Origin of the sequence: Candidatus Tisiphia endosymbiont of Temnostethus pusillus (assembly GCF_964264675.1) — a bacterium.
In the GTDB taxonomy this organism is placed as follows: domain Bacteria; phylum Pseudomonadota; class Alphaproteobacteria; order Rickettsiales; family Rickettsiaceae; genus Tisiphia.
Genome location: NZ_OZ183472.1, coordinates 173015 through 229794, shown reverse-complemented (window position 1 = coordinate 229794; position 56780 = coordinate 173015). Strand labels below are relative to the sequence as shown.

The window sequence follows — 56780 nt, the reverse complement described above, 5'->3', positions numbered from 1 at the left end:
ATTTTATTATTTTTATTAACTGAAATAAAATTTTCAGTTTTTGGGATCGCTATAATTAAATTATTCAAACTAATACCTTATAAAAAATTTATACTTTTACCTACAATATCAACAAATAGCAACTCAACTAAACCAGTTCTGACAAAAAAGACTCCTTTTATTAATCAAGAAGAAGCAACGTATGCTCATAAAATAGATGCATTACAAGAAAAAAATAATGACATACACTCCCATTGTTCAAAACAACAATCTCCATTCAAAAAAGAAAATGGCGAATTACCATACTTGCCCCCTATCGAATTATTAAAACAAGCTGACAGTCAAAATATAAAAGTAGAAACTGCATCAGAATTACAACATAATGCCCAAACGCTGTTAACTGTTCTGAATGATTTTGGTGTTAAAGGTCAGGTAATTAATATTAGCCAAGGTCCAGTGGTAACGTTATATGAATTTGAGCCAGCTGCAGGTACTAAATCTTCTAGGATTATCGGTTTATCAGATGACATTGCTAGGTCTTTATCTGCGATATCAACTAGAATAGCTGTAATACCAGGTAGAAACGTTTTAGGTATTGAATTACCCAATAAACAAAGAGCTTTCTTTTGTCTAAGAGAATTAATTGAAACACCGGAATATCAAGATAGCAGTATTATGCTACCATTGATTCTAGGAAAGGATCTCGCTGGCAAACCTTTTGTTGCCGATTTAGCAAAAATGCCCCATTTGTTAGTTGCTGGTACGACAGGCTCCGGTAAATCAGTGGCAATTAATGCTATGATAATTTCCCTACTTTACCGCTATACCCCGGAGGAATGCCGTTTAATAATGATCGATCCCAAAATGCTTGAACTATCAACCTATGATGGCATACCACATCTTTTGACCCCAGTGGTTACCGAACCAAGTAAAGCCGTGGTAGCCCTGAAATGGGCAGTAAAAGAGATGGAAAATCGTTATAGAGCAATGTCAAATATTGGGGTCAGAAATATAGCAGGTTATAATGCTAAAATTTTGGAGGCTGCGTCAAGCGGTAAAATATTAGAACGCTTTGTCCAAACAGGATTTGATCCAGAAACCGGTAAACCTATTTATGAGACAATTGAAATGAATATGGAAAAATTACCATTCATTGTAGTAATTGTTGATGAAATGGCTGATTTAATGTTGGTAGCTGGCAAAGACATTGAATTGTCAATACAGCGTCTAGCTCAAATGGCAAGAGCAGCAGGTATTCATATTATCATGGCAACCCAAAGACCTTCTGTTGACGTTATTACTGGGGTAATCAAAGCTAATTTCCCGAGCCGTATCAGTTTTAAAGTAACTTCTAAGATTGATAGTAGGACTATTCTTGGTGAACAAGGTTCTGAGCAATTACTTGGTATGGGAGATATGCTTTATATGGGTAATTCATCCAAGATTACCAGGGTTCATGGTCCATTTGTTGATGATAAAGAGGTAGAAAAAGTAACCCAATATTTAAGATCAACAGGAGTACCTGAATATCTTTCAGCAGTGACTCAGCAATTAGATGATGATGAAGTAAATGCCGAAAGTCTAGGAGATGATTCAAGCAGTGATGAAACTTTATATAAAAGAGCAGTACAAATCGTACAATTAGAACGAAAAGTATCAATTAGTTATATACAAAGATGTTTACGAATTGGCTATAATAGAGCGGCTACTCTTGTTGAAAAAATGGAACAAAATGGGGTAATATCTCCTCCTAACCATACTGGTAAGAGAGAAATATTATTGCCAGAAAATTAAGTTCTTATATATATACTGCTCGTAAATGAAGAGTTGAAGGAAGAGAAGAAAGAAGCTAGAATATGATAATGGGAAATATTTTAACATCTGAACAAAGAACGGTACTGAAGTCAAGTCATGGTAATGAACGAGATAGGAGAGTATGTGACCGAATTAAGGCAGTTTTGCTGTATGATAAAGGTTGGAGCTATGGAGAAATAGCAGAAGCATTGCTGTTAAGTGAAGAAGCTATAAGAAAGCATGTAAGAGATTATCAAAAATTTAATAAATTAGAGACAGCTACCGGTGTTAGTGCAAGTAAGCTAAGTGAGCTAGAAGAGAAAGAGTTAATAGAGCATTTAGAAATATGTAATTATGTTTATGCCAAAGATATCAGCAATTACATAGAAGAAAAATACGGTGTTACCTATACAATAGCAGGAGTAACAAAACTATTAATCAGATTAGGCTTTGTATATAAGAAGCCAAAGATCGTACCCGGCAAGCTTGATATAGATAAGCAAGAACTATTTAAGCTAGAATATAGTTTGTTAAAAGGTAATCTCAAGGCTAAAGAAGCTATATATTTTATGGATAGCGTTCATCCTCAGTATCAAACAAAAGCCCGTTATGGTTGGATCAGAAAGAATCAAAATAAAACTTTACCAACATTTAGTGGCTGGAAAAGGAAGCATTTAATAGGAGCAATTAATTTATCTGATTTGCAATTAGTTAGCACAGATAATCCTAAAGTAAACGGTGATTATATAATCAATTTTCTACAAAAATTAGAAGCAGAAAATCCTAATAAAGAGAAGATATATTTGATTTGTGATAATGCTGGGTATCATAAGTCAAAGAAAGTAAAGGAGTATCTAGTAAATAGCAAAATAGAATTAGTATTTTTACCTTCCTATAGCCCTAATCTTAATCCGATTGAACGATTATGGAAATTTATGCATAGAATTGTAACAAATAATAAATTTTACCATAATTTTGCTCAATTCTCAGAAGCTATAGATAGATTTTTTGCTAATATTGATAAATACAAAGGTAATTTGCTTACTCTTATAACTGACCAATTTCAGACTATAACTTTTAATCATTTTGCCAACTCTTCAGGTTAATTGAGTATAATACTTGTCCCTATTTCACAAGATTGCCGCGTTGGCGATTCCATCGCCTCCTCCTCGCAATGACCTTGGTTATTTTTCTATAACTTTTAAACTGCCATGATGAACTCTAAAACCTCTTCCTCTTCGAACTTTCGATAGCTCTGACCTACGATCCCTGAAGATGATAACACAATTCTTGATTTTCTATCTGAGTATACCCTGCAAGGTCTTTTGTTTATCTTACTTTAGCCATTCTAGCTTTTGGTGTAGATTTTACCGTTACAAGTTTTACTTTGGGTTCTAACAATATTTCTTTAATTTTTAGGCTTTCAGCTACAACCTTTTCTGTGTCATCTATCTTAGCCAATTTTTCAGGAGTAATTTTATGCATCAAATGCTTCGATAAACTAGAGAGTCCTATTTTCTCACAAAAATTTGCTACCTTATAACGCATCTTATCTGCAACAGTTAAATTAGGGATCGTCATTTCCATTAAGTGAGCTGTTGCTACAATATTCTCTTTATAACGCAGATCGTTCTGTATTGCCTTAACATCCTCATCAGTAAGGTGTTTTTCTTTGTTTAGATGGGTTAATAATTTGTCGTAAAACCTTTCTAGTTTTTCTATAGTAATCTTTTTACTTGCTGTTACTGTTTCTTTTATGAAATCCTCAACTTTCTTTCCAAAAGATTCAAGACGTTTGTCTATATCTGCAACATATTCTGTTGGATTCAAACTTGTTACACTTTTTTGAACCTTCGGCATTGAGACTTCTACCTCTTGCCATTTACCATCTTGACTCTTTTGCCATTGTTGTTCTTGAACAGTTGTTGTTACAGGTTGAGCAGGCACTTTAATTTGATAATCATGTTCGCTAGCCCACTGTAAAGCACTTTTTCCTTCAATTTCAATATTATGGTGAGCTGCATAGGCTACTGGGTCTTTAATAGGAGATTTAGCAAAAGTTTCTAACCACTGACCGTTTTTAAATTCAGGAGGTACATTACTAAATTTAGCTACTGTGTCTGCTGCTCTTGCTATCTCTTTCATATTATTGAGATTTTCCTTGATATGCTCTTTATAAAATATACTTAATTCATTAAAATCATTAATTTGCTTTAATTCAAATTTATTACCTTCAAATCTAGCTGCTACAATGAGACCTTCTGGAGAGAACCCATGTTTTTTCAACTCATCAACTTTTTGATCAATTATAGCATCTATTTGCTGATCATTTAACTGATTGGTCATTTGTGCTAATGCTTTACTATATTTTTCAATGTTAAACGATAAATTACCTGCCTTAATAGCTTCAGTATAGTTAACTGCATTCTCTGAAAACATTTTATGTGTTGCCTCAATCATAGCACCAAAATCTTGGTGAAACATTTCAAAAGATCTACCGTGATCTATTTTAGTTACAGTCTTCCCATCCTGCACCATCAAATTACCGGCATGATAATCCAATTCTCCTAACATATGACAAGCAGCAATGACTTTTTCCAAACCGTCTAATTTTTTTAAGTTTTTATTATTTGCTCCAACGCTAGTAGTATAAGTACCCCTAGCAAACTCTGCAAGCTGCACCACGTTATTAAAAAATTTAGAACGTATAGCAATTGATGGTGAATTGACCTGATCAGATACTACTAATGCCTCTTTAGGGGTGCGATCATATAATAAAAACTGATACATAGAAGAACCGATTAACTCCCGCACACCATCATCCCGATCTGCTAAAGCTTGCTGTTGCTGTTTTTCTCCCTGTAGATCTAAACAACTCCTATGCTGTTTATAGAAACGTTTTAACATGAAAGTATTACCAGTTGCGGTTTCCTTAGCAATATATCCAGCAGATACACCAGCTTGCTTATTACCTTTTTTTATAAATTCTGTATTTTTAACCGTTATTCTATCTCGTAGCATAGTTTCAAGCGGATCTTTTTTGGATTCTTCTAGCTTTTTTGGACGTGCTGGTTTGTTTTCTTTAGCTAACACATCTATAAGCGGAATATCTATTAGCTCTCTTAGTACTTGATTTTGATCTCCAGGAAATGCTTCTTTTATTACCTTTAATATTTCACTTACAATGTATTTAGAATGTGTAAGTTTCTGCATTTTCTTTTTATACAAATCAATATTAGAGTCTGATGGCTCTTGAGCGAGTGCTATTACACTACTAGCAAGTTCTTCACATTTTTTAGAGATTCTATCATTTACAACTTGATCTTTACCATTTGACTCTGTAAGTTTTATTAAAGTTGTAAATAATTGGGTATGTAAAGATTGTTTAATTTCTTCTTGGTTTGTTGCCATAAAAATCTAACTCTTTATAATTAATTGTTAATTGCAGTTAATCTAAGAAAACTTTTTGTAGCGGTTTGTTTGCTAAATTTTCTTCAGTAAAAAAATCCTTCTTTAAATGCGTAACCTGATGATTCAATAACCTTAATTGTAAGTAATCATTAATTGCTTGGGTAAATTCACCAAGTTTGTTCCGAAAAAAATGATCGGCTCCTTGGATAATCTTATAATCGACAGTTATATGTTTTTGCTTAGATAATTTATCTACTAATTCAAGCACTGATTCTTCGGGTACAATACTATCATTGTCACCTTGTATTACAAAGCCAGAAATAGGACATTGAGACAAGAACGAAAAATCATATTTATTCACTGGCGGAGATATCGCAATAAAATTATTAATCTCTGGTCTTCTCATGATTAGTTGCATGGCTATCCATGCTCCAAAAGAAAACCCCGCTATCAAATTTAGACTGCTAGTAGGGTTGTTAAGTTGCAGCCAATCAAGTGCTGTTGCCGCGTCAGTCATTTCGCCAATACCATTATCAAACTCTCCCTGGGAACGTCCAACGCCCCTAAAATTAATTCTGAGTACTGTAAACCCATTAGCTACTAATGATTTATATATATTGTAAATCACTTTGTTATTCATAGTACCACCGTAAAGCGGATGTGGATGTAATAATAAAGCAATCGGAGCTTTAGGATTACTAGATTTAGTATAAAGCCCTTCGATCCGACCGGCAGGACCATTAAAAAAAACGTTAGCCATAATTATAACATATAATATATTAATTTATATCGATCACTAAGACCAGAAAGTAAAATTATAACATGCCATTTTATAGATTTCAAGATAACTATATGTTAGTAATGTTACAAGACCGACTTTTAAATTCCCCCTAGATATCAATTAGCATTTCTGCTAGGATTCTTATTATTCAAATTTGTATGTTTAAATGACTATGAAGAATATATTAATTATTAAACTATTAATTTTATTATTTACGATTAAACCCGCTTTGGCACAGCCATTGTCAATTGATAGCATATATCAACATTTATTGATAACATCTCCAAGTTACAACAATATTACCTATAATAAACCTTCAACCAATTATTTAATACCAAATAATTGGTTACTGCAAACACCAAATATTTGGGGTGCTACTTTAGAAGAATATGGAGAAGGGCTTACGCCAGTTGCAGATAACGTGATAGATGCACAATTTTTTGTCCCAACATGCCGTACTCAATCAGATTGTCGCGGAATCAGTACTTGTAAAACTGCTGATTTTACTTTGGATAATAGAACATTATGTTTAACAAATGCATATAATGTGTTAAACACTATGTATAACACAATTATTAATGCCACTACATCTGTAGATATTACAACTCTCGGTAAAGATTACTTTAGTTCAGGAGCATTTACTGCTATGTTGCAAAATGCTGTCATAACACTAGGTAAAAAAAGCATTAATTCTCCTCATTTTATAACTATACGCTTATTATATGGTACGTATAAAGAAGTTCCACCTGAATGGATGAAAAGCTATTTAAATAATATTATTTCTAAATTACCAGCCAATAATAAACTAATTATATCAATTGCTAATATTAGGTCATGTACATTTAAATCCAATTGTGGAAATCAGGAGAAACAACATGATATCTCTCTTGATCTCTCTTGGAATCATGGCAAAATTATTGCGGTGGATGGTAATATATTAATCACTGGTGGAGAAAATTTATTTGGTCAGGATTACACTCAAGCAGAGCCAATTAATGATGCCAATATTAAAATATTTGGACCTGTTGTAAATGGGGCAACAACTTATGCTAATATATTATGGAAATATGTACAACATCATCGAGCTATAGCAGTAAACCATTGTTATACATATAAGAAGGGGTATATTTCAACAAAATGTGCTAAAGCTATTTCCTTAAATAACGAATTTAATGTTAATAGTTCATTACCTGTACAGGCAATGTTTATTAGTAAATTGAACAATGGAGTTGGCATTGGTGATGATGCTGATCAATCAGAAATTGCAAGGGTATTTGCTCTAAAAAATGCTACTCGCTCTATCAAAATTAGCCAACAAGCCCTATTTTTTAAAGAGAGTAATTATCCACTGCTAAATAAAATACTGCCACCAATTAGTACTGTTAATGGTAATATTATTCAAGCAATAGCATATGCTATACATAATAATGCAGTAGATACATATATAGTGACCAGCAACTTATTCAGATTTAATTACTCAGATCATGTAGATTTACAATATTTATATGATTATATACTTAATACAATAGTTTCTAATTATCATGTTGAGAGTAAAATAGCCGCACAAGAATTAAAACAGCATCTCCATCTTGCTTATATAAGTTATAATCATATTATCAATACCAATGCAAGAAGCCATAATAAGTTTTGGATAGTAGATGACAAAGTTTTTTATTTTGGTAGTCATAATTTTTACCCAACATCATTACAACAATTTGGCATTATTGTAGATAGTATAGAAGCTAGTAAAATATTATTGGAATCCTATTGGAATCCTATGTGGGAATATTCTGCTAAATATAACTTCAGAATGAATAACGATTGAACTGCTAGTTCAATTCATTAAACTCTACTCTAGCAAATAATTTTATTTGAAGTAGAGAGAGTTCAGAATGATCTTTTGAACCTTCTTCTGCTAATTTATTGGCTTTAGTTAAAAGGTCTAAATCTCTAGCTAGATCAGCGAAAAAGAATCTTATTTCACCACTTTGCTTTGTTCCTAATATTTCTCCGCTACCTCTTAGGAGCAGATCTTGCTCTGCTATATAAAAACCATCATTGCTATTTCTCATCACTTCAAATCTAGATTTTGCAACCATAGTTAATTTTTGAGGATCATATAGAAGAATACAATGAGATTGTAAAGTTCCACGTCCAACTCTACCTCTTATCTGATGTAACTGAGCTAAACCAAACTGTTCAGCATTTTCTATTACTATTAAGGTTGCTTCTGGTACATCGATACCCACTTCAATTACAGTTGTAGCAACCAAGATTTTAATATTACCATTCTTAAATTGGTGCATAATCATATCTTTTTGCTCATTTTTCATTTTACCATGTATAGTACCTGTAATGTTAGGGTAGGCATTCTCAATGGTAACTAGTCTAGTGTTGATGTCGGTTAATCCTGTATTTTTTGCCTGTGTTGTTAACTCTTCATCATTTTGATCGATAAGGGGACATATCCAGTAAATTTTCTCTCCAAATTTTAGCTTTTTATCTAAAACTGAGATTACATCATTTAGCTTGGTCTTTGGCAATATGCTAGTAATAATTGGTAGTCGATTTTTTGGTTTGCTTGTTAATTTAGCAATATCCATATCTCCAAACATGGTCAAAGTAAGACTTCTAGGAATAGGGGTTGCGGTCATCACCAAAACATCGGGATGAGAGGCTTTATTAATTAAATCTAACCGTTGTTGTACACCAAATTTATGCTGTTCATCAATGACGATATAACCTAAATTTTTAAAGTTTACTTTTTCTTGAAATAATGCATGAGTGCCAATTAATATATCAATATCTCCATTTTCTAAGCTTGATAGAACTTTGTTTCGTTCTTTGGTAGATATTTTTCCAGTAAGTAAACCAAGTCTTATTCCAGTTTCACTTAAGGCTTTAACGAAGAATTGGTAATGCTGGTTTGCTAATAAATCGGTAGGGGCCATTAGTGCAGCTTGAAATTTATGGTATGATACAGTGACCATTGTCAATAAAGCTACTAGGGTTTTACCAGAACCAACATCACCTTGGAGTAAGCACATCATTTCTGTAGGAGATAATTGATGTTTTGCAATTTCCTCAATCACGTTCTTTTGGTCAGGTGTGAGTTCAAAGCCTAATGTCTTAAGTATTGCTTGTTGTAGCTGACTAGACCCTGCAAATGAATTGCCTTGTTTTAATTTTGTTTGTTGGCGGAGATATTGTAATGAAATTTGGTTAGCAAAAAGTTCCTTTTCTGCCAGTCGTCTTAAAGCTTGAGTATGTAATTCTTCTAATTGCTTAGTTTTAACCTGATATAAATGTAAAGTTTTTAAATCTTCTAATAATGATTTAGTATAATCCTTTACTTCTTGAAAACTCTCAGGAATACAGCACCACTCTTTCTCAAACAAATCAAGCCCCTTTATTATATAGGAATAAAGTTGCTTATTAATTATCCCATAGGTCAAAGGATATATTGGTTCTAGGGGGCTGGTAAGTTTTTGATCCAAAATAAATATTGGGTGGACTATTTGAGGTAAGCTAGAGAAAACTTGTACCTTACCATTAATTGTATGTTTACTGCCTATTGTAAGTTTACTTAGAATAAAATAAGATGGTCTATTAAAAAATATCAGCAGAATTGAGCCGGTCTCATTGTATCCTAAGATTTTCAAAGGCTGTTTTTTGTTCTTAGGCACAAGCACTTCTTCAATTGTTATTTCAGTTTGAATTAACTGACCATTTTTTAGTGAAGATAAATTTGGTGAAATTATTTTAACTTGATAAGAAGTAGGGCGGTAAAATAACAAATCTCTTAAATTGATTATTCCCAATCTTTTAAGTCCAATAATTATATTATCACCAACGTTAATACGTGATTTAATTGGTAAGAAAAAAAACTTATTGATAGTTAACATATTATTTTTTTAATTAACCTGAATTCGATGTAATATACTCAAATGATTTGAAAAATTGGATTTGAAAATGAATGGTGAGCAGGCGTAGCATACATATAGTATAGTTACGCCTGCGAGTCCATGATATTTTCAAAAAACAATTCGTAGGAGCAGAAGAGTATATTAATTTGTTACATCGAACTCAGGTCAATAATAACTATATTTTATTTACAGCATCTAGAGTTTAGTGCATAAAAATATCAATATCGTTCCATCCTGCTAGGTCTAAGTTGGCTCTAATAGGTAAAAACTTAAAAATTTGTTTTGCAATATCTAACCTATTTTCGGCCAGTAACATATCTTGCAAGGTAGCACGAAGTTGATGTAGGTAAAGGACATCTTTGGCAGCATATTCTTTTTGTTCAGCTGTAAGATCCAACCTTCCCCAGTAGGAAGATTGTTGTTGTTTAGAAATTTGGACTGAAAGTAATTCACGGCATAAGTCTTTTAAACCATGAGCATCAGTATAGGTTCTAACTAGTTTAGAAGATATCTTTGTACAGAATATGTTCTCCAAATCTATTCCAAGATATTTTCTTATTGCTGCTAAATCAAATCTAGCATAGTGAAATATTTTGCATCGATTCTTATCAAGCAATAGTTTTTTTAAATTAGGTGCTGCGTAATTCTTGTCAATAAAGTTTACTAAGTAAGCCTTACCATCTCCATTACTCAGTTGCAAAAGGCATAACCTATCCCTATGTAAGTTTAATCCCATCGTTTCTGTATCGATTGCTAGGTCTCCTGCAATATTAAAATCTTCCGGGAGATCATTCTGAAAAACTATAATACTAATAATAACCTCCTAAATTATTTTATGGTAAAAACCTGTTCTTTTGGCGATGCTACTCCTAAAACTCTTCTTGCTTCTTGGTCAAGCATATCTCTATCTAGAGATTCCGGTCTAAGTAGTGTTACTTTATGTTCAAGTTCAACACGTTCTGCCCTTAAAGTTTCTAGTTCACTATAGGTTTTTTCGAGTCGTTGATTTAATGTAAAATAAGCAATAATTCCTCTATTACCACAAATAGAATGGAAGATAAAATAAGCTAATAATAAAGATAGCAAAACATTAAATATTATCTTTTTAGAATTTTTAACTGAATCAATAAAATATTGATAATTCATAATATTTTAATAATAAAAAATAATATTGGGGCGGTAAGAATTATGCTATCAAATCGGTCTAAAACACCGCCATGACCTGGTATTATAGTGCCAGTATCTTTTATAGCAAATTTACGCTTAAAATATGAAATAAATAAATCGCTCATTTGTGCTATTAGTGCTAAACAAATAGCTGCTATAATTAAGTGCCGTTTGTTTAATAAATAGTCAGTTGGTAAGTTAAAGCTAGGTACTAAACTTAATAAAAACGCCGTAAGCCCACTAGCTAATACCCCTATGATTAATCCACTCCAAGTTTTGTTAGGACTAATCTTGGAGGTCAACTTAGGTCCACCTATATTCTTCCCACCAATCATAGCAAATATATCAACTGACCATATTATAATGAAATATAGTAATAATAGCCATCGATTTTTATCTTCAGTAGCAATTATTATTAAAGATATAGTGGGAATGGGAATGATAACAAGACCCAGTAATATATGAAAAAAGGACGATTTTGTCATTTGATACCATTCATATAACATAATTATGGCAATTAATAACATAACTATATTAAATAATGACTTAATGAACATTATCGCTATAATAAATACTGGTCCTATTACTAGGGCTGATAATATTCTTACTACTATATTAGACCTCTTATCTAGCACCAAAATTCCTTTTTCTTTTTGAATAATCGTTTAACGCTTCTAGTATATCTTGTTTGTTAAAGTCAGGCCAGTATTTAGGTAAAAAATATAGTTCAGCATAGGCAGCTTGCCATAGTAGAAAATTACTGATTCTACATAGACCACCAGTACGAATTAACAAATCTACATCAGGCATTCTTGGATCATATAGATAATTACCAAACTCATTCTCGCTAATTTGTGTTTTACTAGAATTGATGATTTTCTGACATGCGTCAACAATCTCTGCTCGCCCGCCGTAACTAAAAGCAATACAAAGAGTTATGTTATTATTATGTTTTGTTAATTCTATAGCATCATGGATTTGTTTTTGTAACATATTATCTAACATATCCAATCTACCGATAACTTTTATTTTGACTCCGTTTTCGTGTAGTAGTGTAGTCTCATTTTTTAGATAATAACGTAATAATTTTAGTAAAAATGTCACTTCAGTCTTTGACCTACGCCAATTTTCTGATGAGAAAGTATAAAGTGTCACGTAAGGTATATTAAGTTCTATAAAATCTGGTAATAATTTCTTTACTCTATTAGCACCTGCTCTATGTCCCTCAGATTTTGGTAAGCCTTTTTCTAAAGCCCACCTTGCATTACCGTCCATGATAATGGCTAAATGATTTACTTTGTTGATTGTATTCATATTTATTGTATATACGCTGGGATGACTCGAAGTTATCACCATTACTATGGCTCAGGTTAGCTATATAATAACACAGAAATGCCATTAATGAACATATATTTGCGGTCAGTTATAGGAAATTTTCATCGTAATAGATCATTTATGGATACTTTACTTCTAGTTCCTTTATCCACCTGTTTAACGATTACTGCACAATATAAACTTGGTTTTCCTGAATCAGCAGGTAAGCTGCCTGGTACTACAACTGAGTAGGCCGGAACTCTACCATAAATTATTTTTCCACTTTCCCTATCTACTATCTTGGTAGATGCACCAATAAATACTCCCATACTAATTACACTTCCTTCTTCTACTAAAACCCCTTCTGCTATTTCTGATCTTGCACCTATAAAACAATTATCTTCAATTATTACCGGGGTATCTTGTATTGGCTCTAGTACCCCACCAATACCTGTTCCGCCAGAAATATGACAATTCCTTCCTATTTGTGCACATGATCCTACGGTGGCCCAAGTATCAATCATTGTTCCTTCTCCTATATATGCACCTATATTAATAAAAGAAGGCATAACAATAACGTTTTTAGCTAAATATGTCCCCGTTCTTATAAATGCTCCGGGAACGATACGACAGCCATGGGTTCTAAATAATTCTTCATTATGATTTGTAGCAAATTTGGGAGCAATTTTATCATACCATTTCATACAATCACCAGAATGGATTTGCGAATCAGTTACAATAAAATGTAATAAAATTGCTTTTTTTACCCAAAGATTAACTCGCCAATCAGCCCCTTCTTTTTCACAAACCCTAATTAATCCTTGATTTAAACCATCAATAATATTATTCAATATTTGTTTGGCATAATTAGTTTTTTCTGCATCTTGAGTTAATTTATCGCGTATTTGCCAAAATTCTTCTATAGTATTAATATGTTTTTGCATAACATCCTTGCTAAATTGTAAAAAAAATCATAATTTACTTTATTTTTAAGTCAACCTATATACTCAAATTTGAGTATACAAATTAGATCACGTAAATGAGTATTGCTTGCCCAAATTGTAACACTACCTTTATAGTTTCAAAAGAACAAATAGGTATGACTGGTAGGAAGGTCAAATGTTCAAAATGCCACCATATATGGTATCAAAAGGCAGAGCTTGATCAGCAAGAACCTCCCATTATATCAGATAATACCACAAAAAACGCTAGCACTAATGAAAATAATAAAATATATTCAACTAAAGGTACTAACTTACCGGCTTTATTACCAACTAAAATTCCTGAGCAATCGCATATTTTATCTATATTATTGTGGCTTAGTTTAATTGTCTTCTTATTATTAATGTTATTTCACGAGAAGTTTAATATACCAGCTCTGTATAAAGAGAATAATAATATATTAACTATAAGAAATATACATGTTGAACAAAATAAAGAAATGGGACAAATTAAAGTGTCCTACAGGATAAGTAATACTTCTGACCATGATGTGACAATACCACTTATTCGGGTTAGATTGCTCAATAAAAAATATGTAACAGTAAAATCCTATATAATGAATCAAAAAAATATTAAATTGCCACCTAAGCAACATATCGACATCGCTACGTATCTTGATGTAGTTCCTCGTGCAAGTGAGTTGTTAAATATTATGCTTGGTAATAGTTTGGATTTCATATTACATTAGACTTCTTTTGAAAGAGACTTATAATCAATTCAAATACTCCCATAACATAACCGGAAGTTCGATGTAGCTTGTTACATCGAACTTCCGTGATATATATAGAAAAAAATGAATAAACAAATTATATACCCTAAACTAATTCCTAGGCTCTTTGCTTCTTGCCTAGATTCGTTTTTGTTATCAATTTTTACAACTCCGATCACCCACTTTATGTTATCTAGACTGTCTTTATTTTTTTTTAAAGCTAGTATAGCGGATATACTAATAATGGGTAGCACGAAACCGGAGTTAGTTCAAAATGTAACTGCTAGTAATGTTCTTACATTATTTATTTTAATGTTTATAATTAATTTTGCCCTAGCTGCAACATATTTTATTGGTTTTTGGATTTATTTGGGTGCTACTCCAGGAAAAATGGTTATGCATATGAAAATAGTAGACGCAATCACTCTTGGAAAACCTAGTAAATGGCAATTAATTAAAAGATTTTGTGGATATGTATTAGTGCTAGTTGGTATTTGGTTTATACTATTTTCTAAACAACGCCAAGCTTTGCATGATAAAATTGCTGGAACAGTGGTTATTAAAAGTTAAAACACAATAGTATTAATTTTAAAAGTTGTAGTATACTCTTCTGCTTTGAAGAATTGTTTTTTGAAAATATCATGGATTCGCATGCGTAACTATACTGTATGTACGCCTAGCATGCTCACCATTCATTTTCAAATCCAATTCTTCAAATCATTTGAGTATATCACTAGATTATTAGTAGTAAAAATGATGTCATCAACTATGATTTTTTTATTTTAAACCTTTTTTTAATTTCTTAAAAATCATAGTTGATGACATAGTAGCTAGCAGAGATGATATCTCATCCCTAATGAGGATGATACTGAGCCTAATATTAACTTGTTACATCGATATTTGAGGTTATTATAAGTAGTAAAGGTATGCTAAAATGAATAAACTAAATGAAATAGATCAGTTGATCTATCTTTTCTCCAAACTACCTAGTCTTGGTCAAAGATCAGCAAGGCGTATAGTCCTGCATCTTTTACAAGAAAAAGACGTTAGGTTAAAAGGTTTAATTTCCGCTCTTTCTTACGTAGATAATAATGTTGTCAAGTGCGATATTTGTGGCAACATAGATTCTCATCATATTTGTAGAGTATGTTCATCTGATGATCGCAACAAATCTATTATAGCAATTGTTGAAACAGTGACAGAATTGTGGGCAATAGAGCGTAGTGGCATTTTTAATGGATATTATCATGTACTAGGACATAATTTGTCAACTGCAAATAGCCATAATTCTAAAGCATTAAGACTACCAGAATTACTAGCTAGATGCCAAGAGAATAACATTAATGAAATAATTATTGCAACTAATTCTACCTTAGAAGGTCAAACTACAGCTTATTTCATTACTGAATATTTCAAAGATTATACTATCAAAATATCAAGATTAGCTAGCGGCATTCCAATAGGTGGAGAACTAGACTATTTAGATGAAGGAACTTTATCAGCTGCAATAACCTTAAGACAGCCTTTTGACTAATTTATTAAAAATTATTTATTGTGTTGAAAAATTTAATATAATATATAAACTGTTGGCTAGATATTATATTAAATTTTGTTAATAAATTATCAAAGATTACTAAATTAGAATTATTTATATGAAATGTTAATTTGAAATTTTTAGATATTTTCATTAGTTTATTTTATATTTTACCTTGCATATAATTATTTTAACTAAAGTAAGCATATGTACCAACTTTTTTGGACTATTTTAGTCATATTTTTGATTCCTGTAGTTCTTTATATTTGCAGGTACAAGATGTTTTCGTGGTTTAATTTAAGAAATAATTCAAAAACTAAAATATTAGAATTAGAACAAAAGATATCAGAGCAAGATAATATTTTGAATCACGTTACTCACGAAATTAGGACTTCGATACATGGGGGAAGTAGTATCGCTCAGTTTTTATATGAAAATTGGGATAAAATGGATGAGCAAGAACACGTAAAGTATGTCAGTATAATAGCTAAAAATAATCAACGTCTTATAAAATTAATTAATGACCTACTAGACCTATCTAAGTTTAGTACCGGGAAAATGCAGTTTAATTTTGTTGCTATGGATCTATTATCTTCTATAAAAGAGACCGTGCAGCAACTTACAGAATTAAACATAATTAACGATCGAATTAATATTATTCTTATTGATCATAGTATTACAAAAGCAATGATTAATGGAGATAAAATTAGGATTAACCAATTATTAAATAATTTATTTAATAATGCACTCAAATATACTAAGGAAGGATTAATTATAGCGGTAATTGATTTAAAAAATCATGAAAATATTCCTTATTGGTGCTTTAGCCTAATCGATACAGGTATAGGAATTCCAGACTCAGAACTTGAGACTATTTTTGAAGTATTTACTCGTAGTTCACGAACTAATAATAATTTTCTTGGTACAGGTGTTGGTTTATCTATTTGCCGAGAAATTGTACTGGCTCATAATGGTTATATTTATGCCGAGAATAACCGTAAAAGAGGAACAAAATTAGAATTTATGATTCCTGTATACGATAAAAAAGAGACATAAAATGCTTACAAAGGATAATATTGCAAAAGTATTTACTATACTTTTTGTTGATGATGAACCAATTTGCCATGACGTAATAAACTTAGTGCTACATTATGAACAAAAATATAAAATTATCAGTGCTTATTCCGGACAAGAAGCAGTTAATTTATCTAAAACACATGCTAATACAATAGAGTTAATATTTCTTGATATTTCTCTTCCTGATATGACAGGTTGTGAAGTACATAAACAAATAAGAAGTGATGAGAACCTTGCACATATTCCTATAATTTTTCAAACTGGTTTGTCTAGCAATCATCAGGAAATGCAAAAGCTCTTACAAGAACAAGCAACATACCTAATCCATAAACCTTATAAAAACGAAGAACTGCTTGAAACTATAAGGCAGTTCCATAACTAGATATATACTCAAAGCAAAAGAGTATACTCATTTATAAGGCAATTAGATATAAGATAAATATTCTTATATCTAATTGAGGTTACTTAGATATTATATGTTTATTTTTTAATAATGAAACAAGGTCACCGTTTTCATACATCTCACGTACTATATCGCAGCCACCTATCAATTCCCCTTTTATATAAAGCTGTGGTATGGTAGGCCAATCACTGAAAGATTTGATATCTTCACGTAAGCTAGGATCGGTTAAAACATTAATATCACGAAATTCTACGCCAAGTTTTTTTAAGATAGAAACAACGGTAGCAGAAAAACCACATTGAGGAAAATTAGCAGTGCCTTTCATAAATAATACAATATCATGATTAGCAATTTCATTTTTTATAAAATCAAAATTTCTATTCTCTAACATTCCTAAACCTGATAAAAATTATAACTTCTTTTACTCTTAAATGTTATATTATGCAAGCTCAAATAGTTGATAAAATTTTTGAAATTTTAAGCCAAAATAATCCTACTCCCCGAACGGAATTAGAATATGTGAATAATTTTACTCTATTAGTAGCGGTGATATTATCCGCACAAGCAACTGATGTTTCAGTTAATAAAGCAACTAGATTATTGTTTGTGAAGTATAATACACCAGAGAAAATATTAGAGCTCGGGGAAGAAGGGGTAAGAACCTATATAAGATCAATAGGTTTATTTATAACCAAAGCAAAAAATATTGTTGCACTTTGTCGAATTTTGATAGATAAGTATGACAGCAAAGTACCTAACAATTTTGATGACTTAATTAAATTGCCAGGTGTCGGAAGAAAAACTGCTAATGTAGTATTGAATTGCCTCTTTGGTAAGTCAACTATCGCAGTTGATACGCATGTATTTAGAGTTTCTAAAAGATTAGGACTGGCAAATAGTAATACTCCCAAAAAAGTAGAACTTGAATTAGTTAAAGTTATCGATAAAAAATGGTTACAACATGCTCATCACTGGTTGATATTGCTTGGTAGGTATATTTGCAAAGCACGAGTACCAAATTGCCCTGCTTGCCCAGTTAAAGAATATTGTGAGTATTATGCTAATAATTTTCTGAAGTAGCAAACTGTAGATGCACTTCTGCTTTAAAGAATTGGCTAGGAGTACGAGTGACAAGTTAACTAATCGTATATTTAGTATGTGAGTACGCAAAGTCCCGATAGTAAGACAATGCTAACACTTTAAAGACGAATAGTATACCAAACCTATTGCTTACGTAACCTTAGTTCGATATAAGAATTAATAATTCTTATATCGATACTTGCTTTGTTATAAGGAAAAATGCACTCTTGAAGCGCTTCTGCGGGTGCATTTTAACTTTTTTCATCATTCAATATGTGATTTTAATAATTAAAATCACATATTGAATGGAGTATTATATTTTAACAATCAGGTGGGCAGCCACTTCAAACCTGATTGTTTCTATATATAATACTGAATTCGATGTAACTTGTTATTCTGAATTCCCATAGATGGAGAGGTGGCCGAGTGGTTTAAGGCGCTCGCCTGGAAAGCGTGTTCACGGTAACGTGTCAGGGGTTCAAATCCCCTCCTCTCCGCCAGTTCTTATCAGGATTTCAGGATTTTTTACTTTACTAAAAATTTCATATGTAACTTCTCAGACAAATTTCCTGAAATTTGACCTACAAAAAAATATATTTTTAACCCTATTACAATAGGGGATCAAAACCTGATTACAATTTACACTTTAGCCTGTTTGGCAATATCACTGAGCCACCTAGGCAATTTCCCACTAGCTTCTTGCTTAGACCCGTTACCTCCTGAATAGCCATCTGTTGAATCAGAATCTGAATCGTAATCTGACTCGTCATCAGTTGGAGATGCATCAGAGGAATTGCAGGGTGATGCTTCATTTGCTGAGCTTACCGTTACCTCTGTAGGTAAATTAACACTTTGCTCCTCAGTTGACTCAATTTCTGACAAAGTTTTTTCATCTCTTTTCGTCGTTACCTCAAGTGGTAAATTAACGTTTTGTTCCTCAGTTGATTCAGGCTTTGACACAGTTTGTCCACAATTTTCTTGATTTTTTCCATATCTAGATATTAGACTTCTTTCGAAACTCTACTTCTGCTGGTGATTTGTACATCGATGCGGTACTCGAATCCGTAACGGAATTAGAGTACACTGCGGTTCGAGGTGAAGCGTCTCCTTCAAATCCTTCAGCACAAGCGAGTTTCGAAAGAGGCCTATTATATATATACTCAATTAACCTGAAGAGTTGGCAAAATGATTAAAAGTTATAGTCTGAAATTGGTCAGTTATAAGAGTAAGCAAATTACCTTTGTATTTATCAATATTAGCAAAAAATCTATCTATAGCTTCTGAGAATTGAGCAAAATTATGGTAAAATTTATTATTTGTTACAATTCTATGCATAAATTTCCATAATCGTTCAATCGGATTAAGATTAGGGCTATAGGAAGGTAAAAATACTAATTCTATTTTGCTATTTACTAGATACTCCTTTACTTTCTTTGACTTATGATACCCAGCATTATCACAAATCAAATATATCTTCTCTTTATTAGGATTTTCTGCTTCTAATTTTTGTAGAAAATTGATTATATAATCACCGTTTACTTTAGGATTATCTGTGCTAACTAATTGCAAATCAGATAAATTAATTGCTCCTATTAAATGCTTCCTTTTCCAGCCACTAAATGTTGGTAAAGTTTTATTTTGATTCTTTCTGATCCAACCATAACGGGCTTTTGTTTGATACTGAGGATGAACGCTATCCATAAAATATATAGCTTCTTTAGCCTTGAGATTACCTTTTAACAAACTATATTCTAGCTTAAATAGTTCTTGCTTATCTATATCAAGCTTGCCGGGTACGATCTTTGGCTTCTTATATACAAAGCCTAATCTGATTAATAGTTTTGTTACTCCTGCTATTGTATAGGTAACACCGTATTTTTCTTCTATGTAATTGCTGATATCTTTGGCATAAACATAATTACATATTTCTAAATGCTCTATTAACTCTTTCTCTTCTAGCTCACTTAGCTTACTTGCACTAACACCGGTAGCTGTCTCTAATTTATTAAATTTTTGATAATCTCTTACATGCTTTCTTATAGCTTCTTCACTTAACAGCAATGCTTCTGCTATTTCTCCATAGCTCCAACCTTTATCATACAGCAAAACTGCCTTAATTCGGTCACATACTCTCCTATCTCGTTCATTACCATGACTTGACTTCAGTACCGTTCTTTGTTCAGATGTTAAAATATTTCCCATTATCATATTCTAGCTTCTTTCTTCTCTTCCTTCAACTCTTCATTTACGAGCAGTATATACATTATAGCCAATATAGAAATGTTTGAGTCATAGTAATAGAATTGGTGATCCCCTGCCAAAACAAGGGTCTACAATCTATAAATATCCCCTCAGAACATTGCTTTCCCGCACCGAGGCTGGTATAACATCAATAGAAGCTAAATCTATATTTATACCACCCACTGATAACAACTTTTAAACTGCCCTGTACTTATGTCTATATGCTGAGCTTACTACTAAACTCCTTACAAAAATTGTAGGCTATTGATGTAATCTACGCTTCTATGTTGCTATCGTCTTTTTTATTATTTAACAACTCTCTTGCTTTAGCAAGTCTTATAAACCGTGCAAAAGCAAAAATCATAGAATCAACAAAACCATCAAAACCAAATACCCAATATCGTCTTATAAAAAATGATTTTAAAAAATAAAAAATACTTTCTGTAGCAATTCTTGTTTTTGATGGATTCCTACCTAATTTAACTAAATCTTTTGCTTGCTCAGAGGAATAAAAATTTGCTTTAGCTACTAGTTGCTCAATTGACGTGCCAGACCTATAATAAATTATACCATTTAAATCATAGATTTTGTTTTGTGAATTAATATTTGGATTAAACAACACCGAATCATGAGTAGTAGTGTTATTATTAGAAAAACTACTATATTTACGATTATATAATCTGATACATTTATTATAAGGAGCAAAACGACAAACCTTCTGATCATTACGGTGCAATATAACAATTTTAGTACGGTAAGCTAAATAATTAGCTTGATTATTTGAAGCAAATATAAACTCTATTTCATCTTGTAATTCTTTTGATAGTTCTTCATCAGCATCAATATTTAATATCCAGTCATTCTGACATAAATTTTCGCCAAAAGTCTTTTGTTTAACATAACCATTCCATTCGTTAAAAATCACTTTGATTCCTAAATTTCTAGCAATTTGTACTGTATCATCAGTACTCCCACTATCAACAACAATAAGCTCCTCGACAATGTCCTTAACACTGTTGATAGCTCTTGCAATCCTAGTAGCTTCATTTTTTGTGATAATAAAGGCTGAAATCTTTAGCATATCCCTCTCAACTAGGTCCTTGCATACATTTTCTATCTAGCTTCTGTAAAGGTTTCATTTCTATAGTCTATATGTTCATTATTTTTAGGAAGTACCCACAAATTGAATAATTTTTGAGGAATTTCTGAGTAAAAGAGTAGCCAAGTAACCACAAACAGTACATAATATGTCCATGAGGAACGAAAGCAAATTTTGACAACAAAATTACCAAAAGGAATCTATTCGTGAACACTCTTTTTTGTTCTCGAATCCTCACTTGCATACCTACTATTACCTACATCTTTTAAAAGTCGTATATTTGAACCTACTGACGTCATATACGACGCCCCACAAATCTAGAATGTGGGTAATAGTAATAAGGCAGGGATAATACACCCTAGGCTATTAAACTATCTTTCATCGAGATTGGTATTACATAAAAGGCATACACAATAAGCTAGAAGCTAATTCATATTTTTAATTTTTTGAGATAATCTACTGATTTTACGTGAGGCTGTATTTAATTTGATAATGTTTTTTGTTACACCTTTCATTATTTCAGATTGTGCAACAGTCAAAGCTAATTTAGCTGATTCTTTTGAGCCACTAATAACTTCTTGCAAAACTTTTTTTATATATGTTTTAATTCTACTTGACCTATTCTTATTTATTAAAGTTTTTTTTATTGTTTGTCTTATTGCCTTTTTTGCTGATGAATGATTAGCCATATTTATTATTTTCCTACAGATTTATTAGTTTTGTTCTTCATGGCTATGACTTTCTACTTTTGGGGTCATACAGCCTTTACTATTTACGTCTCTATCAACGAACTCAATATAAGCTACTGATGCCATATCTCCATAACGAAAACCAGCCTTTATTATCCTAGTATAACCACCTGGACGTTCACTATATCTTTTTCCTAAAACACTAATAAGCTTTTCAGTTGCCACTTTATCTTTAATTTTAGCAAGCAACATTCTTCTAGTCGCTAAATCAGATTTCTTGACCTTAGTTATTAGTACTTCAATATATGGTCTAAGCTCTTTAGCCTTAGGTAAAGTTGTTTTTATTTGCTCATTCATCACAAGTGCAGCAGCCATATTAGCAAACATCGCCTGTCTATGACTACTTGTTCTATTAAGCTTTCTACCCTTAATTTTATGTCGCATGTTATTACCTTTGTATTAACCTCAATTCGATATAAGAATTGTTAATTCTTATATCGAATTGGCTTGTTATAAGGAAAAATGCATTCTTGAAGCGGCTTTTACGAATGCATTTTAATCTATTACCGCTAATAATCTTAATTTTTATATGATATAAAAATAAGATTATTAGCAAATTAATATTTAACAATCAGGTGACGAACTCCTTCAAACCTGATTGTTTCTATATGTATCCCTGAATTAGATATAACCTGTTACATCTAATTCAGGTTTTATTAATATGGATCTTCATAACGCTTAGATAGTTCCTGAATATTTTCTGGAGGCCATCCTGGTATGTCCATACCAAATTTTAAACCAAAGCCTGATAATATATCCTTAATCTCATTAAGAGATTTTCTACCAAAGTTTTGAGTTCTAAGCATTTCTGCTTCTGTTTTGATAACAAGATCGCCTATATAAATTATATTTTCATTTTTTAAACAATTCTGAGATCTAACAGATAATTCTAATTCCTCAACTTTCTTCAACAACGCTGGATTAAATGCTAATTCTTCTAACTTATCCTGTTTATCTTCTGTTTGTTCTTCAAATGTAATAAATAATTGTAACTGATCTTGCAGAATTCTAGCAGCAAGTGCTATAGACATCTCCGGAGAAATACTACCATTAGTTTCAACGGTCATAATCAATTTGTCATAATCTGTAACTTGACCAACACGTGTATTATCAACTTTATAGGTAACCTTTCTTACAGGACTGAATAACGCATCTATTGGGATAACGCCAATAGCTAATTCCGAACCAACGCTGCTTGCAGCAGGAACATACCCTTTTCCCGTCTCACACACTAATTCCATTTCAAGCTGAACCCCTTTTGCCAAAGTACAAATCACATGGTTAGGGGTTAGTACCTCCACATCATGCCCTGTTCCAATCATCCCAGCAGTCACAACGCAAGGACCAGTAGCACTTAATCTGACAATCTTTCTTTCCGAAGAATGCATCTTAACGACCACAGACTTAAGATTCAAAACTACATCAACTAAATCTTCCTTAACCCCAGGTATAGCAGAAAATTCATGCACCACCCCTAGTATCTTTATTGATGTTATTGCAGCACCCTGAAGAGATGAGAGTAGAATTCGCCTCATAGCATTACCTATTGTTAAACCAAAGCCTCTCTCTAAAGGTTCAACCACAATTTTTACTATATTACTACTCTTATCAGGACTGTCATAAACTATCTTAGAAGGTTTTATTAATGCACTCCAGTTTTTATTTAATGATAACATTATTTACCTATGCCCCTATACTCTTCTTCTTTTTGGTGCTCTAACACCGTTATGTGCAACAGACGAAACATCTAAAACTGACGTAACTATAAAATTTTGACTAAATACCGCACGCATAGCCGATTCCCTTTGAGCCCCTGCACCTTGCACTCTAATTGAAACAGTTTTCAGACCGTGTTCTTTTGCAACTTCTGAGGCTTTATCAACAGTTATTTGAGCAGCATAAGGCGTAGCCTTTCTAGCCCCCTTAAAACCATGTGTACCTGCTGTTGAAAAAGCTATAGCATTACCTTGCACGTCCGTAAAAGTAACAATAGTATTATTAAAAGTTGTCTTTATATGAACAACACCAAGAGTGATATTTTTTCTTTTTTTCTTGACCTTAGTATTAGCCTGACTCATCATTATACCATATTACTTTGTAACTTTTTTCTTACCGGCAATCGCAACAGCTTTACCTTTTCTTGTTCGAGCATTAGAATGAGTATTCTGACCTCGAACAGGCAACTTTCTTATATGTCTAAGACCTTGGTAACTTCTAATATCCTTTTTCTTCTTGATATTAAGATTCACCTCTCTTCTTAAATCACCTTCTACTTTATATTCTTTTTCAATAATATTACGTAAAATAATAAGCTCTTGATCTGTTAAGTCTTTGACCCTTTTACTTTCAGATATTCCAGTTTTTCGACAAATCTCTTCTGCAGCAGAAAAACCAAGCCCATAAATATATGTTAAGCTCACTACTAATCTTTTGTTTGCTGGAATATTAACACTCGCTATTCTTGCCACAAATAATCTCCAAAATTTCGATAATAACCAAAAGGGAATAATATAAAAATATCCCTTAAAGTCAAATCATTTTTAATACTTTATATAAAACAAGCTCTACTTCTTCTTTATCCTTATTTGCATCAACAACATAGAATTCACTATTATCTCTATAATAGTTAAGTAACGGATAAGTCTCTATTTTATATTCTTCTATTCTTTGCTTAATAGTCTGTTCATCATCATCTTGTCTGTGCATAAATTTATCTGATCCACAAACATCACAGACATTATCAACCTTAGGTTTAATAAAATAACTATTATAAATTTGTCCACAATTTTCACAATTAAATCTACCTAGAATCCTCTTGATAATCACTTGATCGTCTATGTCGAAAAACACAACTTTAATCTTTTGATTAGCAAACATTCTTAGAAAATTAGCTTGCTCTAAATTACGAGGATAACCATCTAGAACATAACCGTTTTTATATATATCCTGAGTTAAAAACTCCTTAACTACATTATTCACCAATTTAGGAGGGACAAGTTTTCCTTGTGCCATATACTCTTTAATTAACAAACCATCCTTGTTATTAACCTTTACCATTTGCCTGAATATATCGCCAGTAGACACATGAGGTAAATTTAACTTTCTTGCCAATAACTGCCCTTGAGTTCCCTTCCCTGAACCAGGAGACCCTATAAGCACTATAATCATTTGAAACTCTTCTTTAAACATAACATAATATATACCCTCCACTAAGTTAAAATGTATAATTTTTTGCTTTAAAGAATTGTTTTTTTATAATATAAGTTAGTTTTTTAACTTCATTTTTTTAATTAATCCCTCATACTTACTGCTAAATAAATGAGTTTGAATTTGTACAAATGTATCTAGAACAACATTAACAACAATTAAAAAACTTGTACCCCCTAAGGCAAAAGATACGGCATATTTATTCATTAACATTTCAGGAACTATACATATAAAACTAAGATATATACCACCTATTACAGTTAACCTAGTTAACAAATAATCAAAATATTCCGCAGTATTCTTACCAGGCCTTTTGCCAGGAATATATGCCCCATATTTTCTTAAGTTATTTGCTGTTTCTTCTGAATTAAAAACTACTGCTGTATAAAAAAAACTAAAAAACATTATCAACGCAACATACAACAAAATATATAAAGGCTTCCCATGCCCTAGATGGAAAGTTAATAAACTCATAATTTCTGAATTATTGCTAGAAAAATTAGCTATTGTCACAGGAAACAATAAAATCGAACTAGCAAATATTGGCGGAATTACCCCAGAAGTATTAAGTTTAAGAGGCATATGAGTCGAATCACCACCATAAATTTTATTACCAACTTGTCTTTTTGGATATTGTACCAAAACTTTTCTCTGTGCCTTCTCAAAGAAAATTATTATAGCTATAATTACAATAACTCCTAAACAAATAGCCATAACTACTATCGGAGACAAACCACCACTTCTTGACAACTCAAACATGCTTATAATACCACTTGGTACACCCGACACTATACCTATAAATATAATTAAGGACGATCCATTACCAATACCTCTACCAGTAATCTGTTCACCAAGCCACATTAAGAACATAGTACCTACAACTAAAGTAATAACGGTAGTAACCTTGAAAAAAAGCCCAGGTATAATAACTACTGGACCTACATTAGTCACAACATGTTCCAAACTTACTGCAACACCATATGCCTGAAAAGAAGCTAATAAAACAGTTAAATACCTAGATAATTGATTGATTTTCCTTTTACCAACCTCACCTTCTTTTTTTAAATTCTCTAAAGGCTTGTAGGCTATTGACATTAATTGAATGATAATTGAAGCAGTTATATATGGCATAATTGCTAAAGCAAAAATAGACATTCTACCTAGGGATCCCCCAGATAGCATATTAAACATACCAAGTATACCCGATTGATTTTGTTCCGCCACACTGCTTAATGCAACCGAATCAATACCCGCTATAGGAATAAATGACCCAAATCTACATACTATAAGAGCCAAAATAGTAAAAATAATCCTATTAGCTAAGTCTTTATTAGATTTTTGTGTGGAATTTAAACTCATAAATTACAATATTTGACCACCAACTTGTTCTATTAACTTCTTAGCAGAGCTAGAATAAGCATCTAATTGAAATGATAAGGGACTATTAAAATCACCACTGCTAACAGATAATAACTTAACCAATAAGTTATTATTCTTAATTAACCCGACTTCAACTAATCTATCCTTTGTTACAACTTCTGTTGAGTTCAAACGATTTTCTGCTATTAAAAATTCTATATCAGCAATATTTACTACACTATATTTCTTAGAACTAGGACAGTTAAAGCCTCTCTTTGGCAATCTTTTAATCATAGGCATCTGACCCCCTTCAAAACCTTTGATAGCTACACCAGATCTAGATTTCTGTCCCTTAACACCTCTGCCACATGTTTTACCTTTACCACTGCCAATACCTCGACCTACTCTTTTTTTATCTTTCTTGGCACCAAAATTGTTAGATAACTCATTTAATTTCATTTTCTAAACTCTAATTTATTCTAATTTATATTTTCTACTTTTAACAAATGTTGTACCTTCTTGATCATCCCTCTAACAGAGTTTGTATCTTTCAAAATAACAGATTTATGCATTTTATTTAGACCTAAACCTACCAAGGTTTCTTCCTGATCATATTTACGACCTATACTACTACCAATTTGGGTAACTTTAACCTTTACCTCATTCACTTTTTCTTGATTACTACTCATAAATTCCTACAACCCAATTATTACTTTACTTTAAATATAAAGACTCACTATAGCCCATTGCTTCAAAGCCCCATTCACACGCAAATTCAGGATAAGAATTTGTCAATTCTTATCCCAAATTCGGTGAAATTATCGAAACAATCAGATTTGAGACGACTCTGCATCTGATTGTTAAATTAATATTTTGCTAAAAACATGATTTTAATCTTTTAAAATCATGTTTTTAGCTTAAGGTTTAAAATGCATTCACAAAATCACTTTAAGAATGCATTTTTCTTTATTTTTTAGATTCTGCTACCTACCAAATCAAAACTTCTTAAGTTGACACTCATGAGCCTACGCTGGAAGGACTATTACACTATTTAAACTTGCACACTTGGTTCTGATATTATTTGTTGCCCTTTTGTAGATTTAGTTGATACCTCATTTATTCTTTTTCCTCTCCTTTCAGCAATATTCTTTGGAGAAGATAGTTGAGATAACGCATCAAAAGTTGCAGCAATCATCGCATATACATTACTAGAACCCAAAGATTTGGCAACAATATCATGAACTCCTAAAGAATCAAAGATTGCCCTCATAGCACCACCAGCAATAACACCAGTACCTGCCTTGGCTCTTCTTAAAATGACTTTAGCTGCTCCACTTTTACCAATGACATCATGATGAATAGTTCTATTTTGATAAAGAGGAATTTTAATCATATCTTTCCTTGCTTCTTGAGTAGCCTTAGCTCTAGCTTCTGTTACCTCTTTCGCTTTGCCATGACCATAACCAACCTTACCGGCTTTATCACCAGCAACAATACAAGCAGAAAAAGAGAATTTCCTACCCCCCTTTACTACTTTAGTAACTCTATTTACATCCACCAAAGTTTCTGTTAGTGCTTCACTTGTATTTTTTTTAGCTTTAGCCATTTCTTAAACCTAAAATTAAAATTTCATTTTTTTTCTTGCTGCATCAGCTAAAGCCTTAACAACACCATGATATTTATAACCACCCTTATCGAATACAACTTCTTGTACCCCTTTAAGCGATGCTCTTTCGCCTATTAAATCACCTACTTTCGTGGCTGTACCAATATTACAGTTGGATTTTTTTAACTGTCTAATTTCTTTATCTAAAGTCGAAGCAGATGCAATAGTTATTGATTGTTTGTCATCTATGACTTGTGCATATATGTGCTTTCCAGACTTAAAAATAGACAGCCTGAGTCTGTTTGATACCTTTGATATCTTAGACCTTACTCTAGCCTTTCTTATATCAAACTTTAACTTTGAACTACGCATATTTAACTCTTAAATTTTAATTTTTCTTACCTTCTTTTCTCTGAACATATTGACCTTTGCGTTTAATACCTTTACCTTTATATGGTTCAGGTGGTCTCTGCTTTATAATAATTGATATAAACTGACCTAATTTTTCTTTATCAACACTTTCCAATATAATCTGATTTTGTTTAGGAGCGGTAACTTTAATATTTTGAGGTATTTCTACTTTAGTATTATGACTTTTAGCAAGCATTAAGTTTAAATATTTATCCTTCACCAAAGCCTTATAACCAACACCGTTGACTTCAAGCTCTTCTGTAAAACCTTCTTTAACACCTTTTATCATACTATTTATTATACTTCGTGCCGTACCCCACATAGATCTAGCACTTTTAGTCTCTGTTAATGCTTTTACAAAAAGCTGATTATCTTGCAATAAAATTGCTATATTTCCTGCGAAAGTTTTTGTTAATTCTCCCTTGGGACCAACAACATTAACTTTCAACCCATCAAGTTCAACTTTCACCCCTTCAGGCACAGGGACTGGTAATTTTCCAATACGTGACATCTTTATACCTTAAAACACTTTACAAATTACTTCACCACCAATTTTTTGGCTATGCGCTTCTCTATCTGATAAAACTCCTCTAGAAGTAGAAAGAATATAAATACCCATATTGTTATAATATCCTTTTAATTTATCAATAGAAGAATAAATCCTCTTACCTGGTTTTGAAACTCTACTTATTTCACATATAGCAGGTTTTCCATTAACAGAATATTTTAGATCCACTTCAATATGACTTATATTACCATCCTTGACAACTACATACTCTTTTATATAACCTTCTTTTTTTAAAACATCCAAAATAGCACATTTTATTTTTGAACAAGGTAGAGATATATTCATCAATTTACTTTTTTGACCATTTCTAATTCTAGTCAACATATCCGCTATATTATCTGTCATTGACATACGATAAACCTACTATTTTAACCTCAATTCGATATAAGAATTTTTATATCGAATTGGCTTTGTTATAAGAAAAAGTGTACCCTTGGAGCGACTTTTACGAGTACATTTCAACTTTTTTCATCATTCAATGGGTGATTTTAATTATTAAAACCACCCATTAAATAGAATATTACATTTTAACAATCAGGTACTGAACCGCTTCAAACCTGATTGTTTCTACTTAACCCTTGAATTCGATATAATAAGTTATATCGAATTCAAGCTATTTTACCAACTTGCTTTAATCAAACCAGGAACTAATCCCTTACTACCAAGATCTCTCAGCTTATTTCGCGATAGACCAAATTTACTATACACTCCTCTTGGACGTCCAGTAAGCTCACACCGATTTCGAACTCTATTCATAGCTGAGTTTCTAGGTAACTTAGCTAAAACCATCACTAACGAAAATCTTTCTTCCAAAGATAAAGTTTTATCGTAAATCTTGTCCTTTAATTTAGCACGCTTGTTATATAAACTTTGTGCCATCTTTCTTCTTCTATTATTCTTTTTTATAGAACTTACTTTAGCCATCTATTTTTCTTCTAAAAATTAATTATAAAAAGGCAAATTAAAGCCAGAAAGTAATAATTTACCTTCTTCATTATTCATAGCACTTGTAACAATCGTGATATCCATACCACGAATTACATCTATCTTGTCGTAATTAATCTCTGGAAAAACAATCTGTTCTTTTATACCAAAAGTAAAATTACCTCTACCATCAAAGCTTTTGCTTGAGAAACCTCTAAATTCTTTAATACGCGGTAGAGCAACGATTACTAATCTCTCTAAAAAATCATACATTCTATCTTTGCGCAGAGTAACTTTACAACCAACTTTCATACCTTCACGAAGCTTAAAAGTAGCAATAGACTTTTTGGCCTCAGTTACTAAAGGCTTTTGTCCTGAAATTAGAGTTAGATCATTGACAGCATTATTAATTACCTTAGAATCTGCAACCGTCTCACCAACCCCCATATTAACAACAATTTTTACAACCTTAGGCATTTGATGTTTATTCTTGTACGCAAACTCTTTCTGTAAGTTTGGTACAATCTCTTTAGTGTATAAATCTTTAAACCTGAGCAACATTACTTACCTTCCTTATTACTAATAATTTCACCAGACTTCTTAGCTACTCTTACTTTAGAGCCATCTTCTAGAAATTTAAAAGCAACTTTTGTATGGTTACCTGTTTTAGGATCTATGTGAGCAACATTGGATATATGTATGGATAATTCCTTTGACACTATGCCACCTTCACTTGTTTTACTCGCCTTAACATGCTTGCGAACAATATTTATACCCGAAACAATAGCTCTATTTTGCTCAGGCAAAACCTTTAAGACCTTACCCTTTTTTCCCTTATTTTTTCCGGTGATAACAATAACTTCATCACCTTTCTTAATTTTTAGCTTAATCATTACAACACCTCTTCTGCAAGTGACATAATCTTAACGAATTTTTTTGCCCTTAATTCTCTAGTTACAGGACCGAAAACTCTTGTACCTATTGGTTCTCCTTGCTTATTCAAAAGTACTGCTGCATTAGAATCAAACTTAATTGTACTACCATCTGCCCTTCTAACACCCTTTTTTGTTCTAACAATCAGAGCCCTATGTACGTCACCTTTTTTTACTTTTCCGCTTGGCAAAGCTTCTTTTATAGATACCACAATGACATCCCCAAGATTTGCTATCATGTGATGTGAACCACCAAGCACTTTAATACACATAATTTTTTTAGCACCAGAGTTATCCGCAACATCTAAGATGCTCTGCATCTGAATCATAACTTACTTCCACTTGAGAATTTAATAACGCAACAAAATAAACAATCTAAATAACAAAGTCAAAGGATAAAACTCACTATTCTGTGACGACCAAACCTATCATTAGAGAGATGCCTTTACATCCCCTAACACCACCCAAGACTTAGTTTTAGATATAGGACGACTTTCAACTATACTAACCTTATCACCATCCTTATAAGTATTTTCTGGATCATGAGCAGCATATTTTTTAGAGACTTTTACAATTTTTTTGTATATAGGATGCTTAAACCTACGCTCTACTTTAACTGTAATAGTCTTATCAGTTTTCGAACTTACAACAACGCCCTGTAGCACTCTTTTCGGCATTTCCCTATTCTCCAGTTTTTGATCTTATAGTTAACTCTGTATTAATACGAGCTATTGTTTTTTTTACAAAAGAAAACCTGCTAGTATTTTGTAATTCACCTAATGTTCTTTGAAACCGTAGATTAAAAAACTCTTTTTTAAACAAAGTTCTCTTTTTGTGAAGCTCTTCCGTAGTCTGCCCAACCAATTCCTTTGCTGATACCCCTAAATTATTCATAACGCCTCACTATCTTTGTTCTTACAGGCAATTTTGCACTAGCAAGCTCAAGTGCTTTCGTCGCTATATCATCTGTAACCCCTTCCACTTCAAACATAATTCTTCCAGGTGATACTCTCACTGCAAAAAATTCAGTAGAACCTTTTCCTTTACCCATTCTAACTTCCGCAGGCTTCTTTGACACAGGCAAATCAGGAAAAATTTTAATCCATAATCTCCCCTGCCTTTTCATACAACGAACTGCAGCCTTTCTTGCTGCCTCTATTTGTCTTGCGGTAACCCTTAAACCATCTAACGATTTCAAGCCAAAAGAACCGAAAGCTAGCATAGTACCAGCTTTTGCTTTTGAGGAAACTCTCCCCTTATGTGCTTTTCTAAATTTTTGTTTTTTCGGAGCTAACATTATTTTACTTCAAAATTAATTATGTTTCTTTCTATTTTCCACATGATCACCCCTATAGACCCAAACCTTTATACCTATAACTCCATAAGTTGTCATAGCTTCAGCAGTCGCATAGTCAATATCAGCTCTCAAAGTATGTAAAGGTACTCTACCTTCTCTATACCACTCTGTTCTCGCTATTTCAGCTCCAGCTAAACGTCCAGAACAAGCAACCTTTATACCTAACCCTCCTTGCTTAAAGCAGGCTTGGATAGCGGTTTTCATAGCTTTTCTAAAAGACACTCTTTTCTCAAGCTGCGTAGCAATCGTTTGAGCAATAATGTTAGAGTCTATATTAGGCTTCTTTACTTCATGTATGTTAATATATATTTCTTCTAAACCCGTAATTTTTTGGACAGATTTTTTTAATTTATCAATGTCGTTACCACTTTTACCTATAATAACTCCAGGCTTTTTAGCAAAAATATTAATTATAACATTCTTATTAGAAGGCCTCTCTATTAATACTCTACTAACTTGTGCTTGCACATAGTTCTTATTAACTAGATTTCTAACCTCTAAATCTTGGATAAGAAGGACTTTATACTGCTTCTTATCAGCATATAACACCGAGTCCCAACCTTTAATTAATGTCGGACCAACTCTAAAGCCATGCGGATTAACTTTTTGCCCCATATCTTATTTCCCCTCAACTTCAGTAACTGTAATATATAAATTACTAAAAAATTTATTAATCCTTGTTGCTCTTCCTTTAGCTCTTGGCATAATTCTTTTCATCACCAACGCCTTACCTACAGTTGCAGAAGTAATAAACAAAGTATCAATATCTAAACCAAAATTATTTTCAGCATTAGCAACAGCAGACTGTAAACATTTTTTTACATCTTGAGCAATTCTTCTAGAGGAAAAGGTAAGCTGAATTAGAGCCTCAGACACTTTCATATTCCTAATAGAAGTTGCAACCAAATTCAATTTCCTCGGACTCACTCTAAGAGACTTAGCAATTGCTGTAGTAGAGCCTTTATTCACCTTCACCATATCTATTTTCTCTTAACTTTTTTATCTGTGCCATGACCATGAAAAGTCCTAGTTGGAGAAAATTCACCTAATTTTTTACCAACCATTTCTTCACTTACAGTAACAGGTATAAATTTATTTCCATTATGTACAGCAAATGTTATTCCAACAAAAAATGGTAAAATTGTTGACCTTCTAGACCAAGTCTGAATCATTTCTGATTTACCAGATTCAATCAATTTTTGTACTTTTTTTATCAGATAACCATCTACAAAAGGTCCTTTCCAAACTGAACGAGCCATAATTACTACCTAATTACTTTCTTCTCTTAATAATAAATTTTGATGTAAGCTTATTCTTACGTGTTTTCTTACCCTTAGTTGGGAAACCCCATGGAGTCACTGGATGGCGACCACCAGAAGTTTTTCCTTCTCCTCCCCCATGTGGGTGATCGAATGGATTCATTGCAACACCACGAACATGTGGTCTCCAACCTAGCCATCTATTTCTTCCGGCCTTACCTAAATTGGTATTCTTTTGATCAGGGTTTGAAACAACACCTATGGTAGCCTTACAATCTAACGGTATCAATCTAAATTCTCCAGATCGAAGCTTGATCTGTGCATAACCCGAATCCTTACCTACTAAATTAACAGAAGTACCAGCAGATCTTGCAATTTGACCACCTTTACCAACTTTCATTTCTACATTATGTAAAGTAGTACCAACAGGAATAGATTTCAAAGATAAACAATTTCCTACTTTTATGTCAGCTTTATCACTTGATACTATTCTATCTCCTACAATAAGCTTTTGTGGTGCTAAAATATAAGAATACTCACCATCATCGAATTTAATTAAAGCAATGAAGGAAGTTCTGTTAGGATCATATTCTATTCTTTCAACAGTGGCAAATATATCCTGTTTATTTCTTTTAAAATCGATTATACGATAAAGTCTTTTATGCCCTCCTCCTCTATGCCAAGAAGTGGTTCTACCCAAATTATTTCTACCACCAGTCTTAGATAAACCTTTAGTTAAAGGTTTATGAGGCTTACCTTTCCAAAGATCAGATTTATCAACCTGTACTAATTCTCTAAGGGATGGAGTAACTGGATTAAACGTTTTTAAAGCCATTTATTTAATACCCCCAGTAAAATCAATAGTATAATCTTTTTCTAACGTCACAATTGCTTTCTTTTTATCTGATTGTCTGCCATTAACACCCTTGAATCTTTTTCTCTTACCTTTTACATTCATTATGTTAACTTTTTTAACCTTAACCTGAAAAATCTTTTCAACAGCCGTCTTGATAGAAGCTTTCTCAGCACTACTAGCAACATGAAAAGTAAACTTATTTTGTTGCTCAGATAAAATATTGGTCTTCTCAGTGATCACAGGATTCCTAATAAGATCATAATGTTTATAAGACTTCACTTTAACCTCTTTTCTAAAGCATCTACAGCTTCTTGTGATAACAAAACATAATCATGGCGTATTATATCATAAACATTTGCACCAATTTGCGGTACTGAAATAGTATTTGGAATATTTTGTACTGCCAAAGAAAAATTGATATCAACTTCATCACCACTAACAATAAAATAACTTTTACCATGAAAATTATTTAATAATTTTATAAGATTAGAAGTTTTGGATTCATGTAATTTTAAAGAATCTACTATTAGCAGTTTTCCCTCAGCCAATTTTTCCGACAAAGCATGTTTTAAACCAAGTTTTCTAACTTTTTTTGGTAATTTTGTAGCATGACTCCTTGTTACTGGACCGTGAGAAACTCCACCACCTCTCATTTGGACAGATCTTAAAGATCCTTGCCTTGCATTACCCGTACCTTTTTGCTTAAAAGGTTTCTTTGTAGTACCAGATACTTGCGACACTGTCTTTGTTTGATGTGTACCAGCCATAGCTTTAGCTCTCTGCCAATCAACAACAAGCTTGATAATATCTTCCCTAACAAAATCTACAGCAAAAACTTCGTTATCTAAATCAATCTCACCAACAGCTTCGTTTTCAAGATTTAATAATTTGGCTTTCATATAGTTTATCCTATAGCTGTAATGGTTTTCTTAATAGCATCCTTAATGTAGACATAAGATCCTTTTGAACCGGGAATATTTCCACTAACTATGATTATGCTTTTTTCCATATCAGTATCGACTACTTTCAAATTTTGAATAGTAACTCTTGTATTTCCCATGTGACCAGCCATTTTCTTATTCTTAAATACTTTACCAGGATCTTGTCTACCACCAGTAGAACCATGCGAACGGTGAGACACAGATACACCATGTGAAGCTTCAAGTCCTCTAAAATTATGCCTTTTCATACTACCAGCAAAACCTTTACCAATAGTAGTACCTACAACATCTATAAACTGACCAATAACAAAATGATCCACATGCAATACAAAACCTACATCAAGGAAACAAGCTTCAGAAATTCTAAATTCCTTCAATTTTTCCTTTGGCGTAACTTGAGCATTAGCAAATACCTGCTTCATTGGTTTTGTTACTTTAGATAATTTTTTATCTTTTACCCCAATAACCAAAGCATTATAACCATCTTTTTCTTGGGTCTTTTGTCCCACTACTTGACAATCTTCAACTTGCAGAAAAGTAACAGTAGTTCTTTCTCCCTTTTCATTAAAAATTGAACTCATGCCAATTTTCTTAGCGATTAAACCGGTTCTCATCACTCAACACTCTCTAACTTAATCTCAACATCAACACCAGCAGGCAAATCAACCTTTTTTAAAGCATCAACAGTCTGAGGAGTTGGATAACTTATTATCAAAAGTCTTTTCTGAATTCTAATCTCAAATTGCTCCCTTGATTTTTTATTGACATGCGGAGACCTATTAACGGTAAATCTCTCAATTGTCCTTGGCAACGGAATTGGACCAATTATATCAGCACCGGTTCTTTTAACAGCCCCTACTATTTCTCTAGTACCTTGTTCAAGCGAGCGGTGATCAAACGACTTTAAACGAATTTTGATTTTTTGATTATTTTTCATTAACTAAACCTTTTTATAAACAGCTAGACCAGTCAAAGCACATTCTTTAATAGACTTACTCTAATTAAACATATTTTGCCTAACCCTAAAAAAATAGTCATCCTGAACTTTTTCAGGATGACTATTTCTTATTATTTTATAATCTTTGATACTACACCAGCTCCTACTGTCCTACCACCTTCACGTATAGCAAAACGTACGCCCTCTTCCATAGCTATCGGAGCGATCAATGCAATTTTCAGATTCGCATTATCACCAGGCATCACCATTGTTTTACCATCTTTCAAAGTGATTTCTCCAGTTACGTCAGTTGTTCTAAAATAAAACTGTGGTCGATATTTATCTGTAAATGCTGTATGACGACCACCTTCTTTCGTGGTAAGTACATAAACTTCAGCTTCAAACTCAGTATGCGGAGTTATACTTCCAGGCTTAGCTAACACTTGACCTCTGCATACATCTTCCCTTTTAGTTCCACGCAGTAATATACCAACATTATCACCGGCTTCACCTTGATCTAATAGCTTCTTAAACATTTCCACACCAGTACAAGTAGTTTTTTGAGTATCTCTTATACCAACAATCTCTACCTCTTCACCAACTTTTACTATACCTTTTTCGATTCTACCAGTAACAACCGTACCTCTTCCAGAAATAGAAAATACATCTTCTATCGACATTAAGAAAGGTTTATCTGTATCTCTCTCAGGTTGAGGTATATATTCATCAATAGCATTCATCAACTCTTTAATCGCAGCTTCACCTTCAGGTTTTCCTTCTAGAGCCTGTAAAGCTGAACCTCTGATAACTGGTATATCATCTCCAGGAAAATCATACATTGATAAAAGTTCTCTGACTTCCATTTCTACTAAGTCAAGCAATTCTGGATCATCAACCATATCAACTTTATTCAAAAATACAACTATTGCAGGTACGCCAACTTGCTTAGCAAGCAATATATGTTCCCTTGTTTGGGGCATTGGACCATCAGCAGCAGATACTACCAATATAGCAGCATCCATTTGAGCTGCACCACTTATCATATTCTTTATATAATCTGCGTGACCAGGACAATCAATGTGAGCATAATGCCTTTTTTTAGTTCTATATTCAACGTGAGCAGTAGCAATAGTTATACCCCTTTCCCTCTCTTCAGGAGCTTTATCAATGTCATCATAATTGGTAGCCTGTGCTCCACCTTCTTTTGATAACACTAAAGTTATTGCAGCTGTTAAAGAAGTCTTACCATGATCTACGTGTCCTATAGTACCTATATTACAATGGGGTAGATCCCTTTCAAATTTTACCTTTGCCATAATTCATTCTCCACAATTTAAGATTTAATACAATTTAACATAAAAATACAAATTTATCCAATTTCCAATTATCACCAATACTCTTGGAGCGGGTGATGGGAATCGAACCCACGTGGCCAGCTTGGAAGGCTGGAGCTCTACCATTGAGCTACACCCGCGTATCTACCTAACCAACTTGTGGTGGAGGAAGAAGGATTCGAACCTTCGTACGCTCACGCGGGCAGATTTACAGTCTGCTGCCATTGACCACTCGGCCATTCCTCCAAAGAATTTACGCAAGTATTAAATGGTCTAATTAAACGTAAAGCATATATATAACTTAGTATAAGTACCAACAAATCTTCTTTGCTCTTTTCCAAGGACATTTGAACTTCGGGCTACAAGCCTTTATAAATAAGGATACAACCCTTTAATACATCAGTATTATTCCTGTGCATCGCATGGGTATCAACTTAAGAAGTCTCGATATCCTTCCCCGCGGCAGCAATCCAAAAAACAACCTAAATGGCTGTTAGGTATCATGGACTTGCCTACACGGGAAGAACATATTTTTTGTTATAAAGCTGAAACTCAAATGATCCCGGCTCTTTTCTCTTGAACTATCCTAGGTTCTGTGAACGTTTCTATGTAATGAGTAGATTTATAGGCATTTTCGCTCGCAGAACCGTAGCGTACTAAATGTACGTGAGGATTCGAGAACGAAAATAACGACGAAATCGACCATTAGATAGAAACGTTCACAGAACCTAAATAAGCTAATATTAAACTTACATTACTTCAGAACGTTTATCAGTTGTAACTTTCTATAATAAATAGTAGTTTGTGTCAAGAATAAATTACTCTAGGTTCTAATAAGATGAGAAATAAAGCTAAAATTTCTAAAGATTTGCACTATATATACGGCAAACATCCAGTATTTGCAGCATTAAGCAACCCAAAACGTTATATTCAAAATGTTTTATGTACAGAAGATATTTTCAATTTGCACAAAAATTTAATCTCTAACCACCCGTATGAAATTACCAACATAGATTACTTAACCCGTCTTTTTGGTTCAAATCATAATCATCAGGGAATAGCCGCTAACGTTAAAAGTATCTTCTCTAATCGTATTGAAGATATTGACATAACTATTCCTAATTGTAAAGTTGCTATTTTGGATCAAATAACCGATCCACAAAATATTGGTGCTATTATTCGTAGTGCAGCTTCTTTTGACATCACGACCATAATATTACCTCTAGATAATGCACCTGATGAAAATGCTACCATAGCAAAAACAGCTTCTGGAGCTTTAGAACTAGTACAAATGGTTAAAGTCACTAATTTAAGGTGGTCAATAGAATATCTAAAAAAACATGGGTTTTGGATTATTGGTCTTGATGGCAATGCAAAACAATCTTTAAGTACAAAAATATTTTCAGATAAAATGGCAATAGTACTTGGTTCTGAAGATAAAGGAATCAGACGTCTAGTTAAAGAAGCATGTGATCACTTAGTTAAAATACCCATTTCAAGTAAAGTAGAAAGCTTAAATGTCTCAAATGCTGCTGCAATAGCGTTTTATTTGATTTCATTAGACTCTTGATGTCATTTCCCTCTTCGGTAAGGAATCCATATTTTTAGTAGGAGGAATTCTACCAATCATTTCATCTAGTGATATTTGAAAATGATCCGCTAGGGCTATTATAATTTGACTATTTAAAGTTTTTTTACTAACGTCTACACCAATATAAGTTGTTGTCATATAGAGCCTCATGATTTATATTAATAATAGGATATGCAAGGTTTAAATCTTATGACATCCGTTCGTAGTCTTTATCCAAAACAGGATGGGTCTTTGCTGAGGTATGAAGTCTTTAAAATTCAAAGCTTCAATTCGACATACAGTTTACCCATCCTACCACTATATATAACTGATCATGTTATATTTATCATGGTTTTTTTATTGTATGAATTAGATATAAGAATTAATAATTCTTATATCTAATTAGCTTGTTATAAGGAAAAATATACTCTTGAAGCGGCTGACGCAAGTACATTTTAACTTTTTTCATCATTCAATATGTGATTTTAATTATTAAAATCACATATTGAATGGAGTGTTATATTATATTTCTTTAATTTTTGGTATTGGAGGTATTGATTTAGGATCAGGGCATTTACGAGTTTGGAACATTAATTGATCAATAGAATGCCCAAATTTATCAGTGCTTAGTAGATTTTTATTTATCCATTTTGCCGTTATCAACTTACCCAGTTCAGAATGAATAATTGGAATATCCGGTACGGCACTAGCACCTATCCCTGCAATTTTAATATGATAACCCTGTTTATCTAATCCATATTGTTGTAATACTTTATCAACTTCTCTTTGAGCAACAATTGTTTGGCGTTCAATATGAGGATTATTACTGACAAATAAAATAACAAAGTCTTTTTGTCTACCAAATTTTCCACTTAAAATTCTTTCAGCAAAATTAACTGCTGCATCATGAGCAGTAGTGGCTGTATCAGGCCTTTCGTTATTCTTGCCTACTTTAGTATTGATTATTTCAGTACGTTTAACTTGATCCTTATTAAGGAACTTGTTTACTAGGTCACTACTCATCAGGTCTTCTGTGAGTTTTCTCTCATTGCTGCTTGCATAATTAGGATAGAATCTTCTAGGAAAAAGACCTAATGGACATTCTTCTTGTGTTTTATATTGAATAAATGGCTGAGCTTTATTTAACTTAATACCGTAATCTTTAGCAAGAGACTCGATATATCTTTCACCTTCCTCAATACAAGCTGAATCATTTCCAACTAATGGTACAGTATCCAATCTATTAATATCTGCCTTTCCTTGCCATGCTTCTAGCAATTCAGTGTATGTTTTGGGGTTAATGCCATCGAGATTAGCCCATAAGGGTCTTGCTCCTGTTAATACTAGTACTAATCCGTTAACTTTAATTTGTTCTGTTAATTTATTATAATAGATTATACGTGTCAATAACCTAATTCTAGCTGCCCCGGCAATCCAAGCTTCGTCGTATTCTTGATAGTTAGGTTTTATTTCATTAATAAGTCCCAATTGTCTAGCATCTACAATATATTGAGACTTATATTTAGTCATCCAATCTCTAGTGGTCAGTTCATTCCGTTCCTGACCAAGATTAAGATCAAACGCATCCTGAGCAACAAATAGTAACCAATCTTCAATATTTCGTACATTTACCTCATTAATAGATTTAAATAAATTTTTACGCAATGATTTAGCATTGAATTTACTAGGAGCGTTTTGATTAGCACCAGCTTTAGCCAAACTGCCCTGAATCAAACAAAATATTTTGTCTGCATTAGTCTTGTCAAAACATACTAGATCGTGCCATAATTTTTGTGGTTCAAAATATCCAGCTAGATAAAAAATCTTTAACAAAGCTTCTTGCTGGGTTGGTGAGGTAAAACCTAATTTGCTAGCAGCTAATTCGAATCCTGAAAGTTCTGATGAATGTTTATAATCCCCGTATGTTACGCTGGTAGTTAGGGCAACTGTTACAGATAGTAGCATTCTTTTTAAGGCTTTAAGCATAATATAATTTTCTTCGTTTAATTATAACCCTAGATTTTTGGGCTTTTGATACTTAATCCAAGTATCAATCAACAACTTAGTAATAATAATCGCAGAGAACATAGATGATATTATACCAATAGTTAGTGTTACTGCGAAACCTTTTATACCTCCAGCTCCAAATATAAAAAGTAAAAATGCTGCAATCAAAGTTGTAACATTTGAATCAAGGATTGTAGCAAAAGCTGATTCAAATCCCATCCTTATGGCATATAGATTAGATACACCTTTTTTAAGTTCTTCCCTTATCCTTTCATAAATGAGTACATTGGCATCAACTGCCATACCAATCGTTAGGATTATACCAGCAATTCCTGGCAGAGTTAATGTAGCTTGAAAAAGTGACAATAACGCTAAAATATAAAGTAAAGCTAGGCTTAATGCTATATTGGCAAAAATGCCAAGAATTCCGTAAGACCAAATCATGAATATTACCACACTAACAAAACCAATCATACCTGCCTTCTTGCCTGCCTCTATTGAATCTGCTCCAAGATTTGGTCCTACGGTTCTTTCCTCTATTATTTTTAAAGGGGCTGGCAACGAACCAGCCCTAAGTAATAACGCTAATTCATTTGCTGATTCAACAGTAAAATTACCTGAAATTATACCGCTTCCTCCAAGAATTGGTTCATTAATTACTGGTGCACTTAATAATTTGTTATCAAGCACGATAGCAAGCCTCTTGCCAGAATTATTCTTGGTTATTTCTGCAAATAATTTACTACCAAGATTATTAAAAGAAAAAGCAACAGCAGGTTGGGAATTTTGATTGAAAGAAGCTTGGGCAGTTGTTAGCTGGTCACCACTAACAATAGCTTTTTTCTTAACAACTACGTAATATTCTTGCTTATTTTCATTTTCCCCTTTCACTAAAATTGAACCAAAGGGTAAATGTCCATTTAATGCTTGTTGTATGTTGGCAGTTTCATCTACTAAATGAAAGGTTAGTTTTGCAGTTTTGCCAAGAATATTTTTGAGTTGTTGTGGATTTTCCTCACCTGGTACTTGCAGTAATATATGTTTATCACCTTGCCTTTGTATGTTAGGTTCTGTTGTGCCGGTGCTATCCACTCTCATTCTGATTATTTCAATTGATTGGGCAATAACTTGATACCTTAATTCAGCAAGCTTCGAATCACTATAGCTAAGCTTAATATTAGTATTATCGTTTTCTACAGTAATTTCTCGGTCGACTTTACCTAATATCTTTTTGACCTGTTTATAATCTTCTAGGTTTCTCAATTCAAACTGCACCGCCTTGTTCTTAACAACAAGATTTTTATAACCTATTTTATCTTCCCGTAAATATTTTCGTAAATGGTCAGCTAGACTGTCCATTACATCATTTAAGTAACTATCAAAATCTACATCTAGCAATAGATGAGCACCACCTCTTAAATCAAGACCAAGATTCACCTTATGGTTTGGCAGTATTTTAGAATCTATAGTTGTAAAATTAGGTAAAGCACAAATAAAGGCTGCTATTGTACATAAAATAGAAAGGAATATTTTCCATTTAGGAATATTATACACAGCTCATTTCCCCTTATCTTTTTTACTTTTGGCACTAACTTCTGTTTTATGACGACTTGTAATATCAAGTATTGAAGATTTCAGAATTTTGATTCGTATATTTTCAGCTACTTCAAGATCTACCGTGTTGTCAGCATCGTTAATCTTGCTTACTACTCCGAAAATTCCACTATTAGTTACCACCTCTTCTCCTTTCTTAACGCTACCAACTATAGCCTCTTTCTCACGACGGCGTTTATCTTGTGGTCTAATTAGAAAAAAATAGAATACAACGAAGATTAATACCATCGGTACAAGGCTTGTTAATATTGATTGAGTAGATGATGATTCAGCTACTGGAGTTACTTCTTCAGTTTCTGTTATTGATATTGTATCATTGTTATCTGCATAGGCATTTTCTATAAACATATATATCTCCTGACGTATTATGTAAAAGTAGTTGTATTAATTTATTGTATACTCTTCTGCTTTGAAGAATTGTTTTTTGACAATGAGGAACTCGCGTACTCTAAAAAAGCTTGTACACTTGCAATATAAGACTGTTATCATTTTATTTCAATAAATATTTTTCGGGCGAAACCTATAGCTTTCAGACGTTCGCACACTTTTTCAAACACCGCTTTTGGTAAAATATTTAGTGTAGAAATTTCAATATATCTATTATCTTTTAACTCAAGAGAAAAAGATGGTGACTGAAATCTTGGTCCATCAATTTCCCTAGCAATTTTTATAAAATTACCTATTATATGACTATTACAATAATCGTATGAATTAATCATTCTTTTTGCTAATCTATTAATATATGTATCACTTCTTGCTGTATAGGTAAGTGCAAGAGCAATACTAAGCATCAACCTCTGACGATGACTAAAAGGAATATCTGAAGCTAAAATAAATTCAACAATAAAATTAGAGCGAAGAGTTTTATCGATATTTTTATTATATTGTGCAAGCATTATGACCAAAGTAATTATACTAATTGTTGTTGTATCTGGTTGAATTAAGATAGGCTTAATGACTTCTGTATAATTTTTGATATTACAAGTAGTTTCATCAAAATTTACTAATGTCTTGATTCTTTCATAAATAATATCTTTTTCCTGTTCTTCTTTAGGGAGACAAGCAAATCTCACACCTTCTTTTAAACCATAATTTGAAATTATTACCTTTTCAGGTAAAAAGACATTCAGCATAGATTTTGCCACCAAAACTGCGTTAGAATGAATTCTTGATTTATATTGTGTTCTCATACTATGAGCATGAGCTAATTTTTCGAGATATAGTTCAAATTCTCTACGATTTATTTCAAGGTTATGTAAGTTCTTAAGAGGATAATGAACAAACTCCATGTAAGAGCGTCCAATTAGCCTTAAAGCTCCTCCTATTAAGTATAAGTTTGGACAATGATACCCTTGTTGACATTGTTGTATACCCGAATGATTTGGGTATACCTCTCCAAACTCTTTGTTGATCATTTGGCTAATTATATTAATATCGTCAAAATGATTATTAGTGATTAAGCTAGTGCCTAAAGGTAGAGATTTTAAGATTCCCACTTTTTTGTCTTTGATTTGGGCAAGCTCAAGGCTACCTCCACCTAGGTCTGCTGCTATGCCACAAGCATCATTGATACCAGAAATTAATCCGGCAGCTGTAAGATAGGCCTCGCGATTACCAGAAATAATTTCAATATTAATATTAAATTTTCTTTTAACTATTTCTCTAAATTCTTCAGCTCTTGGATGCCCTCTAAGTACAGCAGTAGCAACGCATTTAACATCTGTTACTGATAACCTATCAAAAATATGTACAAAATATTGTAGTGATAAATATACTTGATGCTTTACTTCTAGGTCATCTAGATTAAGTAAATTGATAATATCACTTTTAAATTTATCATTGAAAATTTCTGGAGCTCCAAGTCTATCACATTCATAAACTACAGCTCTTATGGCATTATAACCAATATCAATAATGGCTGAACGCATAGAGTTTTATCTTATTGCTTACTTAAAAAATTAATCTTCTTTAGTAGTAGAATCTGTATTTTCTTGTTCCTCATCTACATTATTTTTATTTGGATCATAAGGTTTTTGAGTTGGAACAAATGTAGGCGGTAATAACCTATTTGTAAAGAACTTATCCTCATAATACTTAATTTTTAAAGATTTAATAGGTGGGAAAGATTCAATTAAAACAATTTGCTCATCTTTTGGTAATTGAATTACTTCTTGAGGCAAAAGCAGAGCTCTTGAAACTTGTGATACATTCTGCGTTCTTGTTGAAATATTAAGATCAAAAAATAGTGGTTTACTATAAGATCGTTGTTCAACTGTTTTATTACCCACTAGCTGTGATATCAGGTTGGCTGTTTCATAGTTATTAGCTGCAAAAGTAATACGATATGTAGCATTTGACAAGAATGAGTTCATTCCAGCATCCTCATAAGTTCCTTTGAGCTGCTGAGTATCTTGTATAATCAAGAATAGGCGAACTCTATATCCCCTGAAAAATGCGATACCAGCCTTAAATGTATCCATTTTGCCTAAAGTAGGGAATTCATCAAGTAGAAACATAACCCCATAAGGTTCTTCTTTTAAATCAGGCATTTTGCGGCTTAAAAACTCTGTAGCTTGCTGGTAAAAAACCTGCATCAATTTTTGTAAACGCTGTATATTATCCGGAGTTAAACCAACATAAACGCTTGTTTTAATCTTCTTAAACTCAAGTATATTAAAGTCAGATGATGCAGTAGCTGAGTCAATTAGCGGGTTTGCCCATAATTCTAAAGAAGAGTTCATTGTAGAGATAACACCTGAACGCTCTTTATCTGCTTTTTGTAGAAATGCAGCAATATTCATATAGGCCACAGGATGTATTACCTTGCCTAAAGTATCTAGAACTACTGCCAAGTTGTACACTACGTCATCACTACGCATTGTCCTGACCACTTCGCCAAAGGATTTAGTTTTTGTCGGGTCAGCAATTAAGTATAGTACTACACCAAGAAATAAACTTCGTGCTTCATTATTCCAAAAATCTTTTTCAGGCATAATCAGATTTGAGATTTTTTGTACGTCATCCACCATTTGACCTGGTTTGGTACTTACCCAATCTATAGGATTGTAACAATGAGTTATCCCATCAGGATTGGAAGGTTCCCAAACAAATACTCGTTGTCCTTGTTTCTGCCGCCATCCACTTGTAAAACCATGATTTTCTAGCTTAATGTCATGTACTATAATAGAGTGTTCCCAAAATAATAAATTAGGAATTACAAATCCTACCCCCTTACCTGAACCGGTTGGGGCAAAAAGCAAAGCGTGCTGAAATCCATCAGCAACAAAATATCCTCCGCTATTGGTGCCAAGCAACATACCATGCTTTGAACGTAGACCGGCTTTATCTACATCAGCTTCAGTAGCCCAACTAGCATCACCATAAACTTTCTCCGGTTGAATAAAAAATTGTAAATTCTTTATTCTTTTAAAATTTTTCCAGTAAAATATGATAACTATAATTGTCGGCATAGTAAGGGATAATATTAACTTAACTTTTAAGTAGTTATATGCTTGAAAAGTTAATTGTGACCATACACTAACTAGCCAATAAGCCCACTTATAAGCTATATCTATGGCTGTTAAGTCAACATTTATAGCTCTAATCTCGTTAGTAGTAAATGCAACTAGTACTCCACTAATCCATATAGTACAAAATACTACCAAAGGATGTATTATAAAATGACCCAGGAGATTACGGGTAAGATTTACTATTCTCTCCAATTCCATAATTAGCCCTGCCTATTCTTACTATAGTATATTTCTGAGACATATCTCTTCCCACCACTACCACGTTTTAATTGTATCACAATATCGACGACCGCTAATATATATTTTTTCACTTCCTCTGGTGGCATGCCTAAACTAGCTTGCATAACCATTAGCTTAAGTTGTTCTATGGCCATTGCTGGTGCATCAGCATGTAAAGTAGATATAGAGCCAGGATGGCCTGTATTAATTGCTCGTAAGAAACTAAATGCTTCAGCTCCTCTAAGTTCACCTACAATAATTCTGTCAGGTCTTAGACGTAAACACGCTTCAATCAAATCCTGAGTAGTAACTTTTGCACGACCTTGCCCCCCTTTTGAAGCGAGGAGATGTAATTTATTAGGGTGATTTGCTAAAATTACCTCCCTAGCATCTTCAACAGTAATTAATCGCTCGCTATTTGGAATTTCTGCTAAAGCAGCGTTAGTAAAGGTTGTTTTACCAGTTGATGTACCACCACTAATAATAATATTTTTTTTAGAAATTACAGCATGTTGAATAAATTCTTTTATTTTGTTTTCTTTTAAATAATTATTTAAGATTTTTTCATTCTCGTCAATTAATTCTCCAGTAGATGTTGAATCAAAAGCTCCCATCTTGGCATATTGATCTAGTGTAAGGTTCATTGGACTACCTTTCCTGATAGCATAGCCGACATGGCCTGGTTCACAAGCAGGAGGAAATACTATTTGGATACGATAGCCATTTGGTAGGGATGCAGAAAGTAAAGGTCTCTCCTCAGAAATTGTCTGATCAGTTGACTGAGCTACAAGCCTACCAAGCGATATAAGATGTTCAAAATCAAGTTCAGGTACTAATTTACAAAACATATCTCCTTTCTTCTCAATCCATACTTCTCCTGCTTTATTTACCATGATCTCATTAACACCATCTTCTGCAAACAGTTCTTTAAATGGTAATAGAAAAGTCTCTAATGCAGCAAAATTATCACTCATTTTATCAATCTTGATTTTCTTAGTACAGATTGAGGAAATTTATAATCTTTATTGACATAAATTTTAATTACCGTACCTTGATCTATGGTAATAGTTGGTTTAAATTCATGTTGCTGAATCATACCTTTCATAGTATCGCTGATATCAGTAAAAGCTTGTTTTGAAGCTGCTTGTGCTTGGGTTGGAGTGCTAGCAGTTGCAGTGCTAGTTAGCAAACTAGCTGCTGCATTAGTTACTGCAGTCATTAATGCAACAAGCCTTTGACCAGGCTGTGATCCAGTTGGATTTTGTGCAGTATTACAAGCCTGCATCATGGAAATATAGGCTGATGAGGTCTTATCGGGAATGGCGTTCATGACACTAGAACATATCTGTGAAATTTTAACATCCTCAGTACCAGAACCATTATTAATACTTTGTGCTAAACTTTGTATATTAGCAGCAACAGCAGCATTAGCAGCAGCAGCTTGTGAATTAACTGGGGGAGCTACCACTTTGTCAAGGGCATTGGCAAGTCCAATATTAAATGCCGATAATAATACAGCATTGGTTAATCGTTCTTTATATTTATTATCTACTCTTCCTTGCTCACCTTTCCTTCCAAGATTATCAACAGCTATAGCATCTAAGGTAATGGTATAACCGTTTGACAGATCAATACGATTCCATATTATTGCAATTCGACCATACGCTCCATCAATACCAGTTGTATAAGCACCAAAAATCTTTGATCCTTTAGGAACTAAAATAATCTTCTCCCTTTCAGAAAATACATCTCTGCTAATTATTGCCCTTACTTCTCCACCTAAATCAGTATTAATAGCAGTCTCTAGTACCGCTTCAATTATCTTACCACGACCAAGAACAAATGCCATATCTCCACGATCTTGAAAATTTGCTTCTTCGGCAATTTGACTTGGTGTTTTTTTCTCTGGAACTCCTGCAATTAATACTATAGAAGATTTTCTCTTTGCTTCACGGCGTTTCTTTTCCTCGTCACTTTCAGCTATTCCTCCAGGAAGGGGTGATGATACAACGGAAGGAAGAGAAACTTTGTCAGCACTATTATTATCTACTGAAGTAGTAGGTAAAGGAAGCTTTGGCACATCAGCAACTTTAGGGGGAGGAGGGGGTGGAGGGGGTGGAAGCTCCACAGGTGTTTCGAGTTTAGGTGCTTCTGGTAATTTTGGAATCTCTGGTAGATTTTTAGAATTATCTTGTGTCGGTTTAGTAATATCAGTAGGTGCTGATGGAGCTACCACCTCAGGTGGTTTATTATCAGCAATAAAAAGTTTAAAAAAAATAAATATAAAGACAGCAGAAATGACAAGTAGAATCAGAATGCTTTGCTTAGGATTAGTGGCAACTTTTGATAGCTCATTTTGAACTTCTGGTATGTCTTGTTCCTCTACACTCTGTGTACTGATTTGAGAAGAGGTGTTATTTTGCTTTGCCATAGTAAATTAATATCATTATTACGCGAATTTGGGATAAGAATTAATTAATTCTTATCCCGAATTGAGGTATTATTGTGAAGTACTAAACCTTTTTTTAGGATAATAAAACCTAACTACATATACCAAGTCCTTTTCACGACCTTCTTCCAATTCTTTGGATACAACATCGAATTGGTAAGTCCTTTTATTAGTTATGATAGTCATATTTGTTCTAATGTTTTTTTCCAATGGCTTAATGAATAATCTATTTGCCAACGGAGTCATTTTCCAAGCATAGGATTCCCCTAGAACAATATTTTGGATCTCCTCATTTTTGGCAAATTCTATACTTGACTGAAAACCAAAATGCAGAACTAATAAATAAACTTCATTAGGATTATGTATATAAGTTTTAATTCTGTTATCAGTAGTTATGGCTAGATCATCTACATCATTATCTATATGCATATTACCTGCACAAGCGTTGGCAATAACCGAATGTAATAATATTGCCGCTACGAAAAGAAGTCTAGCTATTATCATCATCTACCCTATAATCATTAACTTGAAAACCTACTGGATTAATATCTCGATCTGCATCTGTTAATTCCATTGGAATATATGCGTAACTTACCACAGCTATTTTATTGAAAACCGTTTTATTGCCTGTTGTTTCATTAATAGAGAACCTAACCATATATTTATTTTTTTCTACTCCTGACCAAGATTTAATTATTAAAAAAGTTGTGTTGTTTTGACCATATATTAAAACTGGATTTACATCTTTATTTTGTATATATCCTAGATAGTTATAATATACTGAACTTGAAGATAATAATCTAACGCTTTTCCTTGCTTCAGTATCAAAATCAACAGGATTATATGTTTCTCTAGCTATGAGGTATTTTTTAATAAAATACCTTGAAAGTGCCTCGTCACCGTTTAGTATCTCCGAAGATATTGGATTTACAATCGTTGCCATTCCCGTACTATCATCAATTTGGATAACAAAAGGACTAAACTCTCTTGAATTTACCACTATAGTTACCGCTGCTATGGATGCCATTATAAGTATTATTAGTAATATAGATAATACCAACAAGATATTACGTTGTACAATTAACCTATCAGATCTTTCCTCGTACCAATTCCTAGTAGCTTTAACAAAGTTATTAGACTGAACGCTTTGGTTCTCTACCACATCAGAAGGTGATTTTAGTATATTTAATATATTAGCTAACTTAAACATTGTACATCCCCACTACTTGTAAAACCTAAGACAAGTTAGTGAATAAATTAATTCAAACAATATAATCATAAATTCTCAATATTTTTGCAGTATACACTAATTTCGAGCTACACTAATAGGTTATTTGTCATAATTCAAAAATATTATTTAACCTCAATTCGATATAAGAATTAGTAATTCTTATATCGAATTGGCTTCTTATAATGAAGAATGCATTCTTGAAGCGGCTGGCACGAATGCATTTTAATCTATTACCGCTAATAATTTTATTTTTATACTTATAAAAATAAAATTATTAGCAAATTAATATTTAACAATCAGGTGGGCAGCCGCTTCAAACCTGATTGTTTCTATATATATCAATATATCCCGGAAGTTCGATGTAACTTGTTACATCGAACTTTCGGTTACTTACGACCACTACCAAAGGAATAGATTAATTTACCTATTAAGGATTCAATATTAACTGCTGACTGGGTGTATTTTATCTGATCACCTCCAGCCAAATTTTCTTCAGATGAACCGGGAGTTACGGATATATATCTACTACCAAGTATTCCACTTGTGACTATTGCTATACTAGTGTCTTTAGGTAACTTTATATCATTATTGATGTTAATGGTTAATAAGGCAAAAAAGCTAGTTTTATCTAGAGTTATGTTAGTTACTGATCCGATTTTTATACCCGCTAACATCACACTACTGCCTTGAACTATCCCTTCCGCATTCTGAAAATTTGCCTTAACTATATACCCAGATGCAACTTTTGATGAGTTACCAATTTTATAAGCAAAAACAAAAAAGGCTAAAGCAACTAGTATTACTATAAAGCCAACTAAAGTTTCTATAACATTATGTTTCATTATTTTGATTTATCTAAAGGTTTCCAGCTACTATATTTAGCTTCAGTTGTACTATTTTTTATTAGGTTATGAGATAAGCTAGTGCCAGTAATATTAGGGAGATAATTTTGTTGCCAGTCAAATTTATTATTGTTAGTTGGTACTTCATTAGTCATATAATGCAACCAAGCATGCCACATGGGAGGAACTTTCGATGCTTCCACTTTACCTTTATAAACCACCTGTCTTCTGGCTTGACCTAAATAATTCTGTTTTTTACTTTGATAATATTTGTTACCAAATTGATCTTTTCCAATCTCCTTAGAGAAAATAGGTATAAAAAAATTATCTATGAATGACATTTAAGTATTTTTATAGCAGTTTCTTTTCCTTGCACAGCTAGTCTATCAGCCACTTCATTACCTTCATTATTATTGTGACCTTTAACCCAATTCCAAATAATATAGTGTTTACTTAACTCTTCGTACAATTTTTTCCATAAATCAACATTCTTGACGGGATCATTGTTGTTTTTATGCCAGTTATTTTTTATCCATGTGTTAATCCACTGTGTTATTCCAAGCTGTAAATACTTACTATCTGTGTAAACTTCTACATAGCATGATTTTTTAAGAACTTTTAATGCTTCAATTACTGCTGTCATTTCCATTTGATTATTAGTGGTATATAGTTCATGACCGAATATACTCTTCTGCTTTAAAGGCAAGCTATCACGAAACTTCGTAGAGTTCTCACATATATCTAACATGTTTAACTTTTTTTTGTTATACCAATTTTTCAAAGCATTTGTATCTAGCTCTACACTAGCTCCATGAAACTGTAATAACGCTCCCCAGCCACCTGGTCCAGGATTACCTGAGCAAGCTCCATCAGTGTATATGGTAACCTTAGGCAAAGTAGCTTGACTCTTTGAAATACTTGGGTCTTGTATATTCATTATAATTTAACCTGAGTTATGCGAATTCGCGTAAATTATATAGTCAATTCAGGAGGATTTGGTGCTAGGAGCGATGGAGCGACGCCTATATGTAATAGGCGAGCGACGAGTGACGACGTCACCAACTTCTCATCAATTGACTATACCTCTAAATAACGCCAAAGTCTGTCTGTACCTTTGCTAATACCAATCCTAGGAGTATTAATAAATTTAGGGGTATTACCTACATCAATAATACAAAAAGACTTATTACTAGTTACATCTTGACCATTTTGGGTTTTATTAATTCCAAGAGTACGACATAATTTACCAGGTCCATCAAGTAAAACTTGTAAAGGACTATATTGATACACTCCCCTAATTAATACAGCAGCTGGAAATCCCTGTTGTTCTGTTACTATATTTAAACAATAATACATACCATAAATCAAATATACATATGCATGACCTGCAGAACCATACATAATCTTTGTGCGAGGTGTTATACCCTTTGCTGCATGACAAGCAGGATCATCTTCTCCAACATAAGCTTCTGTTTCAATAATTCGTGCTTCTATATTACCAAAGCACAAAACCTTTCCAAGTAACTCTTGTGAGACAATAAGCGTATTTCTTTCATAAAATGTTTTTGGAAGTATTTTAAACATCTTAGTGGTTTAATAAAATATGATATAATTGTATTGATGCACTATAATTCACTATTACATCATTTCACAGCTTTTTCTTGACAAATATTAAAGGTAAGATATTTTGTACTTAGATTTGTATATTATAGAAAGATATTTGAGATTATTACATATATGTCAAAAGCTAAAACAGCATCTAAAAATAACCCAACCTCTAGAGAACAGGCAAAGGAGTATTTTCATAATGGACAAAAAATTAGGCCTGTAAAACTTATATCCGGTAAATCTTCTTTTTTGGCAGCAGAATATGATGTATCAGGAGATTTGGTACTTGGATCTGATGGCAAGGCATTACCTTGGGACAGAACAAAAATTTAGCCTAAATATTAAGTTTTCAAACAAGTTTGTTGACCTTACATGTAAAAAGGTATATAAGCTACCTATCATTAATATGGTTTGGGGATGTAGCTCAGGGGTAGAGCATCTGCTTTGCACGCAGAGGGTCGGGGGTTCGATTCCCTTCGTCTCCACCACTCTCCTATTTTAATTAATAAGTTTATTCATCTATATTTAAATTTGGTTTTTTACTACCAAATGTATGGTATCTCTTACAATAAGTAGCAGCAACGTATAAAAAATAATCATCTTTTATATCTATCTTTTGCAAAAGTACTTTTTCATAAGACCTTGTGTAAGTAGTAACGGTGATTAGGTTAGCAGATGACAAAGTACCAAGTACAGACCAAAATAACGTATTAATTGGTGTATATAGCAAGTCCTCGTCAATTAGAATGATGACAGATTTATCACTACAAGTCATTACTCGGCGAATTAATTTGCCAAGAGTACAATAATCATAAGGTCCTTTAGATTCAATAATTTCTACTACTGTTAATCCTTCTTGTTGGCTGGTAATAATGACATCATCTCTAAGATTAAGGTCATAAGCTGGATCAGAAAAAATTATTGCTTTGGAAGGTAAAGTTGTTTTATCTGTCATGATGGTATCCCCTTTATGATTAAACTTAAAGTTATTAAGTTTTAACCACCAAAGAATCTTGAGAGATTACTTTGGCGATCGGGGAGTTAGTAAAACTGCCGCTAGACAGCTACGTTAGCCTTTAGGCCTAAGGTTTACACCTTAAGCCTTGAACATAGCTAACATCTCCCCGACCATTACAGTCGAGGATACATCATTTAATGGTTGATGCTTACCACTAACGGACTACAGGTTACTACACCCCAAAGTAACTTTGCAGTTACTTCACTTTTAATTTTAAACTATACTCCCCTAAAGTCAATAACAGTTTTTTTACTGTGAATTGTTATTTTCGTTGTCTTCCTTGGTACGTTCATTACATTCTTTTATAGGTATAATATTTTAGTTCTTTTTATTTTTATAATTTTATCTTAGCATCCAACATAATTTTATATTACACAACTGTGAATTCATGACATGCAACAAAAAATAATTTGTTTTTTAAGATTTTGTTGCATTTAACTTTAATTTTAGCTTTGTAAGTGATATACTCACCTTACGCATAACCCCCATGGCAATTTAAAAATTGCAGAAAAGTATACAAGGCGTCTATTAGCGAGACCACGTAAGTGTAGTGGCAATCCACATTTATTGGATCAACTATGTTCGCAATAAAAATTTAAATAAATTTGGTTTAAATTTTTATTGCTTCTGCAGAGCTAGTTAAATCACGTAACTTAGCGTTTGCAATCACAATGATTTTCCGCATTAATGCTACCATCGCCACCATTTTCTTTTTTCCTCTATTGATCAATTTTTCATAAAATACCTTCAGTTCAGAGTTAGAATTTCTAGCAGCCATAGCAGCTACAAACAACATAGGTCTAACAAAACTTCTACCATGACCTGTATGTCTATATCCGCTATATCTACCGCTATCATTAGATATTGGTGCAACACCTACTAATGATGCTATTTGTTTGCGGTTCAATGTACCAAGTTCAGGTAACAAAGCTATAAGCTCATTAGATACTACTGTGCCTATACCACTAATAGTTTGCAGTGTCTCTTTCTTAGCCTGCAAGAGTTTATCTTTTGCTATTAAGTCATCTATTTTTTTAGTAATAGATGCAATTTGTTCTTCTAGTACTTCGATTATTTTAACACAACTAGACTTGATTAAATCAGCTTTCGGGGACTGAAACCTATTTTTTTCTGCAATCAACATTTGTTTGAGGTCGTTCCTACGTCCGACTAATTCATACAAGTTTAAAGCTTGCTTAGATTGTACTTTAAATAGTTCTAATCTTTCTGACCGTTCAAAACCATAAAGTGCTAGAGCTTTAGCATCAAGACTATCAGTTTTAGCTGCATTCCCAAAAGACCTAATAAAGTTTTTAACTTTGCGAGTATTGGCTCTATGTACAGCAAAACCCTGATTGCAAAGCGTTAGTAATAGTTCCATTTCATATCCACCTGTGGTTTCTAAAACACACAATGCAGAACTAATCTCTTTTTTGTAATCCTTGATAAAATCAGCTATTCCATTAGAGTTGTTATTATATTCTTTAGTTTCTTTTTTTCCATGAATAGCAACAACAAAATTGAATTTTCCTATATCAAGACCAATAAAATTATTATATAATGGCATAATACCTCGAAGACTTTTAATGTTTACGATTGTAAGCGGGAGTGCAAAGGCATCCCAATCAACTATTCAAACGTCTCGGGGATTTGGGCTAGAGTACCAAGATCCATACGATCTTAAGACCAATTGCTTCACGGTCGCTCACGCCTGCACAGCGATAGTCATTTAGTATTATTAATGACTATCGCTGTAATACCCCCTTATAAGTCAGTATAAATCATTATTTATATTGACTTCAACATCTATTATATCATACTTTTAACTTACAATTGCTTCGTCGGCTCACGCCTCCTCGCAATGACTCTAGGCTATTCTTGCTATGCCTTTTAAATGCCCTGCGTAAGGTGAGTTATATAGTTTTGTAAACGATGATTTTTTAAATGAAGATATCTACAATTTACGGGTTAATTATTTTAAGGCTATATGAGATTAGAAAAGTGGTTAGAGCTGCAACAAATGCAAATTCATATATTTGCTAAGAAAATAGGTAAGAATAGAAGTCAAGTACATAAATATATCCATGAAGATGTTATGCCAATGCATGATGTCATTGTTAAAATTTATATTGCAACTTTGGGGGCAGTTTCAGCTAATGATTTCCATAGGCTTTCTGATAAATTATTTGAGAAAGAAAAATTACATGCTAATTCTTTTCATGATGATTAGTAGATCAATCGTAATTAACATATCAAAATCCAATCTATAATTTCTTTTAAATCTTGACTATATGGGCTTGTTGACATTTTCTCTCTTCTTTATATTATATTCTGTCACCTAATTCAATCTGATTTACTATATAATTATTTAGTTAGCAATTAAAACTATAGGTTATTATTTCTATTGTATTTGTAATCTAAGTATGTACAATGCAATAATCTACGATTGAATTATGCTATTTCATATGTTACTATATAGACATGAGTTTATAATTCATTTACTAGAATGGCAAGAAAAAATCGCTACATGAAAGCAAGTTGATCAATTTATTGGAAAAATTTTCTTCTCTGAGATTGGCAAAAGGTTACACATGGCAACAACTTACTGATTTAATTGAGGTAACCCATCAACAATTAGTGAGATAAGGTTTCCTTTATGCTATTGTCTGAAGTAGCTACATTAATAGCACATCAGCCAGTAAAGCCATAATATGGATGGTCGCACAGATGTGGAA

69 protein-coding genes and 4 tRNA genes (1 of these 73 cut by a window edge) are annotated in these 56780 nt (G+C 32.8%); 14 read left to right on the top strand and 59 right to left on the bottom strand.

Translation table 11 applies throughout. From position 1 onward, the window contains the following. Window positions 1–1773, top strand: partial view of a DNA translocase FtsK gene (locus tag ACFEL2_RS01185; protein ID WP_375332043.1) — the 3' portion only. It extends 453 nt beyond the left edge of the window; 1773 of the gene's 2226 nt are visible here — the last part of the coding sequence; the start codon falls outside the window, past its left edge; its stop codon occupies window positions 1771–1773. Window positions 1774–1841: 68 nt separating this feature from the next. Further along, window positions 1842–2879 (top strand): IS630 family transposase, encoded by a 1038-nt coding sequence (locus tag ACFEL2_RS01180; protein WP_375332038.1) that lies wholly within the window; start codon window positions 1842–1844, stop codon window positions 2877–2879. 223 nt (window positions 2880–3102) lie between these two features. On the opposite strand, the gene ACFEL2_RS01175 is transcribed toward ACFEL2_RS01180, so the two are convergent. Together ACFEL2_RS01175 and ACFEL2_RS01170 are read right to left on the bottom strand one after the other, a co-directional pair. After that, window positions 3103–5184 carry a hypothetical protein gene (locus tag ACFEL2_RS01175; protein WP_341751332.1) on the bottom strand — a complete coding sequence of 694 codons (2082 nt, stop codon included), beginning with the start codon at window positions 5182–5184 and terminating at the stop codon, window positions 3103–3105. Between the two features lie 37 nt (window positions 5185–5221). Beyond that, complete coding sequence (locus tag ACFEL2_RS01170) at window positions 5222–5944, bottom strand: alpha/beta hydrolase (protein ID WP_341751333.1); 723 nt, start codon at window positions 5942–5944, stop codon at window positions 5222–5224. 193 nt (window positions 5945–6137) lie between these two features. Between ACFEL2_RS01170 and ACFEL2_RS01165 the strand changes: the two genes are divergently transcribed. Next, complete coding sequence (locus ACFEL2_RS01165; RefSeq protein WP_375332042.1) at window positions 6138–7790, top strand: hypothetical protein; 1653 nt, start codon at window positions 6138–6140, stop codon at window positions 7788–7790. Window positions 7791–7794: 4 nt separating this feature from the next. Here the strand turns inward: ACFEL2_RS01165 and ACFEL2_RS01160 are convergent, their stop codons facing one another. The 6 genes from ACFEL2_RS01160 to dapD form a co-directional block, all read right to left on the bottom strand. Then, entirely contained in the window at window positions 7795–9870 is a 2076-nt protein-coding gene (locus tag ACFEL2_RS01160; RefSeq protein WP_375332041.1) for an ATP-dependent DNA helicase RecG, read from the bottom strand. 223 nt (window positions 9871–10093) lie between these two features. Then, the gene (locus tag ACFEL2_RS01155; RefSeq protein ID WP_375332351.1) at window positions 10094–10705 is read right to left on the bottom strand and encodes a ribonuclease D; all 612 of its coding nucleotides are present in this window, start codon (window positions 10703–10705) and stop codon (window positions 10094–10096) included. 14 nt (window positions 10706–10719) lie between these two features. Further along, the gene (locus tag ACFEL2_RS01150; RefSeq protein ID WP_375332040.1) at window positions 10720–11037 is read right to left on the bottom strand and encodes an FtsB family cell division protein; all 318 of its coding nucleotides are present in this window, start codon (window positions 11035–11037) and stop codon (window positions 10720–10722) included. Continuing rightward, window positions 11034–11696 carry a phosphatidate cytidylyltransferase gene (locus tag ACFEL2_RS01145; RefSeq protein ID WP_375332039.1) on the bottom strand — a complete coding sequence of 221 codons (663 nt, stop codon included), beginning with the start codon at window positions 11694–11696 and terminating at the stop codon, window positions 11034–11036. Before ACFEL2_RS01145 ends, ACFEL2_RS01150 begins: the two co-directional genes overlap by 4 nt. Continuing rightward, on the bottom strand, window positions 11683–12372 hold the full coding sequence (uppS, locus tag ACFEL2_RS01140; protein ID WP_341751339.1) for a polyprenyl diphosphate synthase: 690 nt from the start codon (window positions 12370–12372) through the stop codon (window positions 11683–11685). The genes ACFEL2_RS01145 and uppS overlap by 14 nt, the downstream gene beginning before the upstream one ends. 122 nt (window positions 12373–12494) lie before the next feature. Further along, window positions 12495–13316, bottom strand: a complete 822-nt coding sequence (dapD, locus tag ACFEL2_RS01135; protein ID WP_341751340.1) for a 2,3,4,5-tetrahydropyridine-2,6-dicarboxylate N-succinyltransferase — start codon at window positions 13314–13316, stop codon at window positions 12495–12497. A gap of 95 nt (window positions 13317–13411) precedes the next feature. Here dapD and ACFEL2_RS01130 point away from each other — a divergent pair, with 95 nt between their 5' ends. The 5 genes from ACFEL2_RS01130 (at window position 13412) to ACFEL2_RS01110 (ending at window position 17076) form a co-directional block, all read left to right on the top strand. Then, complete coding sequence (locus tag ACFEL2_RS01130) at window positions 13412–14062, top strand: MJ0042-type zinc finger domain-containing protein (RefSeq protein ID WP_341751341.1); 651 nt, start codon at window positions 13412–13414, stop codon at window positions 14060–14062. Between the two features lie 105 nt (window positions 14063–14167). Beyond that, on the top strand, window positions 14168–14653 hold the full coding sequence (locus tag ACFEL2_RS01125; RefSeq protein WP_341751342.1) for an RDD family protein: 486 nt from the start codon (window positions 14168–14170) through the stop codon (window positions 14651–14653). Window positions 14654–15017: 364 nt separating this feature from the next. Beyond that, window positions 15018–15617, top strand: a complete 600-nt coding sequence (recR, locus tag ACFEL2_RS01120) for a recombination mediator RecR (RefSeq protein ID WP_341747653.1) — start codon at window positions 15018–15020, stop codon at window positions 15615–15617. 279 nt (window positions 15618–15896) lie between these two features. Beyond that, a complete protein-coding gene (locus ACFEL2_RS01115; protein WP_341755278.1) occupies window positions 15897–16673 on the top strand; it encodes a HAMP domain-containing sensor histidine kinase in 777 nt (258 codons plus the stop codon). Window position 16674: 1 nt separating this feature from the next. Next, complete coding sequence (locus ACFEL2_RS01110; protein WP_341751345.1) at window positions 16675–17076, top strand: response regulator; 402 nt, start codon at window positions 16675–16677, stop codon at window positions 17074–17076. Window positions 17077–17155: 79 nt separating this feature from the next. Here ACFEL2_RS01110 and grxD read toward each other — a convergent pair whose 3' ends face one another. After that, the gene (gene grxD, locus ACFEL2_RS01105; RefSeq protein ID WP_342260359.1) at window positions 17156–17488 is read right to left on the bottom strand and encodes a Grx4 family monothiol glutaredoxin; all 333 of its coding nucleotides are present in this window, start codon (window positions 17486–17488) and stop codon (window positions 17156–17158) included. A 50-nt stretch (window positions 17489–17538) separates the two neighbouring features. On the opposite strand from grxD, the gene nth reads away from it, so the two are divergent. After that, window positions 17539–18177 carry an endonuclease III gene (gene nth / locus ACFEL2_RS01100; protein ID WP_341751347.1) on the top strand — a complete coding sequence of 213 codons (639 nt, stop codon included), beginning with the start codon at window positions 17539–17541 and terminating at the stop codon, window positions 18175–18177. A gap of 412 nt (window positions 18178–18589) precedes the next feature. Next, window positions 18590–18677: transfer RNA gene (locus ACFEL2_RS01095), tRNA-Ser, on the top strand. Window positions 18678–18816: 139 nt separating this feature from the next. On the opposite strand, the gene ACFEL2_RS01090 is transcribed toward ACFEL2_RS01095, so the two are convergent. The 34 genes from ACFEL2_RS01090 to ACFEL2_RS00920 form a co-directional block, all read right to left on the bottom strand. Next, window positions 18817–19137: a hypothetical protein gene (locus ACFEL2_RS01090; protein ID WP_341751348.1), complete on the bottom strand. Its 321-nt coding sequence runs from the start codon at window positions 19135–19137 to the stop codon at window positions 18817–18819. 204 nt (window positions 19138–19341) lie between these two features. Further along, window positions 19342–20379, bottom strand: a complete 1038-nt coding sequence (locus ACFEL2_RS01080; protein WP_375332038.1) for an IS630 family transposase — start codon at window positions 20377–20379, stop codon at window positions 19342–19344. 313 nt (window positions 20380–20692) lie between these two features. Continuing rightward, window positions 20693–21499: a glycosyltransferase family 2 protein gene (locus ACFEL2_RS01075; RefSeq protein ID WP_375332037.1), complete on the bottom strand. Its 807-nt coding sequence runs from the start codon at window positions 21497–21499 to the stop codon at window positions 20693–20695. A gap of 443 nt (window positions 21500–21942) precedes the next feature. Continuing rightward, the gene (gene rpsT / locus ACFEL2_RS01070) at window positions 21943–22206 is read right to left on the bottom strand and encodes a 30S ribosomal protein S20 (protein WP_341748197.1); all 264 of its coding nucleotides are present in this window, start codon (window positions 22204–22206) and stop codon (window positions 21943–21945) included. 24 nt (window positions 22207–22230) lie between these two features. Further along, window positions 22231–22650 carry a 50S ribosomal protein L17 gene (rplQ, locus tag ACFEL2_RS01065; RefSeq protein ID WP_375332036.1) on the bottom strand — a complete coding sequence of 140 codons (420 nt, stop codon included), beginning with the start codon at window positions 22648–22650 and terminating at the stop codon, window positions 22231–22233. Between the two features lie 272 nt (window positions 22651–22922). Next, complete coding sequence (locus tag ACFEL2_RS01060) at window positions 22923–23942, bottom strand: DNA-directed RNA polymerase subunit alpha (protein WP_375332035.1); 1020 nt, start codon at window positions 23940–23942, stop codon at window positions 22923–22925. A gap of 15 nt (window positions 23943–23957) precedes the next feature. Next, window positions 23958–24344, bottom strand: coding sequence for a 30S ribosomal protein S11 (gene rpsK / locus ACFEL2_RS01055; protein WP_341748194.1), 387 nt, complete (start codon window positions 24342–24344; stop codon window positions 23958–23960). A 12-nt stretch (window positions 24345–24356) separates the two neighbouring features. Then, entirely contained in the window at window positions 24357–24734 is a 378-nt protein-coding gene (gene rpsM / locus ACFEL2_RS01050) for a 30S ribosomal protein S13 (protein WP_341748193.1), read from the bottom strand. A gap of 61 nt (window positions 24735–24795) precedes the next feature. Continuing rightward, the gene (locus ACFEL2_RS01045; RefSeq protein WP_341748430.1) at window positions 24796–25434 is read right to left on the bottom strand and encodes an adenylate kinase; all 639 of its coding nucleotides are present in this window, start codon (window positions 25432–25434) and stop codon (window positions 24796–24798) included. Window positions 25435–25530: 96 nt separating this feature from the next. Next, window positions 25531–26832 (bottom strand): preprotein translocase subunit SecY, encoded by a 1302-nt coding sequence (secY, locus tag ACFEL2_RS01040; RefSeq protein WP_341748192.1) that lies wholly within the window; start codon window positions 26830–26832, stop codon window positions 25531–25533. A 3-nt stretch (window positions 26833–26835) separates the two neighbouring features. Then, window positions 26836–27291 (bottom strand): 50S ribosomal protein L15, encoded by a 456-nt coding sequence (gene rplO, locus ACFEL2_RS01035; protein WP_341751352.1) that lies wholly within the window; start codon window positions 27289–27291, stop codon window positions 26836–26838. Between the two features lie 20 nt (window positions 27292–27311). Beyond that, window positions 27312–27521, bottom strand: coding sequence for a 50S ribosomal protein L30 (gene rpmD, locus ACFEL2_RS01030; protein ID WP_341748190.1), 210 nt, complete (start codon window positions 27519–27521; stop codon window positions 27312–27314). A 362-nt stretch (window positions 27522–27883) separates the two neighbouring features. Further along, entirely contained in the window at window positions 27884–28438 is a 555-nt protein-coding gene (gene rpsE, locus ACFEL2_RS01025; RefSeq protein ID WP_341751353.1) for a 30S ribosomal protein S5, read from the bottom strand. Between the two features lie 15 nt (window positions 28439–28453). Further along, window positions 28454–28810, bottom strand: coding sequence for a 50S ribosomal protein L18 (gene rplR, locus ACFEL2_RS01020; protein WP_341751354.1), 357 nt, complete (start codon window positions 28808–28810; stop codon window positions 28454–28456). Window positions 28811–28826: 16 nt separating this feature from the next. Beyond that, the gene (gene rplF, locus ACFEL2_RS01015) at window positions 28827–29360 is read right to left on the bottom strand and encodes a 50S ribosomal protein L6 (RefSeq protein ID WP_375332034.1); all 534 of its coding nucleotides are present in this window, start codon (window positions 29358–29360) and stop codon (window positions 28827–28829) included. Between the two features lie 9 nt (window positions 29361–29369). Then, window positions 29370–29768: a 30S ribosomal protein S8 gene (gene rpsH, locus ACFEL2_RS01010; protein ID WP_341748186.1), complete on the bottom strand. Its 399-nt coding sequence runs from the start codon at window positions 29766–29768 to the stop codon at window positions 29370–29372. A 267-nt stretch (window positions 29769–30035) separates the two neighbouring features. Continuing rightward, complete coding sequence (rpsN, locus tag ACFEL2_RS01005) at window positions 30036–30341, bottom strand: 30S ribosomal protein S14 (protein ID WP_341748185.1); 306 nt, start codon at window positions 30339–30341, stop codon at window positions 30036–30038. Between the two features lie 18 nt (window positions 30342–30359). After that, window positions 30360–30899: a 50S ribosomal protein L5 gene (gene rplE, locus ACFEL2_RS01000; RefSeq protein ID WP_375331539.1), complete on the bottom strand. Its 540-nt coding sequence runs from the start codon at window positions 30897–30899 to the stop codon at window positions 30360–30362. 2 nt (window positions 30900–30901) lie between these two features. After that, a complete protein-coding gene (gene rplX / locus ACFEL2_RS00995) occupies window positions 30902–31234 on the bottom strand; it encodes a 50S ribosomal protein L24 (RefSeq protein ID WP_341748183.1) in 333 nt (110 codons plus the stop codon). Further along, the gene (rplN, locus tag ACFEL2_RS00990) at window positions 31234–31602 is read right to left on the bottom strand and encodes a 50S ribosomal protein L14 (RefSeq protein WP_341748182.1); all 369 of its coding nucleotides are present in this window, start codon (window positions 31600–31602) and stop codon (window positions 31234–31236) included. Before rplN ends, rplX begins: the two co-directional genes overlap by 1 nt. A 102-nt stretch (window positions 31603–31704) precedes the next feature. Continuing rightward, window positions 31705–31950: a 30S ribosomal protein S17 gene (gene rpsQ, locus ACFEL2_RS00985; RefSeq protein ID WP_341751357.1), complete on the bottom strand. Its 246-nt coding sequence runs from the start codon at window positions 31948–31950 to the stop codon at window positions 31705–31707. Between the two features lie 4 nt (window positions 31951–31954). Beyond that, window positions 31955–32167, bottom strand: coding sequence for a 50S ribosomal protein L29 (gene rpmC / locus ACFEL2_RS00980; RefSeq protein WP_341751358.1), 213 nt, complete (start codon window positions 32165–32167; stop codon window positions 31955–31957). Then, window positions 32160–32570 carry a 50S ribosomal protein L16 gene (gene rplP / locus ACFEL2_RS00975; RefSeq protein WP_341748179.1) on the bottom strand — a complete coding sequence of 137 codons (411 nt, stop codon included), beginning with the start codon at window positions 32568–32570 and terminating at the stop codon, window positions 32160–32162. Before rplP ends, rpmC begins: the two co-directional genes overlap by 8 nt. A gap of 15 nt (window positions 32571–32585) precedes the next feature. Further along, window positions 32586–33245 carry a 30S ribosomal protein S3 gene (gene rpsC / locus ACFEL2_RS00970; protein WP_341751359.1) on the bottom strand — a complete coding sequence of 220 codons (660 nt, stop codon included), beginning with the start codon at window positions 33243–33245 and terminating at the stop codon, window positions 32586–32588. 3 nt (window positions 33246–33248) lie between these two features. Next, on the bottom strand, window positions 33249–33608 hold the full coding sequence (gene rplV, locus ACFEL2_RS00965) for a 50S ribosomal protein L22 (RefSeq protein WP_341751360.1): 360 nt from the start codon (window positions 33606–33608) through the stop codon (window positions 33249–33251). 2 nt (window positions 33609–33610) lie between these two features. After that, entirely contained in the window at window positions 33611–33889 is a 279-nt protein-coding gene (gene rpsS, locus ACFEL2_RS00960) for a 30S ribosomal protein S19 (protein ID WP_341748176.1), read from the bottom strand. A 13-nt stretch (window positions 33890–33902) separates the two neighbouring features. Next, on the bottom strand, window positions 33903–34724 hold the full coding sequence (rplB, locus tag ACFEL2_RS00955; RefSeq protein WP_341748175.1) for a 50S ribosomal protein L2: 822 nt from the start codon (window positions 34722–34724) through the stop codon (window positions 33903–33905). Next, window positions 34725–35024, bottom strand: a complete 300-nt coding sequence (rplW, locus tag ACFEL2_RS00950) for a 50S ribosomal protein L23 (protein ID WP_341751361.1) — start codon at window positions 35022–35024, stop codon at window positions 34725–34727. Further along, entirely contained in the window at window positions 35021–35644 is a 624-nt protein-coding gene (gene rplD, locus ACFEL2_RS00945) for a 50S ribosomal protein L4 (RefSeq protein WP_341748173.1), read from the bottom strand. The genes rplW and rplD overlap by 4 nt, the downstream gene beginning before the upstream one ends. A gap of 5 nt (window positions 35645–35649) precedes the next feature. Then, window positions 35650–36300 carry a 50S ribosomal protein L3 gene (gene rplC, locus ACFEL2_RS00940; RefSeq protein ID WP_341751362.1) on the bottom strand — a complete coding sequence of 217 codons (651 nt, stop codon included), beginning with the start codon at window positions 36298–36300 and terminating at the stop codon, window positions 35650–35652. Next, window positions 36300–36623, bottom strand: coding sequence for a 30S ribosomal protein S10 (rpsJ, locus tag ACFEL2_RS00935; RefSeq protein WP_341748171.1), 324 nt, complete (start codon window positions 36621–36623; stop codon window positions 36300–36302). The genes rplC and rpsJ overlap by 1 nt, the downstream gene beginning before the upstream one ends. Window positions 36624–36754: 131 nt before the next feature. After that, the gene (gene tuf / locus ACFEL2_RS00930) at window positions 36755–37939 is read right to left on the bottom strand and encodes an elongation factor Tu (RefSeq protein ID WP_341748170.1); all 1185 of its coding nucleotides are present in this window, start codon (window positions 37937–37939) and stop codon (window positions 36755–36757) included. A gap of 84 nt (window positions 37940–38023) precedes the next feature. Then, window positions 38024–38097 (bottom strand) — tRNA-Gly (locus ACFEL2_RS00925). 20 nt (window positions 38098–38117) lie between these two features. Beyond that, a tRNA-Tyr gene (locus ACFEL2_RS00920) sits at window positions 38118–38203 on the bottom strand. A 592-nt stretch (window positions 38204–38795) separates the two neighbouring features. Here ACFEL2_RS00920 and rlmB point away from each other — a divergent pair. Next, the gene (gene rlmB, locus ACFEL2_RS00915) at window positions 38796–39527 is read left to right on the top strand and encodes a 23S rRNA (guanosine(2251)-2'-O)-methyltransferase RlmB (RefSeq protein ID WP_341751364.1); all 732 of its coding nucleotides are present in this window, start codon (window positions 38796–38798) and stop codon (window positions 39525–39527) included. Here the strand turns inward: rlmB and ACFEL2_RS00910 are convergent. The 14 genes from ACFEL2_RS00910 to ACFEL2_RS00840 all read right to left on the bottom strand — a co-directional run bounded on the left by ACFEL2_RS00910 (window position 39516) and on the right by ACFEL2_RS00840 (window position 53003). After that, on the bottom strand, window positions 39516–39686 hold the full coding sequence (locus ACFEL2_RS00910; protein ID WP_341751365.1) for a hypothetical protein: 171 nt from the start codon (window positions 39684–39686) through the stop codon (window positions 39516–39518). The genes rlmB and ACFEL2_RS00910 overlap by 12 nt on opposite strands. A 363-nt stretch (window positions 39687–40049) precedes the next feature. Then, entirely contained in the window at window positions 40050–41513 is a 1464-nt protein-coding gene (locus ACFEL2_RS00905) for a hypothetical protein (protein WP_341751366.1), read from the bottom strand. Window positions 41514–41534: 21 nt separating this feature from the next. Continuing rightward, window positions 41535–43088: a protein translocase subunit SecD gene (gene secD, locus ACFEL2_RS00900; protein WP_375332033.1), complete on the bottom strand. Its 1554-nt coding sequence runs from the start codon at window positions 43086–43088 to the stop codon at window positions 41535–41537. 3 nt (window positions 43089–43091) lie between these two features. Then, window positions 43092–43496 (bottom strand): preprotein translocase subunit YajC, encoded by a 405-nt coding sequence (gene yajC, locus ACFEL2_RS00895; RefSeq protein ID WP_341755305.1) that lies wholly within the window; start codon window positions 43494–43496, stop codon window positions 43092–43094. Window positions 43497–43633: 137 nt separating this feature from the next. After that, window positions 43634–45076 carry a Ppx/GppA family phosphatase gene (locus tag ACFEL2_RS00890; RefSeq protein ID WP_341755306.1) on the bottom strand — a complete coding sequence of 481 codons (1443 nt, stop codon included), beginning with the start codon at window positions 45074–45076 and terminating at the stop codon, window positions 43634–43636. A 30-nt stretch (window positions 45077–45106) separates the two neighbouring features. Next, complete coding sequence (locus ACFEL2_RS00885) at window positions 45107–46876, bottom strand: type IV secretory system conjugative DNA transfer family protein (protein WP_375332032.1); 1770 nt, start codon at window positions 46874–46876, stop codon at window positions 45107–45109. 2 nt (window positions 46877–46878) lie between these two features. After that, window positions 46879–47871: a P-type DNA transfer ATPase VirB11 gene (virB11, locus tag ACFEL2_RS00880; RefSeq protein WP_341751371.1), complete on the bottom strand. Its 993-nt coding sequence runs from the start codon at window positions 47869–47871 to the stop codon at window positions 46879–46881. Beyond that, complete coding sequence (locus tag ACFEL2_RS00875; RefSeq protein WP_341751372.1) at window positions 47868–49328, bottom strand: TrbI/VirB10 family protein; 1461 nt, start codon at window positions 49326–49328, stop codon at window positions 47868–47870. The genes virB11 and ACFEL2_RS00875 overlap by 4 nt, the downstream gene beginning before the upstream one ends. A 69-nt stretch (window positions 49329–49397) precedes the next feature. Then, window positions 49398–49850 carry a TrbG/VirB9 family P-type conjugative transfer protein gene (locus ACFEL2_RS00870; RefSeq protein WP_341751373.1) on the bottom strand — a complete coding sequence of 151 codons (453 nt, stop codon included), beginning with the start codon at window positions 49848–49850 and terminating at the stop codon, window positions 49398–49400. Beyond that, on the bottom strand, window positions 49837–50556 hold the full coding sequence (locus tag ACFEL2_RS00865; protein WP_341751374.1) for a virB8 family protein: 720 nt from the start codon (window positions 50554–50556) through the stop codon (window positions 49837–49839). The genes ACFEL2_RS00870 and ACFEL2_RS00865 overlap by 14 nt, the downstream gene beginning before the upstream one ends. A 407-nt stretch (window positions 50557–50963) precedes the next feature. Continuing rightward, on the bottom strand, window positions 50964–51419 hold the full coding sequence (gene mlaD, locus ACFEL2_RS00860; protein WP_341751375.1) for an outer membrane lipid asymmetry maintenance protein MlaD: 456 nt from the start codon (window positions 51417–51419) through the stop codon (window positions 50964–50966). Continuing rightward, window positions 51419–51760: a complex I NDUFA12 subunit family protein gene (locus ACFEL2_RS00855; RefSeq protein ID WP_341748339.1), complete on the bottom strand. Its 342-nt coding sequence runs from the start codon at window positions 51758–51760 to the stop codon at window positions 51419–51421. The genes mlaD and ACFEL2_RS00855 overlap by 1 nt, the downstream gene beginning before the upstream one ends. Further along, complete coding sequence (locus ACFEL2_RS00850) at window positions 51748–52356, bottom strand: ribonuclease HI (RefSeq protein WP_341751376.1); 609 nt, start codon at window positions 52354–52356, stop codon at window positions 51748–51750. The genes ACFEL2_RS00855 and ACFEL2_RS00850 overlap by 13 nt, the downstream gene beginning before the upstream one ends. Window positions 52357–52496: 140 nt before the next feature. Next, on the bottom strand, window positions 52497–53003 hold the full coding sequence (locus ACFEL2_RS00840; RefSeq protein ID WP_341748341.1) for a DNA-3-methyladenine glycosylase: 507 nt from the start codon (window positions 53001–53003) through the stop codon (window positions 52497–52499). 153 nt (window positions 53004–53156) lie between these two features. Here ACFEL2_RS00840 and ACFEL2_RS00835 point away from each other — a divergent pair, with 153 nt between their 5' ends. Further along, the gene (locus ACFEL2_RS00835) at window positions 53157–53360 is read left to right on the top strand and encodes a hypothetical protein (RefSeq protein ID WP_341748342.1); all 204 of its coding nucleotides are present in this window, start codon (window positions 53157–53159) and stop codon (window positions 53358–53360) included. An 80-nt stretch (window positions 53361–53440) separates the two neighbouring features. Further along, window positions 53441–53515, top strand: a tRNA-Ala gene (locus ACFEL2_RS00830). A gap of 23 nt (window positions 53516–53538) precedes the next feature. Here ACFEL2_RS00830 and ACFEL2_RS00825 read toward each other — a convergent pair. After that, window positions 53539–53982: a hypothetical protein gene (locus ACFEL2_RS00825; protein ID WP_375332031.1), complete on the bottom strand. Its 444-nt coding sequence runs from the start codon at window positions 53980–53982 to the stop codon at window positions 53539–53541. Window positions 53983–54655: 673 nt separating this feature from the next. Beyond that, on the bottom strand, window positions 54656–55612 hold the full coding sequence (locus ACFEL2_RS00820) for an IS110 family transposase (protein WP_375331608.1): 957 nt from the start codon (window positions 55610–55612) through the stop codon (window positions 54656–54658). Between the two features lie 420 nt (window positions 55613–56032). On the opposite strand from ACFEL2_RS00820, the gene ACFEL2_RS00815 reads away from it, so the two are divergent. Further along, a complete protein-coding gene (locus tag ACFEL2_RS00815) occupies window positions 56033–56275 on the top strand; it encodes a hypothetical protein (RefSeq protein WP_341751381.1) in 243 nt (80 codons plus the stop codon). Window positions 56276–56780 lie beyond the last annotated feature (505 nt).

Bases quoted from the DNA above. Each gene is read 5' to 3' on its own strand.
- rpsE (WP_341751353.1), bottom strand. From the start codon at position 28,438: ATGGCTAAAGCTAAAAAAAATACAAGTGAAGCACTAACAGAAACTTTG.
- rpsT (WP_341748197.1), bottom strand. From the start codon at position 22,206: ATGGCTAATCATTCATCAGCAAAAAAGGCAATAAGACAAACAATAAAA.
- rplN (WP_341748182.1), bottom strand. From the start codon at position 31,602: ATGATTCAGATGCAGAGCATCTTAGATGTTGCGGATAACTCTGGTGCT.
- secY (WP_341748192.1), bottom strand. From the start codon at position 26,832: ATGAGTTTAAATTCCACACAAAAATCTAATAAAGACTTAGCTAATAGG.
- tuf (WP_341748170.1), bottom strand. From the start codon at position 37,939: ATGGCAAAGGTAAAATTTGAAAGGGATCTACCCCATTGTAATATAGGT.
- ACFEL2_RS01125 (WP_341751342.1), top strand. From the start codon at position 14,168: ATGAATAAACAAATTATATACCCTAAACTAATTCCTAGGCTCTTTGCT.
- rplR (WP_341751354.1), bottom strand. From the start codon at position 28,810: ATGCGTAGTTCAAAGTTAAAGTTTGATATAAGAAAGGCTAGAGTAAGG.
- ACFEL2_RS01130 (WP_341751341.1), top strand. From the start codon at position 13,412: ATGAGTATTGCTTGCCCAAATTGTAACACTACCTTTATAGTTTCAAAA.
- rplB (WP_341748175.1), bottom strand. From the start codon at position 34,724: ATGGCTTTAAAAACGTTTAATCCAGTTACTCCATCCCTTAGAGAATTA.
- ACFEL2_RS01080 (WP_375332038.1), bottom strand. From the start codon at position 20,379: ATGGGAAATATTTTAACATCTGAACAAAGAACGGTACTGAAGTCAAGT.
- ACFEL2_RS01075 (WP_375332037.1), bottom strand. From the start codon at position 21,499: ATGCTAAAGATTTCAGCCTTTATTATCACAAAAAATGAAGCTACTAGG.
- rplD (WP_341748173.1), bottom strand. From the start codon at position 35,644: ATGAAAGCCAAATTATTAAATCTTGAAAACGAAGCTGTTGGTGAGATT.
- virB11 (WP_341751371.1), bottom strand. From the start codon at position 47,871: ATGAGTGATAATTTTGCTGCATTAGAGACTTTTCTATTACCATTTAAA.
- rpmD (WP_341748190.1), bottom strand. From the start codon at position 27,521: ATGAGTAGTAATCAAGAAAAAGTGAATGAGGTAAAGGTTAAAGTTACC.
- rpsK (WP_341748194.1), bottom strand. From the start codon at position 24,344: ATGAGTCAGGCTAATACTAAGGTCAAGAAAAAAAGAAAAAATATCACT.
- rplP (WP_341748179.1), bottom strand. From the start codon at position 32,570: ATGTTAGCTCCGAAAAAACAAAAATTTAGAAAAGCACATAAGGGGAGA.
- rplO (WP_341751352.1), bottom strand. From the start codon at position 27,291: ATGAAATTAAATGAGTTATCTAACAATTTTGGTGCCAAGAAAGATAAA.
- rpmC (WP_341751358.1), bottom strand. From the start codon at position 32,167: ATGAATAATTTAGGGGTATCAGCAAAGGAATTGGTTGGGCAGACTACG.
- rpsH (WP_341748186.1), bottom strand. From the start codon at position 29,768: ATGTCAATGACAGATAATATAGCGGATATGTTGACTAGAATTAGAAAT.
- ACFEL2_RS00905 (WP_341751366.1), bottom strand. From the start codon at position 41,513: ATGCTTAAAGCCTTAAAAAGAATGCTACTATCTGTAACAGTTGCCCTA.
- ACFEL2_RS00885 (WP_375332032.1), bottom strand. From the start codon at position 46,876: ATGGAATTGGAGAGAATAGTAAATCTTACCCGTAATCTCCTGGGTCAT.
- rplF (WP_375332034.1), bottom strand. From the start codon at position 29,360: ATGTCACGTATTGGAAAATTACCAGTCCCTGTGCCTGAAGGGGTGAAA.
- ACFEL2_RS00850 (WP_341751376.1), bottom strand. From the start codon at position 52,356: ATGAATATACAAGACCCAAGTATTTCAAAGAGTCAAGCTACTTTGCCT.
- ACFEL2_RS00825 (WP_375332031.1), bottom strand. From the start codon at position 53,982: ATGACAGATAAAACAACTTTACCTTCCAAAGCAATAATTTTTTCTGAT.
- rplV (WP_341751360.1), bottom strand. From the start codon at position 33,608: ATGGTGAAGGTGAATAAAGGCTCTACTACAGCAATTGCTAAGTCTCTT.
- ACFEL2_RS01110 (WP_341751345.1), top strand. From the start codon at position 16,675: ATGCTTACAAAGGATAATATTGCAAAAGTATTTACTATACTTTTTGTT.
- rlmB (WP_341751364.1), top strand. From the start codon at position 38,796: ATGAGAAATAAAGCTAAAATTTCTAAAGATTTGCACTATATATACGGC.
- ACFEL2_RS00820 (WP_375331608.1), bottom strand. From the start codon at position 55,612: ATGCCATTATATAATAATTTTATTGGTCTTGATATAGGAAAATTCAAT.
- ACFEL2_RS01160 (WP_375332041.1), bottom strand. From the start codon at position 9,870: ATGTTAACTATCAATAAGTTTTTTTTCTTACCAATTAAATCACGTATT.
- rpsQ (WP_341751357.1), bottom strand. From the start codon at position 31,950: ATGCCGAAAAGAGTGCTACAGGGCGTTGTTGTAAGTTCGAAAACTGAT.
- ACFEL2_RS01045 (WP_341748430.1), bottom strand. From the start codon at position 25,434: ATGATTATAGTGCTTATAGGGTCTCCTGGTTCAGGGAAGGGAACTCAA.
- nth (WP_341751347.1), top strand. From the start codon at position 17,539: ATGCAAGCTCAAATAGTTGATAAAATTTTTGAAATTTTAAGCCAAAAT.
- ACFEL2_RS00910 (WP_341751365.1), bottom strand. From the start codon at position 39,686: ATGACAACAACTTATATTGGTGTAGACGTTAGTAAAAAAACTTTAAAT.
- yajC (WP_341755305.1), bottom strand. From the start codon at position 43,496: ATGTTTATAGAAAATGCCTATGCAGATAACAATGATACAATATCAATA.
- rpsC (WP_341751359.1), bottom strand. From the start codon at position 33,245: ATGGGGCAAAAAGTTAATCCGCATGGCTTTAGAGTTGGTCCGACATTA.
- rpsS (WP_341748176.1), bottom strand. From the start codon at position 33,889: ATGGCTCGTTCAGTTTGGAAAGGACCTTTTGTAGATGGTTATCTGATA.
- ACFEL2_RS01150 (WP_375332040.1), bottom strand. From the start codon at position 11,037: ATGAATTATCAATATTTTATTGATTCAGTTAAAAATTCTAAAAAGATA.
- ACFEL2_RS00855 (WP_341748339.1), bottom strand. From the start codon at position 51,760: ATGTCATTCATAGATAATTTTTTTATACCTATTTTCTCTAAGGAGATT.
- ACFEL2_RS01165 (WP_375332042.1), top strand. From the start codon at position 6,138: ATGAAGAATATATTAATTATTAAACTATTAATTTTATTATTTACGATT.
- ACFEL2_RS01115 (WP_341755278.1), top strand. From the start codon at position 15,897: ATGTTTTCGTGGTTTAATTTAAGAAATAATTCAAAAACTAAAATATTA.
- ACFEL2_RS00835 (WP_341748342.1), top strand. From the start codon at position 53,157: ATGTCAAAAGCTAAAACAGCATCTAAAAATAACCCAACCTCTAGAGAA.
- rplX (WP_341748183.1), bottom strand. From the start codon at position 31,234: ATGATTAAGCTAAAAATTAAGAAAGGTGATGAAGTTATTGTTATCACC.
- ACFEL2_RS00815 (WP_341751381.1), top strand. From the start codon at position 56,033: ATGAGATTAGAAAAGTGGTTAGAGCTGCAACAAATGCAAATTCATATA.
- dapD (WP_341751340.1), bottom strand. From the start codon at position 13,316: ATGCAAAAACATATTAATACTATAGAAGAATTTTGGCAAATACGCGAT.
- rplC (WP_341751362.1), bottom strand. From the start codon at position 36,300: ATGAGAACCGGTTTAATCGCTAAGAAAATTGGCATGAGTTCAATTTTT.
- ACFEL2_RS00890 (WP_341755306.1), bottom strand. From the start codon at position 45,076: ATGCGTTCAGCCATTATTGATATTGGTTATAATGCCATAAGAGCTGTA.
- ACFEL2_RS01175 (WP_341751332.1), bottom strand. From the start codon at position 5,184: ATGGCAACAAACCAAGAAGAAATTAAACAATCTTTACATACCCAATTA.
- ACFEL2_RS00865 (WP_341751374.1), bottom strand. From the start codon at position 50,556: ATGTTTAAGTTAGCTAATATATTAAATATACTAAAATCACCTTCTGAT.
- grxD (WP_342260359.1), bottom strand. From the start codon at position 17,488: ATGTTAGAGAATAGAAATTTTGATTTTATAAAAAATGAAATTGCTAAT.
- ACFEL2_RS01180 (WP_375332038.1), top strand. From the start codon at position 1,842: ATGGGAAATATTTTAACATCTGAACAAAGAACGGTACTGAAGTCAAGT.
- ACFEL2_RS00840 (WP_341748341.1), bottom strand. From the start codon at position 53,003: ATGTTTAAAATACTTCCAAAAACATTTTATGAAAGAAATACGCTTATT.
- ACFEL2_RS00870 (WP_341751373.1), bottom strand. From the start codon at position 49,850: ATGATAATAGCTAGACTTCTTTTCGTAGCGGCAATATTATTACATTCG.
- ACFEL2_RS01060 (WP_375332035.1), bottom strand. From the start codon at position 23,942: ATGTTATCATTAAATAAAAACTGGAGTGCATTAATAAAACCTTCTAAG.
- recR (WP_341747653.1), top strand. From the start codon at position 15,018: ATGAATAAACTAAATGAAATAGATCAGTTGATCTATCTTTTCTCCAAA.
- rplQ (WP_375332036.1), bottom strand. From the start codon at position 22,650: ATGCGACATAAAATTAAGGGTAGAAAGCTTAATAGAACAAGTAGTCAT.
- ACFEL2_RS01170 (WP_341751333.1), bottom strand. From the start codon at position 5,944: ATGGCTAACGTTTTTTTTAATGGTCCTGCCGGTCGGATCGAAGGGCTT.
- rpsN (WP_341748185.1), bottom strand. From the start codon at position 30,341: ATGGCTAAAGTAAGTTCTATAAAAAAGAATAATAGAAGAAGAAAGATG.
- ACFEL2_RS00875 (WP_341751372.1), bottom strand. From the start codon at position 49,328: ATGGCAAAGCAAAATAACACCTCTTCTCAAATCAGTACACAGAGTGTA.
- mlaD (WP_341751375.1), bottom strand. From the start codon at position 51,419: ATGAAACATAATGTTATAGAAACTTTAGTTGGCTTTATAGTAATACTA.
- uppS (WP_341751339.1), bottom strand. From the start codon at position 12,372: ATGAATACAATCAACAAAGTAAATCATTTAGCCATTATCATGGACGGT.
- rpsJ (WP_341748171.1), bottom strand. From the start codon at position 36,623: ATGAAAAATAATCAAAAAATCAAAATTCGTTTAAAGTCGTTTGATCAC.